The sequence below is a fragment of the Ignavibacteria bacterium genome (assembly GCA_025612375.1).
In the GTDB taxonomy this organism is placed as follows: Bacteria; Bacteroidota; Ignavibacteria; order Ignavibacteriales; family SURF-24; genus JAAXKN01.
On the sequence record JAAXKN010000035.1, the window covers coordinates 1 to 45,923 of the forward strand.

General features: G+C 45.2%; 36 protein-coding genes. 18 read left to right on the plus strand and 18 right to left on the minus strand.

What is annotated here, in order from left to right:
- Both HF312_16845 and HF312_16850 read right to left on the minus strand, forming a co-directional pair.
- Positions 1 to 1,578: hypothetical protein (locus HF312_16845; protein MCU7521885.1), on the minus strand; the 1,578-nt coding region annotated here is incomplete at its 3' end.
- 17 nt (positions 1,579 to 1,595) lie between these two features.
- Positions 1,596 to 2,978, minus strand: a complete 1,383-nt coding sequence (locus HF312_16850) for a T9SS type A sorting domain-containing protein (protein ID MCU7521886.1) — start codon at positions 2,976 to 2,978, stop codon at positions 1,596 to 1,598.
- A gap of 385 nt (positions 2,979 to 3,363) precedes the next feature.
- Here HF312_16850 and HF312_16855 point away from each other — a divergent pair, with 385 nt between their 5' ends.
- Positions 3,364 to 3,804 (plus strand): archease, encoded by a 441-nt coding sequence (locus HF312_16855; GenBank protein MCU7521887.1) that lies wholly within the window; start codon positions 3,364 to 3,366, stop codon positions 3,802 to 3,804.
- 14 nt (positions 3,805 to 3,818) lie between these two features.
- Positions 3,819 to 5,273 (plus strand): RtcB family protein, encoded by a 1,455-nt coding sequence (locus tag HF312_16860; protein ID MCU7521888.1) that lies wholly within the window; start codon positions 3,819 to 3,821, stop codon positions 5,271 to 5,273.
- 49 nt (positions 5,274 to 5,322) lie between these two features.
- Here the strand turns inward: HF312_16860 and cysK are convergent, their stop codons facing one another.
- Positions 5,323 to 6,264, minus strand: a complete 942-nt coding sequence (gene cysK, locus HF312_16865) for a cysteine synthase A (protein ID MCU7521889.1) — start codon at positions 6,262 to 6,264, stop codon at positions 5,323 to 5,325.
- A gap of 24 nt (positions 6,265 to 6,288) precedes the next feature.
- Positions 6,289 to 7,131 carry a serine acetyltransferase gene (locus HF312_16870; GenBank protein MCU7521890.1) on the minus strand — a complete coding sequence of 281 codons (843 nt, stop codon included), beginning with the start codon at positions 7,129 to 7,131 and terminating at the stop codon, positions 6,289 to 6,291.
- A gap of 352 nt (positions 7,132 to 7,483) precedes the next feature.
- On the opposite strand from HF312_16870, the gene HF312_16875 reads away from it, so the two are divergent.
- From HF312_16875 to HF312_16890, 4 genes are all read left to right on the plus strand, one after another.
- Positions 7,484 to 9,442, plus strand: coding sequence for a DUF3857 and transglutaminase domain-containing protein (locus HF312_16875; GenBank protein ID MCU7521891.1), 1,959 nt, complete (start codon positions 7,484 to 7,486; stop codon positions 9,440 to 9,442).
- Between the two features lie 72 nt (positions 9,443 to 9,514).
- Positions 9,515 to 11,623 (plus strand): DUF3857 domain-containing protein, encoded by a 2,109-nt coding sequence (locus HF312_16880; protein ID MCU7521892.1) that lies wholly within the window; start codon positions 9,515 to 9,517, stop codon positions 11,621 to 11,623.
- A gap of 1 nt (position 11,624) precedes the next feature.
- The gene (locus HF312_16885; protein ID MCU7521893.1) at positions 11,625 to 13,544 is read left to right on the plus strand and encodes a DUF3857 domain-containing protein; all 1,920 of its coding nucleotides are present in this window, start codon (positions 11,625 to 11,627) and stop codon (positions 13,542 to 13,544) included.
- A gap of 198 nt (positions 13,545 to 13,742) precedes the next feature.
- Entirely contained in the window at positions 13,743 to 14,426 is a 684-nt protein-coding gene (locus tag HF312_16890) for a hypothetical protein (GenBank protein ID MCU7521894.1), read from the plus strand.
- A gap of 109 nt (positions 14,427 to 14,535) precedes the next feature.
- Here the strand turns inward: HF312_16890 and HF312_16895 are convergent, their stop codons facing one another.
- Complete coding sequence (locus HF312_16895; GenBank protein ID MCU7521895.1) at positions 14,536 to 15,711, minus strand: aminopeptidase; 1,176 nt, start codon at positions 15,709 to 15,711, stop codon at positions 14,536 to 14,538.
- A gap of 366 nt (positions 15,712 to 16,077) precedes the next feature.
- Between HF312_16895 and rpmH the strand changes: the two genes are divergently transcribed.
- The 5 genes from rpmH (at position 16,078) to HF312_16920 (ending at position 21,575) form a co-directional block, all read left to right on the plus strand.
- Positions 16,078 to 16,224 (plus strand): 50S ribosomal protein L34, encoded by a 147-nt coding sequence (gene rpmH / locus HF312_16900; protein MCU7521896.1) that lies wholly within the window; start codon positions 16,078 to 16,080, stop codon positions 16,222 to 16,224.
- Between the two features lie 5 nt (positions 16,225 to 16,229).
- A complete protein-coding gene (rnpA, locus tag HF312_16905) occupies positions 16,230 to 16,631 on the plus strand; it encodes a ribonuclease P protein component (protein MCU7521897.1) in 402 nt (133 codons plus the stop codon).
- Positions 16,628 to 16,837, plus strand: a complete 210-nt coding sequence (gene yidD / locus HF312_16910; protein MCU7521898.1) for a membrane protein insertion efficiency factor YidD — start codon at positions 16,628 to 16,630, stop codon at positions 16,835 to 16,837. Before rnpA ends, yidD begins: the two co-directional genes overlap by 4 nt.
- Before the next feature lie 19 nt (positions 16,838 to 16,856).
- A complete protein-coding gene (yidC, locus tag HF312_16915; protein ID MCU7521899.1) occupies positions 16,857 to 18,728 on the plus strand; it encodes a membrane protein insertase YidC in 1,872 nt (623 codons plus the stop codon).
- A gap of 114 nt (positions 18,729 to 18,842) precedes the next feature.
- On the plus strand, positions 18,843 to 21,575 hold the full coding sequence (locus HF312_16920) for a BamA/TamA family outer membrane protein (GenBank protein MCU7521900.1): 2,733 nt from the start codon (positions 18,843 to 18,845) through the stop codon (positions 21,573 to 21,575).
- A gap of 19 nt (positions 21,576 to 21,594) precedes the next feature.
- On the opposite strand, the gene HF312_16925 is transcribed toward HF312_16920, so the two are convergent.
- Entirely contained in the window at positions 21,595 to 22,131 is a 537-nt protein-coding gene (locus HF312_16925) for a hypothetical protein (GenBank protein ID MCU7521901.1), read from the minus strand.
- 319 nt (positions 22,132 to 22,450) lie between these two features.
- Between HF312_16925 and HF312_16930 the strand changes: the two genes are divergently transcribed.
- Together HF312_16930 and HF312_16935 are read left to right on the plus strand one after the other, a co-directional pair.
- Positions 22,451 to 24,895 (plus strand): family 20 glycosylhydrolase, encoded by a 2,445-nt coding sequence (locus HF312_16930; protein ID MCU7521902.1) that lies wholly within the window; start codon positions 22,451 to 22,453, stop codon positions 24,893 to 24,895.
- A gap of 68 nt (positions 24,896 to 24,963) precedes the next feature.
- Positions 24,964 to 25,737, plus strand: coding sequence for an SDR family oxidoreductase (locus HF312_16935; GenBank protein MCU7521903.1), 774 nt, complete (start codon positions 24,964 to 24,966; stop codon positions 25,735 to 25,737).
- A gap of 85 nt (positions 25,738 to 25,822) precedes the next feature.
- Here the strand turns inward: HF312_16935 and HF312_16940 are convergent, their stop codons facing one another.
- Positions 25,823 to 26,437: a threonylcarbamoyl-AMP synthase gene (locus HF312_16940; protein ID MCU7521904.1), complete on the minus strand. Its 615-nt coding sequence runs from the start codon at positions 26,435 to 26,437 to the stop codon at positions 25,823 to 25,825.
- Between the two features lie 265 nt (positions 26,438 to 26,702).
- On the opposite strand from HF312_16940, the gene HF312_16945 reads away from it, so the two are divergent.
- The 3 genes from HF312_16945 to HF312_16955 all read left to right on the plus strand — a co-directional run bounded on the left by HF312_16945 (position 26,703) and on the right by HF312_16955 (position 29,611).
- Positions 26,703 to 27,314, plus strand: a complete 612-nt coding sequence (locus HF312_16945; protein ID MCU7521905.1) for a DUF47 family protein — start codon at positions 26,703 to 26,705, stop codon at positions 27,312 to 27,314.
- 19 nt (positions 27,315 to 27,333) lie between these two features.
- Entirely contained in the window at positions 27,334 to 28,365 is a 1,032-nt protein-coding gene (locus tag HF312_16950) for an inorganic phosphate transporter (GenBank protein MCU7521906.1), read from the plus strand.
- Between the two features lie 73 nt (positions 28,366 to 28,438).
- Positions 28,439 to 29,611, plus strand: a complete 1,173-nt coding sequence (locus HF312_16955; protein ID MCU7521907.1) for an MFS transporter — start codon at positions 28,439 to 28,441, stop codon at positions 29,609 to 29,611.
- Between the two features lie 86 nt (positions 29,612 to 29,697).
- Here HF312_16955 and HF312_16960 read toward each other — a convergent pair whose 3' ends face one another.
- From HF312_16960 to HF312_17010, 11 genes are all read right to left on the minus strand, one after another.
- Positions 29,698 to 29,910 carry a hypothetical protein gene (locus HF312_16960; GenBank protein ID MCU7521908.1) on the minus strand — a complete coding sequence of 71 codons (213 nt, stop codon included), beginning with the start codon at positions 29,908 to 29,910 and terminating at the stop codon, positions 29,698 to 29,700.
- A gap of 218 nt (positions 29,911 to 30,128) precedes the next feature.
- A complete protein-coding gene (locus tag HF312_16965) occupies positions 30,129 to 31,631 on the minus strand; it encodes an amidase (protein ID MCU7521909.1) in 1,503 nt (500 codons plus the stop codon).
- 247 nt (positions 31,632 to 31,878) lie between these two features.
- A complete protein-coding gene (locus HF312_16970; GenBank protein ID MCU7521910.1) occupies positions 31,879 to 32,925 on the minus strand; it encodes a carboxypeptidase-like regulatory domain-containing protein in 1,047 nt (348 codons plus the stop codon).
- A gap of 29 nt (positions 32,926 to 32,954) precedes the next feature.
- On the minus strand, positions 32,955 to 33,884 hold the full coding sequence (locus HF312_16975; protein ID MCU7521911.1) for a slipin family protein: 930 nt from the start codon (positions 33,882 to 33,884) through the stop codon (positions 32,955 to 32,957).
- Positions 33,885 to 34,140: 256 nt separating this feature from the next.
- On the minus strand, positions 34,141 to 34,974 hold the full coding sequence (locus tag HF312_16980; protein MCU7521912.1) for a heterodisulfide reductase subunit F: 834 nt from the start codon (positions 34,972 to 34,974) through the stop codon (positions 34,141 to 34,143).
- Between the two features lie 17 nt (positions 34,975 to 34,991).
- Positions 34,992 to 36,026 carry a 4Fe-4S binding protein gene (locus tag HF312_16985; protein MCU7521913.1) on the minus strand — a complete coding sequence of 345 codons (1,035 nt, stop codon included), beginning with the start codon at positions 36,024 to 36,026 and terminating at the stop codon, positions 34,992 to 34,994.
- The gene (locus HF312_16990; protein MCU7521914.1) at positions 36,023 to 36,898 is read right to left on the minus strand and encodes a Fe-S oxidoreductase; all 876 of its coding nucleotides are present in this window, start codon (positions 36,896 to 36,898) and stop codon (positions 36,023 to 36,025) included. The genes HF312_16985 and HF312_16990 overlap by 4 nt, the downstream gene beginning before the upstream one ends.
- Positions 36,888 to 37,388: a hydrogenase iron-sulfur subunit gene (locus tag HF312_16995; GenBank protein ID MCU7521915.1), complete on the minus strand. Its 501-nt coding sequence runs from the start codon at positions 37,386 to 37,388 to the stop codon at positions 36,888 to 36,890. Before HF312_16995 ends, HF312_16990 begins: the two co-directional genes overlap by 11 nt.
- A 38-nt stretch (positions 37,389 to 37,426) precedes the next feature.
- Positions 37,427 to 39,427 carry a CoB--CoM heterodisulfide reductase iron-sulfur subunit A family protein gene (locus tag HF312_17000; protein ID MCU7521916.1) on the minus strand — a complete coding sequence of 667 codons (2,001 nt, stop codon included), beginning with the start codon at positions 39,425 to 39,427 and terminating at the stop codon, positions 37,427 to 37,429.
- A gap of 64 nt (positions 39,428 to 39,491) precedes the next feature.
- Complete coding sequence (locus HF312_17005; GenBank protein MCU7521917.1) at positions 39,492 to 40,352, minus strand: heterodisulfide reductase subunit B; 861 nt, start codon at positions 40,350 to 40,352, stop codon at positions 39,492 to 39,494.
- 12 nt (positions 40,353 to 40,364) lie between these two features.
- A complete protein-coding gene (locus HF312_17010) occupies positions 40,365 to 40,940 on the minus strand; it encodes a heterodisulfide reductase subunit C (GenBank protein MCU7521918.1) in 576 nt (191 codons plus the stop codon).
- A gap of 578 nt (positions 40,941 to 41,518) precedes the next feature.
- Here HF312_17010 and HF312_17015 point away from each other — a divergent pair.
- Positions 41,519 to 43,915, plus strand: coding sequence for a glycogen/starch/alpha-glucan phosphorylase (locus tag HF312_17015; GenBank protein MCU7521919.1), 2,397 nt, complete (start codon positions 41,519 to 41,521; stop codon positions 43,913 to 43,915).
- 164 nt (positions 43,916 to 44,079) lie between these two features.
- Positions 44,080 to 45,923, plus strand: a 1,844-nt coding sequence (locus HF312_17020; protein MCU7521920.1) for a tetratricopeptide repeat protein, incomplete at its 3' end; no start/stop codon positions are given.

The window sequence follows — 45,923 nt, forward strand, 5'->3', positions numbered from 1 at the left end:
TAGTAGATGCATCCCCTTGTATATATCTCTGTCCGCCTGGAAAATTGCATTAATATGATCCTTAACACTTGAAGAATTTGACACATAAGCAAAGGAAGCAAGCAAAAGAGTTGTAGTTACATCCCTGCCTATTGAACTAACATTTTCAATATCCATCATTGTTGAAGCCCAGAGTATTCCTCTTATATGATCATCATCAATATTCAGGGACCAATTAGAAGGATATTTATATTCAGCATGCAATGAGCGTCCTTCCCAGCAATTATCTACACGATTTGCCCACCAGGGAAAAATCACATCAGGTTGAAAAGTAGAAAAAGTTCTTCTAAAACTAAGCGCTAAGTAATCTCCAGTTCCCTCGCTTATAGCTGATTCATCCGACAGCTCATTCGGCATACCTGTCCCAACCATTAAAGCATCATGAATCGCATGGCTATATTCGTGTATTATTACGCTCATATCTTCAGCTAAATCCATACATCCGCCGCCAAAAATCAGCAAAAAACCACTTGGGTTATAAGATGCGTTATCACCCATAAAGCCATGGGCATCAAATCTAATATAACTATTACCATTCCATTGAGGATTAAAGCCTAATCCACCGATGTACTGCCTGTATGTATCAATAAAATAATAAGCATTGGTTTCCTCAAAACCAGGCTGACTGCGATCGTAAAAGAACTCGGAAGTAGTGTTTTGGACAGGTTCATATATTGACATTAATTGTTCGGATCTGGCATAAAGGCCTTGGAGTGTATAAATACCATTAACAGGATCATTTAAATTCGCTAAAGTTACTGTTATATACGCCCCATCAATTTCTGGATAGTCGGTATTATCTCTATTCGAGAGTGATGTATTTCCGGATGCGCTTATCGGATCAGGCCTAAATACACGACCTTTTCCTGAACCGTAATATATCCCTATATCCATTATTTTAAGAATTCTCCCGTTTGTTGCATCTATAAAAATCTGCCAGTCACCCTGGGGTTTCTTTGCTATGAAATTGATTTTCCAAGCCAAATAAGATTGGTCAAGTGAATCCTGATAAATATAAAGTTCACCTTTAGGTTGACCAACAAGGGCCTTCTCATCTGTATTTAATGTCTGAACAACACTTTTTAAAGCCTCCTCCTTGGTAATGACGGCGTTTGTGGTATTTAATCCCTTTACCCGTTTATTCCCATTAACAACCATTGTTACTCTGTTTTCTTTATTTACATTCACAACTGTTTCGGATCCGAATATAGGTATCCCCAAATAGGTCTGTAAAAACCCGACGTGTTTTGCCCCCGGGGTTTCAATTGTATCCAATAAATGGAAGTCATTAATATCGGTGATACCTAGAACTATTTTATTCTCGTTCAAAAACTGTTTAGCAATTGCATCCGGCTTACCGCTATACACCTTTGAGTCAATGTTGAATATTGCCTGAACAGTGTTTGTCCTCTTATTGATTTTCATATTATTACAATATTCAAAATCGTCATTCTTGTTCTGGGCAAATATTAGGAGTGATTGAAAAACAATAATTACGGTCATAAGGGTACAATATTTCAGAAATTGACATTTAACCATTTTTTCTCCTTGTAATGTCATTTTAATAAGATGAGTTTTTTAGATTCCCTTTTGTTTTCTGTAGTTAACCTATAGAAATAAATGCCTGATGGAAGATCACGCTGATTATTGTCCCGTCCATCCCAATGAAACTTGTAGGGTCCTTTTTCATGATAACCCGTTATGGCTTTTTTTACCTCCTTTCCCATACTGTTAAATATAATTAGTTTTACATGGGATGGCTTATTTATGGAGTATTCAATCGTTGTGCTTGAATTGAATGGGTTTGGATAGTTCTGCTGCAAACTAAAATCATCCGGATTCGTCGTTTCTTCTTTACTGACTTCTGAGATACCGCTTAAATCTGCCCTGTAGAGAAAATGATGCTGGTTATCATCGCCATCTCCGAATACATAGGCAACCCTGTCATCTTTAAGAAGAATCATTTTCTCCAGGTCGGCACTGATGTTTTCCAGCTGTTTAGTCCAGGTTTTCCCTCCATCCGTTGTCCTGAGAATCGCCCCCTTGTTTTTCGAGCCGGGGACACCACAGGTAATCCATCCATTCTTATCGTCAAGAAACTTTACTTTCCTGAAGGCACCCATTCCATAATAACTTTGCTGTATCCATTTCTTTCCGCCATTGGTGGTGGAATAAAAGTTTCCAGTCCCAAACACAAAATTAGTCCCTACTGCAAATCCCCTGAGGGAATCCAGGAAATCCACCCCATACATAAGGTATGCTATCGTGTCCTGGTATTGCCAGGATTTTCCCCCGTCAGTAGTATTAAGGATAGATCCGGCATCAGTAACAGAGCTCGAAGCGCTCCTTACCATCCAGCCAAGCCGTTCATTTACAAAATCCACCTGGGTGACTGAAAACAGTTTGCCGTCGTCGGTTCCTTTTGTCCATGTATGCCCCCCATCTGAAGTAAACCACCTGTATTCAGAAAAAATAATCCCATTATCTTTATCGAAAAAGTACATACATGATGGTGCGTTGCCCTTAACCCAGGTCGTATCCCAGCTTGCCCCCCCGTCAGAAGTAGTGTGAACAAAAAATAAACTGTCAGAAGAGAAACTTTCCACACATTTCAAATCGCCCGGGCCGGTGGAATAAAGGGTGCACCAGGAAAATCTCTTCGTGGTTTGGGACTTAATGACATTCCAGTTCTTGCCGCCGTTGGTGGTCCTGTAAAGATATTTATAATAATCACCATAGGGTGATTCCTTCTGAAAGTAGATCCATAACCAGCCGTTATCCTTATCTGAGAAGGTAATGTGGGCCCCGGAGTAAAGGCACTCCTGCTCCGGTAGATTTATTTTCTCCCATGTTTGAGGGTAGAATGGCTGATTAAAGGCAATAACAACTAAAAAATTAACAGGAATTACGAAACTAAATAACAACCTGAAGAGCTTCATTTTAAGTTATTCCTCCATTTACATAAAGAATTTACTTGACCAAAGTATGGGATAAAATTTTCAATGAGTATGGCGCTTTTCGGGATGATTATTACTATCATAGTATCTAAAGAACGTTCTGCCTTTTTTCCGAATTATTTCTTTAAACCACGCTGATAGCCAAATAGTAGATTTGTATCTTAAATTTGCTATAACGGCTTGATTTGCTGCAGGACTTAAATTTATTGGTCCTGATTATTTAGTGGAGATAACTTAGGTATAAATAAGGTTTTTATCAAGAGCAACCCGTACTTCGGTAATTTTCCCGGATTCTGTCTTTTGTGGCTCGGTAACGGTCCGGATTTATGAATTGATAAATTCTTTGATTTAAGGCATCTATATTACTATGGATAATAATACAAAATACCGTTTCCTCGAGCATACAGCCGACATTGCCGTTGAGGTCAGGGGAGAGACTCTGGAGGAGCTGTTTAATAACTCCGCACAGGCATGGCTTGAGGCGGTGCTGGGAGGGGACTTTGTTCCCTACATTAATGACGTAAAAGATGTTACTTTAAGGGAGCTTTCTTCTGAGGAACTCCTGGTAGGCTTCCTGAGCGAACTCAATTACCTCTTGTTTGTTCACAGGTGGATTCCCGCGCGCGTAAGCGGACTTACAATTGAAAAAGACGGCGATGAGCTTCTTTTAATCGCTCGCCTGGAAGGGGAGGAGTTCTCAATCGAACGGCACTCCCTTAAAGAGGAGATTAAGGCTGTTACCTTCCACAACATGAATATTGTAAAGCAAAACAATGAATTTGTAACAAGAATTGTCTTTGACATTTAAACGGGGCGGCACTTATGCTTGTAAACGGCATTGAACTAAATAAAATTACGGATGAGCTCTGGGAAATCCCGCGCCATAAGGAAATGAGGGTCCCCGGCAGAATCTATATTTCAAAAGAGATGATTGAGTCGGGCCTTAAGAACGATGAGGCGATTAACCAGGTGGTAAACGTTGCCCACCTGCCGGGGATTCAGAAGTACAGCCTTGCCATGCCGGATATTCACTGGGGCTATGGGTTCCCGATCGGTGGCGTTGCGGCAACCGACTTGAACGACGGCGTCGTCTCTCCCGGAGGTGTCGGCTACGACATCAACTGCGGAGTAAGGCTTCTTGCCACTTCACTTGAATATAAGCCCCTGGAGAAAATAATCCCCAAACTTATTGAAAATATGTTCCGCAACGTCCCTACCGGCGTAGGCTCGAGCGGGGCGATAAAGAAGGTTTCCCCTCAGGAGATGAAACGCATACTCCGTATGGGCTCGCACTGGGCAATTCAAAACGGATTCGGGAGTGATGAGGATACGGAGTTCACGGAGGAGTCGGGCATGCTTAAAGGTGCCGATCCCGAAAGTGTCTTTGAAAGGGCAATTGAAAGGGGCCTGGACCAGGTGGGCACCCTGGGCTCCGGAAACCACTTCATGGAAGTGGACGTTGTGGAAAATATTTATAACGAAGATACTGCCCGCCAGTTCGGACTCTTTAAGGGACAGCTTGTTGTCTTAATCCACACGGGAAGCCGCGGACTGGGCTACCAGGTCTGCGACGACTACCTGAAGGTTCTCCTTAAGGCTGAAAGCAAATACGGCTTTAAGCTTCCCGACCGCCAGCTTGCCTGCGCACCCGTAAAGTCGGATGAGGGACAAAGATATCTTGGCGCCATGCAGGCCGCCGCCAACTTCGCGTGGAATAACCGCCAGGTAATAATGCACCTGGCAAAGAAAAGCCTCATGGAGACCTTTAATATGTCTGAAAGGGACCTGGGCTTCCATCTTATTTACGACGTCTGCCATAATATCGCAAAGATTGAAGAACACGATATCGACGGGAAAAAGAAAAAAGTCTGCGTCCACCGCAAAGGGGCTACACGCGCCTTTGCCCCGGGAAGCATGAATATTCCCTTAAGATACAAGGATACCGGGCAGCCTGTTATAATTCCGGGCGACATGGGGCGGTATTCATATGTAATGGCTGGGACAGAGAAAGCTATGGAAGAAACTTTCGGAAGCTCCTGCCACGGAGCCGGACGAACGCAGAGCCGCCATCAGGCACTTAAAAGTGCAAAGGGGCGCGACCTCATCTCAGAACTCAACAAAAAGGGAATTTCCATTCAGGCGCACGGGCATAAGACAATTGCTGAAGAAATGCCCGAGGCTTATAAGGACGTGGCAGACGTGGTAAACGTAATGCACAATGCAGGCATTACTCTCAAAGTGGCAAAGCTTAGACCCGTGGGAGTGATTAAAGGCTAATAAAAAGGCCCGGGTAGTTTCTCCGGGTCTTTTTTCAGAATTTATCTTTTCAGGCCTTTTCAGCCCTGGCCTCAGCCTGGTCGAACAAGCCTTCAACAGAAAGGTATCTTTCTCCCGTATCATAGCAGAAAGTTAAGACGCGCTTACCGTCGGGTATTTCGGGCAGCTTTTTAGCTACCGCCGCAAGCGCGGCGCCCGAAGAAATGCCTATAAAGAGCCCTTCTTCCCTTGCCGCCTTCAAAGCGTACTCATAAGCCTCATCTTTTGTCACTTCAATTGTTCCGTCCAAAAGGTCGGTCTTAAGAATGCTCGGAATAAAGCCCGCGCCAAGCCCCTGCAGCGGGTGAGGGCCCGGTTTTCCGCCGCCAATTACAGCCGAGAGCTGCGGCTCAACGGCGAAGACCTTAGTTGAGGGGAATCTTTCCTTTAAGACCTCGGCCACGCCAGTAATGTGGCCGCCGGTGCCGACGCCTGTAATTAAATAGTCAAAGCCGTCGGGGAAATCCTTTACTATTTCCTGTGCCGTAGCATCCCGGTGGATTTTTGTATTTGCCTCATTATCGAACTGCATCGGCATCCAGGCGTTTTTATTTTCTTTTACGAGCTCATTTGCTCTTTCAATTGCCCCCTTCATTCCTTTTTCCCTGGGTGTCAGCTCCAGCTTTGCGCCGTAGGCGGCCATGATCTTCCTGCGTTCCATAGACATCGATTCCGGCATAACCAGAATGATCTCATACTTCTTCACCGCGGCAACCATCGCCAGGCCTATTCCGGTGTTGCCCGAGGTAGGCTCAACAATTACGCTTCCTTTATGGAGTATGCCTCTTCTTTCGGCATCTTCTATCATCGACAGGCCTATTCTATCCTTGATACTTCCGCCGGGATTTGCCTTTTCCAGCTTCATCCATACTTCAACCCTGCTGCTGAAAAGATTATTTATTCTGACTTCCGGCGTGTTGCCGATTGTTTCCAGCACATTATTTGCCCTCATTTTTCAAGCCCTCTTCCTTTCTTGTTAAATTGAGTAATTAATTGGTTCCTCTTCCGACTGCTTTATGCTTCTTACTTTAATTTCACTTTTATGATATACTATAGAATAAGGCGGCACACTCTGTGTAAGCCACACATTTCCTCCAATTACGCTGTGGTGCCCTATTACGGTCTCTCCTCCTAATATCGTTGCCCCGGAATAGATAACCGAGTCGCTTTCAATTGTAGGATGCCTTTTTGATTTTGCCATTTTCTTGCTGACACTCAAAGCGCCCAGCGTCACGCCCTGATAGAGTTTCACATTATCGCCAATCATGCTAGTTTCGCCTATAACAATACCGGTGCCATGGTCAATAAAAAACGAGCGACCAATTTCGGCTCCGGGATGGATGTCAATTCCCGTCATCTGGTGGGCATATTCAGTTAAAATGCGCGGGAAAAACGGCACGTGCATGGCGTAAAACTCATGGGCTATCCTGAAGATTGCAATTGCAAAGAATCCCGGGTAGGTCATAATCACCTCGTCGATGCTTTCTGCTGCCGGGTCGCCCTTAAGGATCGCCTCGGCATCAAGCATGAGTTTTTCATGAATTTCCGAGCTCTTGACGCAGAAATTCTCCGCTATATCATCCACCTCCATCAGTATGGAGGACTGCAGGGGCCTTAAAATATGCAGCAGCTTTTTCTTTATCAGCAGAAGTTCAACCTCAATATCCTTGGGCGAATAGAATATCTTTTTCCCGAAATGGGGAAATAGTATCTGCAGGAATTCTTCTGCAAAATTCTGCACTTCATTTTTCTCGGGCAGTATTACATTAGGTGGCTGCCTGAGCCTGAAGAGTTTTGCTGAAAACGATTCTGCATGCATGCATTTAGTATTGGGATCCATCTCAACCTTCTTTTAAGCTTTAATATAATAACGCAAGGGCACACAACACCCAAAATCCAAAGCGGAACTAATAGTTATAGTCAAAAAAAATACTTTAAAAATCAACAGAACGGCAAAATAATATAATTTATCCACTTTATGGTGTGACCTGAGGCAGAAAATTTATTTATTTTTTATGCGCCGGACTAGTTTGACAAAGGCTCGTAAAATCCTGATTTTTGGTTTCAAAAATAATCATGGTTCCAGAATGAAACTATTTTCCTTCTTTACTGTACTTTCCTTCTTACTTTGTGTTTCTTTAAGCAATTCTTTTGCCCAGATGGAGCCTCCGATGAAGTGGGGTGAAATTCCGATGGCTGATCTTCAGATGAAATCTTTCCCGAAGGATACCAACGCTACGGCACTCATACTTGGTGACTACGGGGAATCTTTTTTTGACGATAATCTTAATATAGTATATAAAAGACACCTGAGGGTGAAGATACTTACTTCCAGAGGATATGAATGGGCTACTCACTCGGTTACATTGTTTACAGAAAAACGCACAGAATCGATAAGCGATATAGAAGGGGTGACTTACCGTCTTGATGAAAACGGGGATATAATAAGGAATAAGTTGAATGAGAGCGATATATTTAAGGAAGCATATAACGATAAGTGGACGCGCTTCCGCTTTACTCTTCCTGCCTTGCAGCCGGGATGTATTATTGAGATGCGCTATACTGTTAAGACTACCAATCCTGTATTGATGAGGGAATGGGTATTTCAGCATAATGAGCCGGTGCGCTGGAGTGAATACCGCGTCCGTTTTCCAAAGAGAATTGCTTACTCAGGTATTCTGCAGGGCTATGAGAATTTTGCAGTAAAAGAACAGGAAGAAGTTACACAGGTATTCTCAGGCGCTGCGGAATCTTTTTTGGGTTCACCTATGCCAAAATGCTATCAGTGGCGCTGGGTTCTTAAGGATGCACCAGCCATCAGGAAGGAACCATTCATTACTACTACAGACGATTATGTGAATAAAGTAAAGCTGCAGCTTTCCGGTTATGCCCGGCCTGAAGGTAATATAGAAAAAGTGCTCGAGGATTGGCCGGCGCTTGTAAAGGAACTGCTGGATCGTAAGGATTATTATGGCAGGATTGAAGAGACGAGCGAAGTCGGAGATCTGGCAGAAAAGATTACCATGGGAATTAACGACCCGGAAGAAAAGTTAAAAGCCATATATAATTGGCTCCGCTCTTCGATTGTTTGGTCCGGTGAGGAGCGCGTTTTTCCTGAGCAGAATCCGGACGACCTTCTGGAATCTAAAAAGGGCAACAATGCCGACATTACTGTCCTGCTCCTGTCCCTACTGAAAAGTGCAGGAATAATGGGGGAACCGGTCATTTTAAGCACACGCGAAAATGGCAGGGTTTTGGACCTTTACCCGGTCATATCGCAATTTAACTATGTGATCGCCAGGATAAATGTGGGCTCAAAATCTTTTCTTCTGGATGCAACTGACCCATACAGGCCAATGAGTCTGCTGCCCGAAAAGGTGCTTGATACAAAGGGATTGGTTCTTAACGATGAAAACATCCAATGGATAGACATTCAATCCGGTACGACCAGTTTAAATACTTCGCTTGTAATGCTTACAGTCTCAGAAGACGGCTCAGTAGCCGGGAATTTTCAAAAGGTGATAACCGACTACAGTCTTTTGAATCTCCGTCAGGAACTAGGCGGGAAAAAAGAGGTTGAAGTTGCCCGCGAAAATTTTGAAACAGAGAGGCTGGGCATCTCTATTGATTCCGTCGCTTTCAGCTTTAAGGAAGAGCCGGTATTATCCGTGACAATTTCTTCAACTTTCTCATCAAATTCCTATGCTCAAAAAAACGGCTCAATAATCTATATAAACCCACAGGTAGCTGACCGCATCTGGCAAAATCCTTTTAAGTCTGAGATAAGAAGATACCCCGTTGATTACGGCTATAAAAGGAAAACTTCAACAACAGTAATTATAAAATTCCCCGAAGGCTATGAGCTTAAGGAAAAATTAAAAGACATTTCGATTTATGGAGGGAATAAGGACTTTTCATTTAAGCGCCTTTCAGAGATTCAGGGGAATACACTTTTTCTAAAGAGCAGCATTGGAATAAGTTCAACACAGATCGGTCCCGAATTTTACGAACAGCTAAGAACCTTCTATGAAAAAATAGTCTCGGCCGAGTCAGAGCAGATAGTTTTATCGCGCATTCCGGCTCAAACTGTAGATGCTGCTGCACCGGTCTCCGGCGGAAAAACACCATAAAGAGGGATCTTCCGTTTGACAAAGGCGGATAAAATCCTGATTTTTGACTTCACAAATATTCAGGAGTCCTGCATGAAACTGTTTTCCTTCTTTACTGTACTTTCCTTCTTTCTTTGTGTTTCTTTCAGTAATTCTTTTGCCCAGATGGAGCCGCCTGTTAAATGGGGTGAGATCCCCATGGCGGACCTTCAGATGAAATCTTTCCCAAAGGACACCAATGCTACAGCACTCATACTCTGTGACTACGGTGAATCTGCTTTCAATGACGAATTTAATATTATTTTCAAAAGACATCTGAGGGTTAAGATTCTTACGGCAAAAGGGTACGACTGGGGTACCCATTCAGTAACCCTATATACTGAGCGCGCAACTGAACGGATACACGATATTGAAGGAATAACATACCGCCTGGATGAAAAAGGCGCCATTGTAAAGAATGAATTAAGCAGCAGCGATATTTTTGAAGAAGAGGTCAGTGACGGCTGGACACGCTACCGCTTCACGCTTCCGGCATTGCAGCCGGGCTGCGTAATTGAACTCAGGTACAATATTATAACAACAAGCATCGCCCGTATGCGCGACTGGATATTTCAGCACAGTGAGCCGGTACGCTGGAGCGAATACCGTATGCGCTACCCCAAGGCAATTGCTTATGCCGGCGTTACGCGTGGATTTGAATCTTTTGCCGTGGATGATAAAGAGGATGTTACACAGGTCTTCTCAGGAACCGCGTTAACTTATTTCAAACAGCCGGTAGTCAACTGCACTCAGTGGCGGATTGCCGTCAAGGATGCCCCGGCTATAAGGGAGGAGCCGTTTATTACTACAACTGAAGATTACCTCAGCAAGCTGGATATACAGCTTGCAGGCTACGCCCTGCCCGATTTCGGCCAAAAAAGGGTACTTAACGACTGGCCCACGGTTGTTACAGAACTCCTGGACGACAAATACTTCTATAAAATTATAGACGACACGAGGCAGGTAAGAAAACTTTCAGAACAATTAACAGCCGGACTTCAGGCGCCTGAAGATAAAATGAAGGCAATTTATGACTGGGTCCGTTCCTCAATCGTCTGGTCGGGTGAGCACCGCGTCTTTGCCGGGCAGGAGGTTGACGATCTTCTGGAATCCAAGAAGGGGAACAGTGCCGATATAACATTTTTACTTATATCCCTTCTGAAGACTGCCGGCATAGATGCAGATCCTGTAATTTTCAGCACACGCGGGAACGGCGCAATTCAGGATATTTATCCCATAATTTCACAGTTTAATTACGTCACTGCCAGGGCAACCATAGGCACAAAGAATTATCTTCTGGATGCAACTGATCCTAACAGGCCTATGGACCTTCTGCCGGTAAAGATACTCGGGACAAGGGGGCTCCTCATAAGGGAGAAGAACTGGGGATGGGTTGGCGTTTCATCCGACAGGGTTGATGAGGGGAGTTCATCTGTCTCAATTTTACTTTCAGAAGACGGTTCAGTTTCAGGAAAGCTTGAAAAGTCTCTTTCGGCATATTCCAGCCTCAAACTGCGCCAGGAGCTGAGTGAAAAAAAGGAAACTGAAATTGCAAAAAGCCAGTTCGACAGTGAAAGGTCGGGAATTACGCTGGACTCGGTTTTAATAGGCAATAAAGACAGCCTCGGCATGCCGCTGAACATAAAGGCATCCTTTACTTCCGGTTCCTATGCCCAGAGAAACGGGGATATGATCTATCTGAATCCGCAGGTTATAGACCGCCTTTGGGAAAACCCCTTTAAGGCTCCGGTCAGGAAGTTTCCCGTGGATTACGCATACAAGAGAAAATATACAACAACAGTAACCATAAATATTCCTGAAGGCTTTGAAGTAAAAGAACAGCTGAAAGACATGACAGCATACGGCGGGGCAAGGGCTCTTTCCTTTACGCGTCAGACAAAACTTGAAGGGAAGAAAATGACTGTCACATGCACAACTGAAATTAAGGAAGCACAGATTAAGCCGCTGTATTATGAACAGCTAAGAGATTTATATGCCACCATGGCCTCTGCCGGATCTGAACAGATAGTTTTATCGCGCATACAGGAAAAAGTTCAGCCCGTTACAGCTCCCCTGGGCAATGGCGGCGGCACCACAGAAAAAACAGAACTGCCAGGAAAAACAGAGAAAACAAAATCAAAAGTAAAGAAGGGGAAAGCCTGAGATGAGAATACCGGCCCGTTTTTTTGCCTGTTTTGCGCTGCTTGCGATATCAGGTTTCTTAACCCTTACGCGTGCAGATGATAATGAATATAATGTGAGAAAAATACCTTCTTCCCTCAAAAAAGACGCTGGTGCCGTTATAAGAGAAGACTACATGAGGTTTGAAGTCAAAAATGAGAGACGGGCCTTGCTGAAGGTAAAGCGCGCAGTAACCATATTCAACAAGGACAAACAGGATTACGGGCAGCTCGTCTTGGGGTACGATAAATTCGTCCGGATTGAAAACCTGGAGGGAAGAATCCTGGATGCCAATGGCGAAGAGGTGCGTGAGCTTGAAGACCGTGACATAAAAGATGTAAGCGACTTCAACAATTTTTCACTTTTTGAGGATAACCGCAAAAAAACAGCTGAACTCTACTACGACCGCTTTCCATACACGGTTGAATTTACGTATGAAGTTTCCTACAAGGGCTATCTCGGCTTTCCGGCCTGGTTTTCGCAGGAATCGCTGGAGCCGGTGGAAAAAAGCCGCTTTGAGGTGCTTTTGCCGGATGGACAGAATCTTAGGTACTGGACCAATGCCGATACTCTAAAGCCGGTTGTAACTGATGAGGGCGGGCAAAAACTCTATTCCTGGGAGGCCCGGAACCTCCCTTTGCTCTCAAAGGACGTCATCGGCGACGACATTGAGGATATTGCCGGAATCGTACGCATTGCCCCCGCAAACTTTGAACTTGACGGGTACGCGGGAAACATGGAAACCTGGAAAGATTTCGGACTTTGGATCAATAATCTTTATAAGGAGAGAAATTCTCTTCCTGAAGATGCAGTCAGTGATGTAAAGACAATTGCCTCATCATGCAGCAGCAAGCTGGAACTCGTAAGAAAATTATACCGCTACATGCAGAAGCGCACGAGGTATGTAAGCGTGCAGCTTGGCATCGGGGGCCATCAGCCCTTTGAGGCAAAGTATGTGCACGAAAAGGGCTACGGCGACTGCAAGGCGCTCAGCAACTATATGGCAGCGCTCTTAAAGGAAGCCGGAATAAAAGCTTATCCCGTTCTGATAAGAAGCGGACATTTCCGTTATCCCATTATAAGCGAATTCCCATCCAACCAGTTCAACCATGTAATTGTCTGCGTTCCGCTTGAAAAGGACACCATCTGGCTTGAATGCACCAGCCAGACGACTCCTCCGGGTTTTCTTGGCAGTGACTGCGAAAACCGCAAGGCCTTAATGATAACTGAAAGCGGAGGCGTTTTAATTCAGACACCGGCAGGTACTTCAAAGGGAAATATGCAGCAGAGAAATCTCAACGTAAATCTTTCTTCCTTTGGGAGCCTTAGAGTCAGCGCAGCAATAAAGTGGACAGGCAATCAGCAGGAAGTCCCCCGCTTCATAATAAAAGAAAGCACACCTGAAGAAAGGGAAAAGTGGGTCCTAAATTCACTTGAGACACCAATGGCCAGGCTTGAGCAGATAAAGGCAGACGGAGTTGAAGAAAACAGCCCGGAAGTCAGAATGGACCTGAAGCTTTTGCTCTCCGGCTATGCTTCAGCACAGGGAAGCAGAATATTTTTTCAGCCGAACATAATGGAAAGGCGCACTACTGTCCCGAAAGAGGTGGCCCAAAGACTCTCGCCTGTCAGGTTTCACTATCCTTATCTGGACGTTGATACTGTTTATTTTACAATACCCGCAGGCTTTCAGGTGGAAGCACTTCCCGGGGAAACTAACCTTAAGACAAATTTTGGGAATTTTTCCTCCCAGACACGCAAGATGGACCCTTCGACGCTTATTTACACGCGGCGTCTTGAAATAAACAGCTATGCCATTGATGCAAAATACTATGGCGAGTACAGAAAATTCATCTCCGAGATTGTAAAGTCAGACAGGGCGCAGGTAGTGCTGGTAAAATAAAATTTCTGCCGGAGAGAATTCCATCTCTCCGGCACACACAGAAACCCCGGTAAACTCTTCCTTTAACTTTTCATCACTCCCTCCAGTAAAAATGGAGTTGAATTATAAAGCAATATTATTCAACTTAATTTATGTACTGCTTCTCAGGGAGAATAAAATTCCTCGGGCAGAACTTACTTACTCAGGAAGGAGACTAAAATGAAAAGCTTACTATTCGTTTTCATTGTACTTTCAATGACCTGTTTTGCACAGCTGGATACTCTGGACAGGGTGGATCTGAAGAATAACCAGTCCTATACGGGAAAGGTAATAAAGGTTACCTCGAATACCGTCCAGTTCAGGGAATCTGTTTCAAACCTTCTGCACGAGTTCAATAAAAGCGAAATTAAAGACATGAAGCTTTCAAACGGGGTGACTGTAACGTTTGACAATACTGCCCCCCTGGGGCAGCAGCAGAATGTAACCGGCAGTTCAAGAACAGAGACACAGACGCAGCTGCCGCAGAATACACAAACTCAAACACAGCCGCCGCAAAATACGCAGACGCAGAATCCACCGGCACAGAATACACAAACACAGAATACCCAAACCCAGAATCCGCCATCGCAAAACCAGGCAGTAGGCAGCCAAAGGACACAAACGGGAACTACAACCGGGCAGACGGAGAACAAATCACAGACGGAGAATAAGGGGCAGACAGAGAATAAGGGGCAGACAGAGAATAAGGGGCAGACAGAGAATAAGGGACGGCAGTCGCAGACTACACAGAACGCCCCGGCGCCGGCTGACGACAGCGGTTCAAAAATGGATACTTCCATGATAATTGTGCTGGCTGCAGGAGGCCTTGTGGCACTGCTGTTAATTGGAGCGCTGATTTTCTAAGGCAGACTTAATAAAAGAAAGGCAGATAAAAGAATGTCAGAAGCTAAGAATCACCGGCTTTTCCAGCATTCTTAACTTCTGACCATAAAAGAAGTTTTAAGCTCCCGGGTTACAGCCCCAGCTTTTTGGCAATTTCTTTGGGTATTGCGTCTTTATGTATCATAATGGCAACCGTTTTAAGGCGTACGTACGGGGCTGACATATAGATATAGCCTCCGTTGGTCTGTTCAGTGCCCCAGGAATTTTTTGTTATGTAATACTTTGTATCCTTCTGGTCGTGCGCCAGTCCTACCAGGTGCATCAGGTGGTCGTCGGTTGTAGTAAAGTTGTTGAACGATTCCTGCCTGTCTTCCTGTGTAACTGTCTTTTCAACTTCAGGCGAAGTTATTACTTCATCTTTCTCAGCTGCCGACTTGTCGTTCCAGTCCTTAAAGGGAAGTACGGCATAGCCTTTTTTCTGTGAAAACTCGTGCTCGCTTACATCCCCGTCCCAGGCCACAGAATATCCGTTTTCAAGTGCATTATCCATTACCGCCTCGAGTTCCTCCATGGGGAGGTTATAGTATTCAGCCCGGCTCCAGTTGTCAGGAATTTCAAGTGTAAATTTGCTATAGTAGGGGTGGTGTGTATATGAAGTCAGTTCCACATAGTCATCCAGATTCAGTTTCAGGTCACCGGCAAATGACTTTGGAGTATAGCTTTTGCCCTTATAGGTAAATTCAGAGGGGAGCTTTCCCATATAAACATCCAGAACAGACTCGTAAACTTCTTTCCAGCGGCGGCTTAATTTACCGCTTTTATTCTCGGCCATAGTTTTCAGCATGCTTTCTGTAACGGCCTTCATTTCCTGCTGGTTAAGCTTTTCCTCGCCGTTATTTCTTCCGGTATAGACTTCTTCGGGCACAATGCCATAGGTGCGAATCTGGTTTAAGACGTCGTGTGCCTGTCCTCCCTCGCCGTAGTTGGCCATTCCCTGGTATCTTAAGTAATTTTCAGCCTTTAAGGGGTAAGTATTCCGTATAATAAACATTTCAGAAAGGTCGTATTCCCCTTTATTCTGCCTTAAAAGTTCGGTTTCCAGGAACGACACCGTAGCAAAGCACCAGCAGGTGCCGGTTTTTGCCTGGTTTTTTACGGGTGTAGTTTTAATTTCAAAGTCTTTTGTAAATGAGTAAACCGCTTTCGGCTCATCTTTTCCTTTAGTATCCCCCTGTGCAAATGTTTCAGGGGAAAAAATCAGGGACAGGATGAAAAGGGCGGCAGGAATTTTAAGAAGCAATTTCACGGGACTCCTCCTTTTTTAGTGTTATTAATGCCGGGTGCAAATTACGAATTCCCGCGGCATTTACACAAATTTAATTTCTGTCTCACATTTTACTCCCGGGAATCTTTCTTTACGGGCATTTTTATGTCCGGAAATTCCCTGCGTGTCAAAATTATGGGCTGTTTCCTTTATCCCGGCGGGCTTATTTTTGGGCCTGTAAATTCATTTGAAAATTGCAGTTAAGAGGCTTAAATTATAAAGATTGTGAATTAAATTTGTCTAAGGTGTTAAATTAGGCTGTTTTTCAGGCTCCGGGGCTCCTTTAAATCTTGTATTTTTTTGCGCGATTCCTTAACTTAGAATTCTTTATTTTCAAGGAGTATAATTATGAAAAGAACATTTCAGCCAAGCAAAAGAAAAAGAGTTAATAAACACGGATTCCGTGAACGCATGAGTACGAAAAACGGCCGCAAGGTTTTATCACGCAGGCGTGCAAAGGGAAGAAAAAGATTAACCGTTAGCGACGAGAGATAAAAGTCTTGGCAAAGTTTGGTCTTTCTAAAGATGAAAGGATCAAAAAAGAAAAAGACTTTAGACAGGTATATTCGGTTGGTAAGGTTATTTATTCAGACGATCAGAAGCTGAAGGTTAGTTATTTTCCCGAAAAGAATTCTGAGCAGCCTGGTATTAAGATAGCTGCCGCTGTTTCAAAGAAAGCGGGCAATGCGGTTTGGAGAAACAGGGTTAAGCGTTTGTTAAGAGAATCCTACCGCTTTAACAAAGAAATTTTGACGGCAAATTGCATTGAAAAATCAATTTGCCTTAAAATTATTTTTTCTCCAAACAACTTGAATCAGAAAAGACAGAAGAAACTTAAGCTGGGTGATATTATGCCTGCTGTTATTGATTTGTTGAACAAAATAAACAGCCGACTGCAATGAGGCACTTATTTGTATTTTTAATCAGAATTTACCAAAAGCTGATATCACCGCTTTTTCCACCTTCATGCAGATTTTATCCCTCCTGTAGTGAGTATAGCCGCCAAGCTTTTTTGAAGTATGGAGTTCTTAAAGGAGGCATAAAATCTGTATGGCGGATCTTAAGATGTAACCCCTTCAACAAAGGGGGGTATGACCCATTAGATTAATTTCTGGAATATAAAACAGATGGATAAACAAACAACAATTGCCTTCGTACTAATCGGAGCAATACTTATAGTATGGCTTTACCTGAGTTCCCCCACACCTCAAAACCCGCCTGTCAAAAAGCCGGGCGATACAACTCTGGTTAATAAGACCACGCCGCAGAATGAAAACCAAAATCAGCAGAAGCCCCTTCAGGAGAATAAACCTTCCCAGGCGCAGAGTGACACTTCGGCTCTTGGAAAAGCACTCCAGGGCGCCAAGGCCCCGGAACAGATCGTTACAATTGAAAACGACCTTGTAAAACTGGAACTTACCAGTAACGGCGGCAGGATAAGAAGATACTTCCTTAAAAAATACAACACCTGGTATGCTGATCTTCCGCAGTATTCAAACGATTTTTATGAAAGACAGGTTCAGCTTGTTAATGACGACGGCGATTTTAATATAGTCTTCGTCTCAAAAGACGGCAAGCTCGTCAATACTTCTGATGCCGCTTTTCAGTCAAGCGCCGAGAGGAGCTACTACCGTATATCAAACAACGACTCCATACTGGTAAGCTACACTCTTCCTGTCGGGAAAGGCCACATAAAGAAAACTTATGTTTTCCGCGCCAATGATTATGCCGCCCGCTGCGACATAGAGATGAAGAACATGGAGAACTTCATCAGCAATTACAGGTATGACGTTGTCTGGGATAACGGCATTAACTTTGTCGAAAAGAATTCAGCCGATGAGGCCCGTTATTCAAATGCAAGCGCCTATGCCGGAGATGAGCAGGTAATTGTAAACGCCAAAATGGGCGAGAACGTACAGAAAGAATTTAACGGCAGGGTAGACTGGATTGACGTAAGAAACAAGTATTTCACCGTCACCATAGCTCCTGTTAAGCCGAGCCCTGATGGCGGAGCGCTGATAAAAGGAACTGAAAAGGCCGTCGGGAACAATTCCGGCGTAAGGCAGTACTTCAGCACAAGCCTTAAGGTGCCTTTTAATAATTCCAGTTACCAGAAGAACTCATTCCTCCTCTATATCGGGCCCGTTGACTATTCGCTCCTTAAGTCTTACGGAAAGAATTTTGAAAGGATAGTTGATTTTGGAAGCCTCTTCGGCCTCAAGTTTATTATCAGGCCGATTTCGGAATACCTGCTTCTGCCTTTGTTTGAGCTGCTGCACAGGTTCATACCGAACTACGGCTGGGTTATAATAGTGTTCTCTCTGATCATTAAAGTTCTTCTGCACCCGTTGACAAGAAGCAGCATGAAATCTATGAAAAAGATGCAGCTTCTGCAGCCCAAGATTGCAGAGATCAAAGAGAAATTCAAGGATGACCCGCAGAAGGTAAACAAGGAAACCATGAGGCTTTATTCGACCTACGGCATCAATCCTGCCGGAGGATGCCTGCCGATGCTTCTGCAGATGCCTATACTTGTAGCGCTCTGGGGATTGTTCAACGTGGCAATTGAGCTCAGGCAGCAGCCGTTTGCCCTCTGGATACACAACCTTTCGGTGCCTGATGTTATTATGGATCTTGGCTTCAAGATTCCGCTTTTCGGCTTCAGCCAGATAAGCGGCCTGGCTCTTCTGCTTGGAATTACAATGTTCATACAGCAGAAAATGAGCGTCAAGGATCCGACACAAAAGGCTCTTGTCTACATGATGCCAATTCTCTTTACGGTGATGTTCATGGGGTTCCCTGCAGGACTGAACCTTTACTATTTCATGTTCAACCTGTTCTCAATTGCACAGCAGTGGTATGTCAACCACAGCCACAGCAATGTTGAACTGGTTCCTGTAAAGACAAACAAAAAGCAGGGCGGAATGATGGCGCGCCTCATGGAAGCAGCCGAGAAAAGCGCTCAGCAGCAGCAGACAGCCAAAAAGAAGAAAAGATAGTTTTAATATTGCCGGTTTTCAGCTATATTTAGTTTCAGCCAAATTGAGCTTTAATTATACTTATAACTGAAAACCGGTTTTTTGTTATATACAGGCCAAAATGAACAAGCTTACATGAATAAGCTACTAAAAAACAGATTCCGCCGCGGCATTCTCACAATTCTACTGCCATTTATGATTGCTGGCACATCGCAGGCACAGCAAAAAGACGTTATTGCCCTTGAGTACAAAGAATCCCGTCTTCCGTTCGGCCTTAATGAAAAAGTTGTTGCCCAGCAGCCTTCGGTTGCCCTCGTCTTAAGCGGAGGCGGAGCGCGCGGCCTTGCACAGATAGGCGTTCTGCGCGCACTTTCCGAGCACGAAATACCGGTCAGCCTTATTGTCGGAACAAGCATGGGAAGCATCATAGGCGGACTGTATTCGGCAGGCTACAGCATTCAGGATCTCGACTCCATAGTCCGTGTAATTCCCTGGAGCGACCTTATGACCTCCACCGAAGAGACAAACAGAAAAGATTTATTTGTCGACCAGAAAGTTACAGAGGACAAGGCCCTGGTAGCCTTCCGCTTAGAAGGGCTTCACCTGGTGCTCCCGACCTCAATTACAACAGGGCAGCGTCTTTCAAATTTGCTGAACCTGCTGGCTTTGAATGCACCGATACACGTAAATTCAGATTTTGACGAGCTTAAGTATAGCTTCAGAGCCGTCTGCACCGATCTTGTTACAGGAAATCTTGTAATGCTTAACCATGGCTCCTTAAGCCAGGCCATGCGCGCAAGTTCCAGCGTTTCTCTTCTGGTTTCACCCGTAAAAATTGATTCTCTTCTTCTGGTCGATGGCGGACTTGTAGCCAACATACCGGTCCAGCTTGCAAAGGACTCGGGAAGCGACCTTACAATTGCATTTAACACCACAAGCCCACTTAATACGGCAAAGGAGCTGGATTACCCGTGGAATGTTGCAGACCAGCTGGTAAGCATCCCGATGCGCCTGCTTACAGAGCAGCAGCTTAAGGCGGCAGACATTGTAGTAAGCCCTAAAATCGGGAACAAAAAGAACACAGATTTTACAGGAATTGATTCTATTATATATAAGGGGTATGCTTCCACGCTGCCTTTAATCGGCACAATAGAAGAAAAGATAAAAGAGCTCTACAGAACAAAGCTTAAGGAAAAGGAATTTTACGTAAAAAATGTCGTTTATGACGAAAATGCGCCCCAGATACAGAGGGCCTTCCTTTACAAGTATTCCAGAAAGGACTCCGTCGGCAGCCATGAGATTTTAAGTGACCTGGCTTCAATCTACAGCTCGGGCGACTACGACAGCCTTTCGGTTGGCATCAGGCGCGATGAGGCCGGTTCGCACCTGAACTTCATCTTTAAGAAGAACCCGACCATTAATAAAGTAAGTGTCGGGGGGCTTACGCTCTTCAGCCGTTCTATTGTTGACAGCCTCTTTGATGAGGTTACAGGCAGGCCATATAATGCAAACAGGGTACTGGAAAAGCTTCTGAGCGTAATGAAGCTTTACAGAAGCTCCGGCTATTCGCTTGCCGAAGTAGAGCACGTTGCATTCGACCCTGAGACAGGGGAGCTCAAAGTAAGAATATCTGAAGGGAAAATTGCCAGGATAGTAATTGAGGGAAACAGGAAGACAAGAGATGATATTATAAGAAGGGAATTTCCTCTTTCAGAAGGGGATTACTTCCTCTCCGGCAAAATTGAGCAGGGGCTTGCAAACCTGAGGGGGACGAACCTTTTTAGCGACGTTACCATAACAGCCGCAAAAAATACTGAAGAAAACGTACTTTACCTGAAAGTTGATGAAAAGCCCTCAAGCCTCATGCGTTTCGGGCTCAGGATAGACAATGAGAACCAGACACAGCTGAGCCTGGACCTGCGCGATGAAAACATAGCAGGCTCGGGTACAGAGCTGGGCCTTATACTCTCGGGCGGCATAAGGAACAGGTCCTATATTCTGGAACACAAGGCAAACAGGATTTTCAACAGTTATCTTACATATAAGGTACGCGCATTCTATGAGTTTAACGACGTTTATACCTACAAGATGGATGAGGTCCGTTCGGAAAGATATTTCTCGCGCTCAGTTGACGGGGAATACCGGCAGATCAGCCAGGGATTTTCCCTGGGGCTTGGAATGCAGGTAAAAAAGTATGGCAATCTTATAATACAGGGGAAATACGAAGGTATTGAAGTAAAAAACAAAAGGGATTATAAGGGCGGCACCTATAAAACCCAGGTTTCCTCGGTTGAGGCATCTTCAACTATTGATTCGCAGGACAAATATCCTTTCCCGAATTACGGTTTTCTTATAAAAGCATCCTATGAAACGGCTCAGAAATTATTCTTTAGCGACCTGGGATATTCCAAGTTTTATATCGATTATACGAGTTATTTCACCACATATAACAAGGTGCACACTATAACTCCTCACTTTGCTTTTGGCTTTGCAGACGAGACACTCCCTTTAAGCCAGCAGTTTTCGCTTGGCGGGCAGAACTCATTTTTCGGCCTGAGAGATAACGAGTTCCGCGGAAGGCAGCTCTTCCTTGCGTCCATCCAGTACAGGGCAAAGCTTCCCGTCAAACTTTTCTTTGATGCTTACCTCAAGGTCAGGTATGATATGGGCAGCGTCTGGCAGTCCAGGGCACAGATGAGATTTGTGGATTTCATGCACGGAATGGGCACTTCTGTGTCTTTCGATACCCCTCTTGGTCCGGCGGACTTCTCCGTTGGAAGAAGTTTTCTTTTTGAAAGGAACCTGCCCAATAATCCGCTCAGGTTAGGGCCGGTATACTTTTATTTTACGATAGGGTATTACTACTAGAGTTAAGTTCCCTTTTGAGCTACATTCCGCCGCGCGCATATTTAGCTGCCATTGCAAGATACTTCTGTTTCATTACCTTATCCTGCAGGATGTCGTAAAGGTCCGCAATTGCCCTGCAGACCCTGCTTTTATGGCGGACTTCTTCGATGCCGTTTTTTAAGAGTTCAAGCAGGACTTTTTTAGGAGGGACATCGAGTTCAGGGTTATACATCTTAGCCATAGAAATATATGGCTGGTAGTCGGTGCGGTTTGATTCTATTGCTTTTCTGTAATATTCAAAGGCTGTTTCGAGGTGTTCGCCGGCATGCATGCTTTCGAGTATATTAGCCGCCCACATATATATGTCGTAACGGATATCATTATACTCGCGGCAGAGTTTTTCAGTATACATTTTTATTTCGTCGGGGCTCAGTATTATATTGCTGAGCAGGATCTTAAAGAGCTCTGCATCCTTCAGTTTATGTTTAATTGCCTTTTGAAACGAATCAAACAGTTCGCCAGATGAAGTGGCCTCCCTGAAAATCCTTTCCAGATCCAGCTTTAACTTTGACTCCATAAATTACCCGGATACTAAATACGCAAATAATTAGTTCGAGACCCCAGGGGCAAAACTCAGTTCTTTTTAAGCCAGCGGGTCTTTTCTTAAGCTTTTAATATAAAAATTCCGGCAGATTAAGGAAAACAAAAATTTAGACCTCTTTATTCTTAAAATATAAGACAAAATTTCTCCTGATGTATAATAATAAATTTAACATAAAGGGACGACTTGTTTTTTTTTATTATGTAAAATTGTAAGTTTTCCTGGGTTAAATTTCAATTTGAAATTCCGGAAGCATCATCAAAAAAAACTAAATCCCCCAATTAAAGGAATATTAATGAAACGGTTTTTATTTTTACTTATTGCATGCATGACCTATGCGTTTAACCTTCAGGCTCAGAGTGAAGACATACAGGTTGTGCCATATCCAAGAATAGTAAACAGGCAGGCAGGAGCATTCAGGCTTTCCCCCGCGATCAAAATAGTGCTCTCAGGCCCCAACAGCTCAAAGAACAGGTTTGCAGCAGAATTATTAAAGCAGACCCTCTCCACAATTAAAGTAGAAGCCACAGTCTCAGAAGGGCAGCCCGAAAAGGGGAGCATCGTGCTCCTGGAGTATGCTCCCGGGAGCAGGCTCGTTTCAAAAAGCCCTGTTGAACTTAACGAGGAAGGCTACTCGCTTTCTGTTTCTAAAGACGGCATTTCCATACAAAGCACCTCGGGAAAAGGAATTCTTTACGGCGTAATGACCTTGAACCAGATCCTGGACAGATCCAGGGACAATACGCTCTCAGCTCTTGAAATCCTGGACTGGCCCGATATGAAGATGCGCGGCATCTCAGACGACATAAGCCGCGGACAGGTTCCGAATCTGGATGAATTCAAGAGGATCATAAGATTTTTGGCCCGCTATAAAATGAACATTTATATGCCGTACATTGAAGACGTGCTCCGCTTCGACCAGTACCCGGCAATAGGGCAGAACAGGGGAGCACTGACAAAAGACGAGGTAAAAGAGCTGGTGGCATACGCCAAAAACTATTATATAGATATAATTCCGGCATTTCAGACGCTCGGGCACTATGAAAACCTCCTTTCACAGGAAGAATTCGTGAAATACGCCGAGTTTCCGGGAGCAGCCTCGCTTAACGTTTCAAGCGACTCGACCTACACATTCTTAAATAATCTCCTTAAAGAGGCTACGGCTTTATTCCCGTCTGAATACTTCAACATGGGAGCAGATGAGACATACGACGTGGGACTTGGGAAAAGCCGTCACCTGGTTGAAGAATCTTCCATGGCACAGGTTCACCTTAAGCATTACCTGAAAGTTTACGATATGTTAAAAGGCTACGGCAAAAAGGTAATGATGTATGGAGACATTATTTTAAGCCACCCCGAAATTCTTGAAGGGCTGCCAAAAGATATTACGGTTGTAGACTGGCACTACAGGCCCGACGCGGCATATCCTTCGACGGAAGTTTTTGCAAAGGCCGGGCACCCGTACCTTGTTTCCCCCACGGTATGGAATTACTCCTCAAATTTCCCTGTAAATGAAAACGCCATACCGAATATCAGGTACATCACAGAGTCCGGCCTTAAGAATGGGGCTATCGGTATGATCAACTCCAACTGGGGCGACTACGGGGGTGAGACCTACAAGGAATTAAACGATTACGGCTACGCCTGGTCGGCACAGTGCGCATGGAACCTTAAGGCAAGCAATGAGGCTAAGTTCTCACACGACTTCCTTACAGATTTTTACGGCACGGATGACGCCCGCCTGGCAAGTCTTTACGAAACTATAAACTCGCCCCTTAACCAGGTTGTATGGCACGAAGTCTTCCGCCACCCGCTTCTTCCATTCCGCGACCCCTCATGGTGGGAGCCTAAGGTGTCACCCGTTGTAAAGATCAGCTGGATGAAATCCACTCTTCCCACGGCAAAAAGCATTATTAACGACGTTAAAGCTTCAGCTAAAAGCAATAAGGACCAGCTCGATCTTATCAGTTTCCTTATCAGGCTTGACGAATGGTACCAGACAAAGCTTAACACACAGTTCATACTGCAGGACAAGCTCCAGGGAAAGGACGTCGATATAAAGAGCCTGAACAGTATGATTGACGGGAATATAGCGGAACTTAACAAGCTGAAAGGTGAATTTGCAGATAACTGGCTTAAGTATTACAAAAAAGACAACCTCAACATGATTGAGGACAAGTTCACACGTCTTATCAGCTACTTTACCGAGACAAAGCAGCAGCTTGCAAATGGTACACTTAAGGCGCCGCAGATCCCAAGCGAGTGGATCTACTGCAAGGTAAACGACACAACATTTGCAAAGAATGCCTCGTTTACTAAGACTTTTACACTTAATGAAAAACCCTCATCGGCTCTTCTGCAGCTGCTGGGTGACACGTACGCCAGGCTTTTTATTAACGGGCAGTATGTTGACGAGGTTTACGCTAAACGCTCACTTTCACTTCTGGTTGACTACAGGAGGATTAAATTCCTGGACGTCACAAAATACCTGAAGGAAGGGGAGAACACCATTAAAGTTGAAGTTCAGAACTTTCTTCCCAAAGGCTTTGCAGGATTTAACTTAATGGCCGAAGTTAAAGCAGGCGGGAGCACAATTGAGATTTTAAGCGATCAGTCCTGGAAGGCAGAGTCACCTGAAAAAGGCGCTCAGGGCATGGGGACGGCTGTAAAAAGGGACTACCCGTTCATTGTTACAGCCCCCGATTTTGAGACAAAAAGACCAAGCTGGATTGAAAGATAAATCCGGGTTTCAGTCCTGAGAAAATAAAAGTAAAAGCATTTTTCTATAACTAATAATACAGGAGCAAAATGGAAGCGTTAAAAAACAAAGTAGTATTTATCACCGGTGCTACTTCGGGCATCGGGAAAGCATGTGCCGAGGAATTTGCAAAAGCCGGCAGCAACCTCATACTTTGCGCCAGAAGGATCGACATTCTAAACATCATCTCTGAAAACATCAGAAAAGAGTTCGGCGTTAAGGTTTACGATTTCAAGCTGGACGTAAGGAACAGGAAAGCTGTTGAGTCAGCAATAGATTCACTTCCCGAAGAATGGAAGAATATCGACATCCTGGTCAATAACGCAGGGCTGGCAGTTGGCATGAACAAGTTCTACGAGGACAATCCGGATAACTGGGATGTAATGATTGATACAAACGTAAAAGGGCTTCTTTACGTCTCAAGAGCCGTTGTGCCTCTTATGGTAAAAAGGGACAGCGGGCACATAATTAACCTGGGTTCAATTGCAGGGCAGCAGGCATATCCAAAGGGAAGCGTATACTGTGCTACAAAGCATGCCGTTGATGCAATTACAAAATCACTCAGAATGGATCTTGTTGAAACAAAGATCAAGGTTAGCTCAATTGATCCGGGAATGGTTGAGACAAATTTCAGTGTGATCAGGTTTGAAGGAGACGCTGAAAAGGCAAAGAATGTCTACAGGGGACTTGATCCGCTGGTAGGCAAGGACATTGCAGAAACAATTGTCTTTATGGCCTCGCGTCCGGCGCACGTAGTAATTGCCGACGTGGTAATTTACCCCGTCCATCAGGCATCGGCTACGGTTTCATACAAGAAGGTATAGAACAGCAGATTAAGCAACAAAAAAACCCGGCTCCTTAATAAAAGGAAGCCGGGTTTTCTTTTTTAATCTTCTATATACTTTGTCACTAGGCCCGGAATATACTTACGTCTCCTGCTCCTTCTCTGATAATCTCCGGGACGTCGTCACTTAAGTCAACAATTGATGAGACTCCGCCCTGAAGGTTTCCGCTTGCAAGCATTAAGTCCACCTGTGTGTTGAATATGCTCCTGATCTCAGCCGGGTCATATATAATTTCATTTTTCCTGTTTGTAACGCTTGTTGAGACAATCGGGTTACCTAGCTCTTTTACAAGAGTAAGGGCAACGTTGTGCTGCGGAACCCTGATGCCTACGGTCTGCCTTTTTGACCATAACTTCTTGGGTACTTCCCTTGCCGCCGGCAGAATGAAAGTGTAGGGCCCGGGCAGAAGGTGCTTCATTGTCCTGTATGCATAGTCTGAGACTTTAGCATACTTTGAAATATCTTTCAGATCCGCACATACAAAACTTAAGAGTTTTGTGCCTGAATCCTGTTTAATTGCAAATACCCTGTCGAGGGCCTCTTTGTTGAAAATATCGCAGCCGATACCATAAACTGTATCTGTAGGATAGATTATAACGCCGCCATTCTTTAAGACCTCAACTGCCTTGTTAATATAGCGCAACTGAGGAGTTAAAGGATGGAGTTCATAATATTCCATATAAGCTCCTTTACTTTTAATTATTAATATTGCCGCTGTAAATTAACGGTGAGCACCCGTGAACCGTTTTGTGTCTGGACTGGAAACTCATGACTATATAACTTCTCTAATTCTTATACATTAAGATATAAGTACTTCTGAATTTGTCAACTATATTATTTTCCTACCTTTTGCCGCCAAAAGACGCCCCTTTGTCAATCACCTTTTATTATAGATAAAAAATTCCTAAGTTTGCAGAAGCAAAACTAACAACAATCAACACCACATGTTTAAAGCACTATTACCCAAAGAAGAAAAGTATTTTGAAGATTTCAGCGCCATGATAATCGCAATCAGCGAAATGGCTACACTGGCCAAGAATTTCTTCGGAAATGCCAATTATGACGAAGAAACATCCTTAAAACTTAAAGCGCTTGAAAAAAGGTGCGATGAGATCTCACACAAGGTGTTCAATAAGCTCGACAAGAGCTTCCTGACCCCTTTTGACCGCGAGGACATATACGCACTCATCAAAACCCTTGAAAAAGTATCCGACGCCATCAACGCCGCCGTTACACGCGCAAAAGTTTATAACCTCACCGAGCCTTTGAAAGTAGCTGAAAAGCTCCTGCAGATCGCTTCAATGCAGATCAAGGAACTTTATACCTCAATTGTGGACAGAAAAGTAAAATCCAACGATAACCTGAAAATTGTAAAAGACCTGGAACAGGAAGCTGATCTGATCTACAGGGAAGCTATCACTAAGCTCTTTAAGGAAGAAAGCAACGCAATTGAACTCATAAAGAGAAAAGAGGTACTGGACGTTCTTGAAGATATAACAGACAAATGCCAGGCGGTAGCTTCTGTAATTTTTACAATTTCACTTAAAAACGGCTGATTAACACAAAAAATCATATATGAATTTATCATTAACACTTCCCTTTATCGGGATAACGCTCCCTCTTATTGCAGTTTTAATTATTACGCTAGCCTTTCTTTTTGATTTCTATAACGGTATGCACGACGCCGCAAATTCCATTGCAACTGTTGTAGCCACAAAGGTCCTTACGCCTTTTCAGGCCGTAGCCTGGGCGGCTTTCTTTAACTTTGCCGCCATTTTTGTCTTTGGCCTCGGCGTGGCAGCAACAATAGGAAAAGGCCTGGTGGTAGTCTCTGTACTTGACAATACCGTTATTCTCTCGGCGCTGGTAGGAGCAATCATAATGGCTGCCGCAGCAACACACCTTGGCATCCCCTTAAGCATATCGCACTGCCTTATCGGCGGCCTGGGCGGCGTGGCAGTATTAAAAGCCGGCTTCGGCGCCCTTATTGCCAGCGGATTTCTAAAGATTATAGCTTTCATTTTCATTTCTCCGGTGCTCGGATACCTCATTGCAGGAATTTTTTCAGTTATAACAATATGGATTGTAAAAGATTCGGCGCCCAGGAAAGTGGACAAGCATTTCAGAAAGCTTCAGATAGCCTCGGCTGCAGCATACAGCTTAAGCCACGGGGGTAACGACGCTCAGAAGACCATGGGGCTTATTACAATGGTTCTCATTGCAAACAAGGCCTTAAGCCCCGCGGCACACACACCTTACTGGGTCGTTTTTTCATGTAACACGGTTATTGCCCTTGGTACACTCTTCGGAGGCTGGAAGGTAATTAAGACGCTCGGAATGAAAATGACAAAGCTGACCCCCTTTGGCGGCTTCAGCGCCGAGAGCTCGGCCAGCATTACAATTTTTATTGCCTCGGCTTTCGGTGTACCTGTCAGCACAACGCACACCATTTCAGGCGCAATTGCAGGCGTGGGAGCCGCTAAAAGCACAAAGGCCGTGCGCTGGAAAGTTGCCCGAAATATTATATGGGCATGGATACTTACAATTCCTCTTTCTGCGGCATTCGGCATGGCGGCTTATAAGCTTCTGCTTTTGATTAATCTCTGAGTGTGTTAATTTTATTAATCCCCGGAAATATCACCGGGGATATTTTTTTTTAGTATTCAGTACAGAACAAAAGATGTCCATAAAAAGATTACCCCGTCAGGTTATTATTCTCAGCATGGTAAGCCTCTTTACAGACGTTGCCAGTGAGATGCTCTATCCCGTAACTCCAATTTTTCTGACTTCGCTAGGGGCTACAATGGCCGCAATAGGCCTTATTGAAGGGATTGCCGAGATAACGGCTGGACTTCTGAAGGGTTATTTCGGGGTTTTATCCGACAAACTTGGCAAGCGTTCAATTTTTGTTATAATTGGCTACGGTCTTTCGGGCCTTGTTAAGCCTCTTCCGGGCATATTCCAGAACTTCGGAATGGTTTTATTCTCAAGAGTTACCGACAGGGTAGGTAAGGGTGTCCGTACGGCTCCCAGGGATGCGCTTCTTGCAGGATATTCCAACGGCAACACGGGTGCAGTCTTCGGATTCCACCGCGCAATGGATACGCTGGGCGCGGCGTTGGGACCTTTGGGCGCGCTCCTTTTACTGGCACTCTACCCGGGAAATTACTCCATTATCTTTCTTATCGCCTTTATCCCGTCTTTAATTGCCGTTGCCTTTACGCTTACTGTTAAGGATAAGCCGGTTGAAGCAATTATTAAAAAGAAAGGGCATTACCTGGAGTTCTGGCGCCGGGCTCCCCGGGAATATAAGACTCTGATTGTCCTTTTTACACTGTTTTCGCTCGTCAACAGCAGCGACGTGTTTTTAATACTCAAATCGCGCTCAATTGCAAAGTCGGACTCACTTGCAATATTCGGCTACGTGTTTTATAACCTTGTTTATGCATCTTTTTCCTATCCCGCAGGTCTTTTGTCGGACAGGATAGGGAAGAAGAACGTGCTTACATCAGGGCTTGTTGTCTTTTCAATTGTTTATTCAGGTTTTGCCTTCTCAGGAAGTTTTATTCTGATGTGGGCTCTTTTTGCTCTTTACGGCATTTATGCCGCCTCCACAGAAGGGATAACCAAGGCCTGGATTGCGGACTTGATCAGGGATGAAAACAGGGGATCGGCAATAGGGCTTCTTACAATGCTTTCCAGCTTTGCTGTTATGGCGGGCTCTGTATTGACGGGAATTCTCTGGGACCGTTTCGGCTCTTCGGTTCCTTTCATTATTTCTTCGGTTGTAAGCCTCCTGATTGCAGTTATACTGTTTTTCTTCAAGAGTTCTGCTGAAAACAGCAAATCCTGAACTCCGCACCTAAAAGAAAATTATTGCGGAGTTCAGGATTTTATATTCCAGTATCCTTTTCACGACCTGATTTAAGACGTACCCGGCTAATTATACTGTGCCCTTAAGTGACTCAGCTTTCCAAGAGCATCATCCGAAAGTACGTGTGTTATCTTTCCATAACTATCTACTACACTTACAATGCCATTACCGATTTCAAATCTGCATATCATGAACTCATAAACGGTCAACTCTACATCACTGACCCTGAAATTGCCGCTTTCTTCGTCAAAACTGTAGCCTTCAAGATTAAAGACCATATCTGACCTCCTTTCATGAGTTAATGTGTGAAATCTGTGTAGATACCTCCTTGTTTTATATTACTGTCTTAAATTTAAGGTAGAAATATTACTTTTTTTAGTCTACCCCACAATTTATGACCGTAACGCCGGTTCTTCTAAGTTTAACACCCCGGGCGTAAGTACGGTTCCCGCCACCTGGAGAAATATTTTAAGTCCTGATTAAAGATACAAAAAAATTAAAAATTCAGAACAGGGTGTTTCAGCTGGAAGCCTGTTTTATCCTGGTATGCTTTTGCAACAGCTGCTATTCTGCCTTCTTCAAAAAGCTTTCCAACAAATGTAATGCTTGTCGGGTGCCCGTCTTTTGTAAAGCCGTTCGGTACAACCACCAAAGGATGCCCCGTAAGGTTGGTTACAAGTGAGTTATCTCCTTCGTCCGAAGGCGCCATGTAAAGGTCCACATCTTTAACCATTTTGTCCATTCTCTGGATAAGCTCATAGCGGATGCGGTTGGCGTTGATATATTCCACTGCCGGAATGAACCTCGACTGGCGGAAAACATTAGGCCAGGCGTTTTTTATCTGGCGCACCATGAGGTCGTCGCGGTTGCTTCTTGTAAGGTCGTCAAAAGCCGCCGCGGCCTCGGCGTCCAGTATGAATGAAATTGCGTTAACCGGAAGGTCCGGCAGTTCAAGGGGAACGAGTGTGGCGCCCATTTTTCTTAAAGTCTCAAGCGTTATGGAGTCGTTTTCCTTGAAGGCATAGTTATGTGAAAAGTCATTCTTCAGGTACCCGATCTTAAGGCCCTTGAGGCTCACGTTATAATTATAATTAAAAGGAACGTTATAGAGGCTCTGGTCGATCCCGTCAGGACCGTATATATAATTAAGAACAATCGCACAGTCTTCAGCGTTGCGGCATATGGGTCCGATTTTATCCATAGACCAGCTGAGCGCCATAGCGCCCGTACGGCTTACGCGGCCGTATGTGGGACGGAGTCCGGAGACGCCGCAGATAGTGGAAGGAGATACAATTGAGCCCCAGGTTTCAGTCCCGATTGCAAAAGGGAGGAGCCCTGCGGAGACAGAAGAAGCCGAGCCCGCCGAAGAGCCCGAGGAGCCCTGCTTCAGGTCCCAGGGGTTGCGCGTCATGCCTCCAAACCATACATCTCCCCATGCAAGGGCGCCCATTGAAAGCTTGGCCACCAGAACGGCACCGGCCTGTTCAAGCTTTTTAATTACAGTTGCGTCCATGTCAATTACCTGGTCCCTGTAAGGCGCTGCGCCCCAGGTGGTCTTATACCCCTTTTTAGCCAGGAGGTCCTTTGCGCCGTAGGGAATTCCGTGAAGAAGCCCGCGGTACCTGCCCTGTGCAATTTCCTTATCGGCGCGCCTTGCCTGTTCCAAAGCCAGATCCTCGGTCAGTGTAATAACGCACTGAAGTTTGGGGCCGTATTTCTTCAGACGTTCAATGTACATTTTTGTTAAAGCCTCAGAAGTAACTTTTCTGGTCTTTATTAAGTTAGCCAGTTCACCGATTGAGTAGTATACCAGGTCCTCAATATTCTGCGGCATTTTGACATTGCTATAGCTGCCGGCCTTAAAAGGGAGCTGTTTTGTTTCGAACTTCATGCCTACCGGAATGGGATTAAATAGTATGGCAGGAGGGATACTGTTATTAAGCTCCACCTTTCTCATCTCTTCGTAATTTTTAAGCTGGCTGTTGAGGCCCGTAAGCATTGAATCGCGTTCGGCACCCGTAAAATTCAGTCCAATCAGTTTTTCAGCACTTTCAACCACCGGCCCGGTTATAACGCCTTCAAATTTCACGGCTGCGGCACCAAGCAAAAATGAGAAAAGAGAAACAGAAAGAATATATATGTACTTTTTGTAACCTGGCTTCACGAATCCTCCTTATAATTAAATTTCTTGTTGAAATGATTCCGATTACTGAAACAACTTACTTTTATTTTCGCATCTTTTGTTTTTATTCTCCGGGCAGATAATTATAGGGAAGGGCAGTAGCCATTCGCTGTTCAGCCCAGTCGCCAGTTACCTTCAGGTTGTTGGCATCCACCCTGTTGCCTGCCATATCGAGCAGAATAAAATACGGGGCGCCCGGCGTTAAATAGGTAACTGCCGAGGTTCTTCCCGTATACTCCACTTTAAGCGCGGTATCGAGGTTCAGCCTCAAGAACTCCCCGCCAAACTCCTCCATATTAAAGTCCTCTTCAGAAACAGCGCTCCCGCCTCCGCTGGTAAGCATGAGCATAGATCCTTTTCTGACGCCGAAGCCCTCATCATAAAGCCTTTTCTTTATAAGGGAGCTGAAAAAGTGCTTCGGGGAGCCCAGGTAGCAGTAGCGCCTGTTTTCCTTCCACTCATCTTTTTCTTCATCATCTTCAGCCTTAAGCTCCTGGAACCTTACACGCGTAAGATAGTCCACGTCGCCGCTGATATGGCAGGAGAATGCTTCCAGTATAATGAATAGTTTATATCCCAGGGCTTTGTTTTCCAGTATAATTATGCTGTCAGAAAGGGCTTTTACCTCCTCAGTCTTCTCATCTTTACTAAAGTTTATCACTTCGGGATTAAGTATCTTTACCTCGCGTGAGAATTTTCCGCTTCCTATGAACTCCCGTTCAAAGATCTCAAGGTACTCATTCCAGTCATCCGTAACTTTTCCGGCAACGTTTATCTGCCCTAAGACCACCGGCTTCTGTTTTAACTGTGCGTCCAGAGCCAGGCTAATTCCTTTAATCACTTTTACCGGAATTCTTTTCATCTCATAACCCACCATGCTGACGATAAGATGGTATGAGCCCGGATCAGCGTTCACAATTTCATAACTGCCCTTAAGGTCCGTAACCGTTCCAAATGTTGTATTTTCAAGGAATACCGTGGCATTTGTTAAAGGCTCCTTTGTTTCCAGATCAGTTACTTTTCCTTTTATTGCGCCATGTGCCAATTCCTGAGAGAAAAATGACACGGGCACAATAAAAATAAGGAAGATAGTAAAAAGCATCTTTTGCATCTATATTTCCGGCTGATTTTTTTAGTCTGCTACTTTTTTACTATATGGTCCACAAATCCTCTTAACGCATCGCCCAGTTCAGCAGGGAAGAGGATGACTGTGTTTGACGGCGTGGGCCCCAGGCCGTCCACCGTCTGGAGTGTTCTAAGCTGAATTGCGCCCGGGCTTTCGAGCATAATGCGTGCGGCTTCGGCCAGGTTGGCCGCTGCCAGCTTGTCGCCTTCGGCTTTTGTAATGTTTGCTCTTTTTTCCCTTTCAGCCGAGGCCTGGCGCGACATCATGCGCTTTAAGTCCTCCGGCATTTCAACGTCAAGAAGCCTTACTGAATCGAGGTGGATGCCCCATTCCTTAATTCTTTCTTCCACTACTTTACCTATCTGCTCCTGAATCTGCTCTCTTTCTGTTAGGAGCTCATCTAAGGTAAGCCCGCCAACAACGTCGCGGAGGGAGGCCTGTGCAAACTGGGAGATGGCAAACTGGAAGTCCTGTATTCTGATAACGGCTTTCTCCGCATCCTCCACACGGAAGAAGAGTGCGCCGTCGATCTGTGCCGGAACGTTGTCGCGCGTAATAACCTTCTGGCTTGGAATATTTATGGCAAGCACGCGTACGTCAATAAACCTCACGTATTCAAGAAAGGGAAGAATATACATCATGCCGGGGCCTTTTAAGCCCTGGAACTTACCCAGCCTGAGGACCACGCCGCGCTCCCATTCGGCGGCAACCCTGACGCCCGAGACAACTATTATTATTAGTATTACGCCCAAAATCATTACAGGGACTGATATTTCGGGAGGCAGTCTGAGAATAAGAAATAATATTATGGCCAGAATTACAGATGGAATTAAAAACAGTATAAACCTGAGAGATGAGCCCAAAGAGACGTGGCCCGTTACAGGTTCGGCGTACTTTTTCGTCTGGCGTGATGAAGCCATGTTGAGAATATCGGTTGTATCCATTTTGTGTGACCCCTCTTTATAATTTGAATATATTTTACCAGAAAAATTAAATGAGGAACTGCAAAAGAAAAACCTGTTTGCGTATATGATCAGGTAATTCTCTTACTTAACAACTTATAGCTTTTTAATATAAGTGTAAAGAGGTATTTAAAGTCAGATGAATGTGTAACTTCAGGCCAGGCTGCCTGAAGCTCTTGAAGGTTGAGCCCGGCGCCTGGTCACTAAAGTTTTTCAGAGGGTTTCAAAATCTTTCAGCTTAGAAGTCCACTGGCAGAGCTTCCAGCTCGCGTGCCGTAAAGACGGGACCGTCTATGCAGACGTAAGTTTTCCCGACGTTGCAGCGCCCGCATTTTCCAAGGCCGCACTTCATGCGGTTTTCGAGCGTGGTTACAACCTGTTCGGGCTTAAAGCCGAGTTCAGACAGGTTAGCCAGCACAAATTTTATCATTATTGGGGGTCCGCAGGTAATTGCAACCGTGTTTTCAGGCTCCGGGGCAAGCTCTTTTAATACCGTGGGGACAAATCCTATTTTCCCGTCCCAGTCACTTGTTTCTCCTCCGGGGTCCACGGTTTTTACAAAGTCGACGTCACTTCTTTCTTCCCATTCCTTAAGCTCATCTTTATAGCAGAGGTCGGAAACGCTTCTTGCGCCGTAAAGGATTGTGATCCTGCCGAACTCCTGCCTTAAGTCCAGGCAGTTCCATATAAGTGAGCGCAAAGGTGCAAGGCCTATTCCGCCGCCTACAAAAATGAGGTTTTTTCCTCTCATGTCTTCAATCGGAAAACTGTTCCCGTAAGGGCCGCGGAAGCCAATTACGTCCCCCACGTCCTTATTTTTAAGGGCGTTTGTAACTTTACCCACCACCTTAAAGCTGCATTCAATGTAGCCTTTTCTTGTCGGCGAGGAAGCAATGCAGAAAGTTGATTCGCCGTCACCGAAAGAGGAGTATTCGCCGAACTGTCCGGCCTTAAAGGAAAATTTTTCAGCCTCTTCAGGATCGGTAAAAGAAAGCCTGAAGGTTTTTGTGTCGGGAGTCTCCTGCCTTACTTCATCTATTTTTGCCAGGTAAGGTTTATAAATGTTGTTCATTCAATATGTCTCCTCTTTCAAGCGGTTTCTTCTTTTGTAAGTTCAGAAACAACCTGGTAGATATCCAGATTCACCGGGCAGCTTCTTACGCATCTGCCGCACCCGGTGCAAAGCGTTTTATTAAAACGGTCGCTGTAGTACTTAAACTTGTGCATTACTCTCTGGCGGTATCTTTTTGACTGCACCTCGCGCGGGTTATGGCCCGAGGCGTGAAGCGTAAAGAGCGGGAACTGGCACGCGTCCCAGTTCTTGCGCCTGAGGCCCTGGGAGTACTTTGTCTCATCCACTATGTCAAAGCAGTGGCAGGTAGGGCAGAGGTATGCGCAGCTGCCGCATCCGAGGCAGCGCGAAGAGTACTCGTCCCAAAGCGGGCTTTCAAAATTCTTGTCCAGCCACTCCTTTATTTTTACCGTGTCCAGCGGGCTTCTCATTTTATTTTCCAGGTCCCTGTAAAGAGGAATGTCTTCCACTACTTCAATTACTTCTTCAAAAAGCTCTTTTACAGAGTCAATTACCTTTTGCCCTTTTTCAGAATTTACATATGCTATATAGGTTCCGGCGCTATTTTTTTTGAACAGGATATCGCTTCCCTGGATGCTGTCCGGTTTTAAGCCCACGGAGGTACAGAAGCATGCCTCATCGATTGACTCGCAGGCGAATGTTATTAAAGCTGCATTCCGGCGCCTGGTTAAATAAAACTCGTCTTTATATTCATAGTTAAAAATGTCGTCAGTGATTGTAAATGCCGCAGCGTCGCAGGGGCGGAGGCCCACGATCAGCTTTTCATCTTCTTCGGGATGTGCGTCATGGATCTTCACGTCTTTATTCCTGAAAGAAAACTCCACCACAGCCTCGGTAACGGGGAACATAAATTCCTTTGCCGAACGCACGGTATTGATATATTTCTCCGGAAGTACGGCTTCTTCAGCCTTATCTATTTTACCGAAGAGGAGTGTCCTGCCCGCAAACCTGGGAGCAATAACGTTTTTCCCTTTTTGCAGAAGAGCACCAAGAAACTCCGTGTAGCCGGTTTTAAGCTTATAAATTTTCATCTTATAAATTCCTCGTTGTCTTCCATCTTAAATTCAGTAAGAGGCGGCTTTGCTTCCGGGTCCACGCCTGAGCGGTAGCCGTAAAGGTCAAAAATCTCTTTACTCATTTTCATATTAAGCAGGCTTAAAGGTATATTCTGATGGCAGACCCTGTCGCACTCGCCGCAGCCGATGCATCGCCCGGCAAGGTGGAACGCTCTTATAAGGTGCCATGCCATGTTGCCTACAGGGTGGGCACTCGATTCAATCCAGCGCGGCTGCGTCTTATCCACAATGCACTGCTCGCAATAGCACAGCGGGCACGCCTGGCGGCAGGCGTAGCAGCGGATGCATTTGTCAAATTCCTTCGTCCAGAACTGCCAGCGCTCCTGGGTACTCATGTTTTCAATTTCTTTTACCCTTGCAAAAGGATCTGTAACTTCGGGCTCTTTTTCTTCTATGGCTTCGCCAATTACAGCGTCACTATACTGCGGGTTATGCATCCTGCAGGCGCGGCATTTTCCTGAAAGGCCGTTTCCGTTCCGGACACCCTGGCAGCTCATGCCAATAATAAAAATGTCTTCACGTTTTATCTGGTGCTCCTGAATGAGCGCCGTAACGGTCCTGATGTCACACGGCTTTAAGAACACTGCAACCGGTTTGTCAGACTTAAGGAGCCTGTAGGACTTTGTCAGATACACGGCCAGGTTGTTTACGCAGTATTCATTAAAGATAAACTTTTCGGCATCCAAAGGATTGCGGGCAATCAGGGTCTGAACCCTGCCTTTTAATGTCCCTTCGGCATAGCCTATTACAGCGGAGACCTTTCCCTGTTCTAAAAGCTCACGTGCAAGCTTCTTTGCTTCAGATGATTGTTTTATATCATTTGACATTTTCCACCTGTTCCTTTTCAGATATCACTTCCGGTTCAGACATTTCGTTTTGAAAGGGGAATGAGCCTGCTATGAGCTTTTGATATTCAGTAAAGGGCCCGAGGCTTCGGATCTCATCTGTAACCTCATTTACAACGTCGCGCCACTTGGCGCCTTCGGCTGCAGAGACCCAGCTGAACTGAACCCTGTTGGGGTCGATGCCCACAAATTCCAGGAGCTTGCGGAAGACTGCAAAGCGCCTGCGTGCGTGAAAGTTGCCTGCATTGTAATGGCAGTCGTTCGGGTGGCAGCCGCTAATAAGGACTCCGTCGGCACCGTTTTCAAAAGCCTTAATTACGAGCGAAAAGTCTATCCTTCCTGTACACGGCAGTCTTAAGACCCTGACGTTGGGTTCATATTTAAGGCGGCTCGTGCCGGCCAGGTCGGCTCCCGTGTAAGTGCACCATGTGCAAACAAAAGCCGCTATTTTAGGTTCAAAATTTTCGTTCATTTTTCCTTCCGTTCCAAACGGTCAAATTCAGTTTTATGTTAAACAAACAGAGCGTTTATCTGTGAATACACCTGCTCGTCGGTAAAGCCCATGAGGTCGATTGACTTTGAGCGGCAGATAGATACACACGTGCCGCATCCCTGGCATTTGCCCTCATTTACGTGTGAGACAATTTTAATTACTTCACCTTTGCGGTTTTTAATTTCTTTTCTTTCAATTGCGTTATACGGGCAGGCGGTAATACAAAACTCGCAGCCTGCGCATGTATTTTCATTTACCCTTGCCACATAGGGCTCGCGTTCCAGTTCAAGTGAGCTGAAAAGCCCCAGCACTTTTGAAGCTGCGGCTGAAGCCTGTGCCACGGCTTCCGGAATATCTTTAGGTGCCTGGCAGGCCCCGGCAAGAAATATTCCCGCGCTGTTGGTTTCAACGGGGCGGAGTTTCGGGTGTGCCTCAGAGAGGAAATGGTACTGGTCGTATCCCACGCCGAGCTTCTGTGCCAGGGGCACAATGTCCGGCTGTGCAGCAATGGCAGTAGCAAGGACGACCATATCGGCCTTAATTTCCACCTGTGCGCCGCTTAAGGTGTCGGCGCCTTTAACGATCAGCTTGCCGTCTTCCTGTGAAATTTTAGATACACGGCCTCTTAAATAAACCGCTCCGTCTTCCTCAATTGCGCGGCGTACAAATTCGTCGTAGTTCTTGCCCCCGGCCCGGATATCCATATAGAAGACAAAAGCCTTTCCGTTATGGACTTTGTGCTTATAGAGCATAGTGTGCTTGGCCGTATACATGCAGCAGATCTTTGAGCAGTAGCTGACCCCCTTGGCCGCGTCCCTTGAACCCACGCACTGTATAAAGACTATTGTCTCAGGGGTCTTCCCGTCCGAAGGGCGTTTGAGCTCGCCGTAGGTCGGGCCCGAGGCGCTTACAAGGCGTTCGAACTGGAGTCCCGAAACCACGTCCGGGTACTTGCCGTATCCGTATTCGCCGTAGCCTTTTAAGATATTATCTGTCTTTTTGTCAATTGTGTAAAGGTCGTAACCCGTAGCAACTACAATTGCGCCAATTTCCTCATTTATAAATGAATCGGTCTGGTCGAACCTGACGGCTTTGGGTCCGCAGAGTTTTTCGCAGAGGCCGCACTTTCCGTTTATGAATTTCGTGCAGTGTTCGCGGTCTATAACAGGTTTGTTCGGAACAGCCTGCGGGAAAGGGACGTATATGGCCTTACGCAAGCCGAGCCCCTCGTTAAATTCGCTGGGAATTTTTTTCTGCGGGCACTTTTCCTGGCAGATGCCGCATCCGGTGCACACGCTTTCATCGATGTAGCGCGCTTTTTTACGGATGGTTACGTTGAAGTTGCCTATGTAGCCCGAAACCTTCTCGATTTCGGAATAAGTATAAAGCTTTATATTTTTATGCGTATTTGCGCTTACCATTTTGGGAGTAAGGATGCACTGCGAGCAGTCGAGTGTCGGGAAGGTCTCTGAAAGCTGCGCCATGTGGCCCCCGATGGAAGGGGATTTTTCAACCAGGATTACTTCCTTACCGCCATCTGCAATATCGAGTGCTGCCTGAATGCCTGCAATTCCGCCGCCGATAACTAGCGCTTTTTTTGTCACAGGAATTCTTATCGGTTCAAGGGGCAGGTTGCGTTTTACCTTTTCGACCATTACGCGTATAAGGTCAAGCGCCTTTTCAGTTGCTATAGGCTTATCCTCGTGCACCCAGGAGCAGTGTTCCCTGATGTTTGCAATTTCGCAGAGGAAAGGGTTCATTCCGGCTTCAGTTACGGCACGCCTGAAGGTTTTTTCGTGCATAAGGGGGCTGCAGCTGGCAACAACGACGCCCGAGAGCTTGTGTTCCCTGATGGCATCTTTAATCATATTCTGCCCCGGATCGGAACACATGTACTTATAATCCACCGAATAGACTACATCCCTCAGGAGCGCGGCCTTCTTCGAAACAGCCGGGCAGTCAACAGTCCGGCCTATATTTTCGCCGCAGTGGCAAACAAAAACACCTATGCGGGCCATATTGGAAAACTCCTTTTTAGATACTCTCTCTTTTAGAAATCTCTTTTTAGAAAACTCTTCCTGCTTAAATTTTAGCCAGTTCCTGAGTGCTTACAAAATGGGAATTAAGCCCGAGCTCGGCTGAAGGAATGCCAAGGGCAAGCCCCAGAAGCTGCGTAATGTAAACAACCGGCATCTTAAAATCTGTTTTGTACTTCTTATTTATCTGCTCCTGCCTCATATCCAGGTTGGCCTGGCACAGTGGGCATGCAACAGCAATCATTTGTGCGCCCTGGCTTTGGGCCGAAGAAAATATCCTTCTGCCCAGCTCAAGTACAATATCTGTCTCGGGAATTGCATGGCTTCCGCCGCAGCACTCAGTCTTGCACGACCATTCTACGGCATGCGCGCCCAGAAGATTTACCAGTTCATCCATCGACTGCGGATCCTCGGGGTCGTCGAAATTTACAACTTTGGATGGACGAACAAGAAGACAGCCGTAATAACATGCGACGTTAAAACCAGATAATGGTTTCTGGATGGCTGTCTTCAGGTTGTCCTGACCATAGATATCCCGGAAGAATTCCAGGATATTAAAAACTTTAATGTCATGCTCTACTTTTCCGCCCGTGAGCTCATTCATCCTTTTTTCAAGTAAAGGGGAGTGGGAAGCCGCGTAAGAGGCGTTTTTAAGCCTGTTGTAGCAGGCGGCGCAGGGTGCCAGAACGTTATCAAGCCCCTGTTTTGAAGCATTTACGAGGTTGCTGTAGGCAAGCGCCACACCAAGCTCTTCTTTTGTGGTGTGTGCCGGCGTTGCGCCGCAGCAGTTCCAGTCCTCTACTTCATTAAGCTCTATATTAAGCTTTCTGCAAACTGCCTTAAGCGACATGCTGTATTCCTTTGCAGTCGAGTGCAGCGAACATCCCGGATAATAACCATAAGCCATTTGTTTTTTCTCCTAATGCTCTTTTTTTTCTTCTTTGGGTTCGAAGTAAGAGGAATTGTTGAATATATTTTTAATTTTTTCTTTGTTCTTTATACTCTGCGGAAAAAGCCCCAGCTTTCCTTTCTGCAGCATCACAGGTCCCAGCATGGCGTCTTTTAAGGGGGTCCTGTTTCTCAGGTTAAAGCTGATAGTCATTCCGAACTCAAAGAGGCGGCCGTTGGATTTAACTGAATCCAGAAACGCGCCCGAGAAATTCACCACTTCCTTCACAGCAGGCTTAACGCCCTCGCGCGAGGCCAGAATGCGCACTGTTTCCATAACTTTTGCAACGTCAATTTCCATTGGGCAGCGTTCGGAGCACGTGCTGCACGAAGCGCAAAGGTAAGGGGTTTTGGAATTTAAGACCGTTTCTTTCTGGTTTAACTGTATTAGCCTTATCAGCCTGGTAGGGGACTCTTGTGTAAATTGCGACACAGGGCATCCGGCAGAACACTTTCCGCACTGGTAGCAGTCGTAAAGGTTAAGGCCGCTTAAAGCCTCAATTTCATCTGCGAATTGACTGACGTTGTTGTCTAACTTCAACTGCATAATTGTACTCCGGATTTGTGATTTATTCAGATGCTGCAGTCCTATTTTTGTGCAGGAAACACACTAATCAGAAATTATAATCACACAGCCTTATACACCAGTCTAAAGTCAACTTAACGAAACATAATAACAGAATCTGCAACATATGGAAATGTATCAAATACTTTGCCTGAAAAATTAGAGCCAAATATCTTATTTCCGGTATAAAATCGAAGGGGGGAGTATACCGACAGCTTTAGTCTTTTCAATTTTGACTAAATTTCCTTACTAATTTTGAGAATTACCCGGAATTTCGGCGGATTTTTCAACCTGGTTTCCTCAGGGCAGTACAATATCGCAAGCTGAAACAGGATTAAGGATCTTTCAGGTTACATAAAGGCAGGGCACAGGAAGAAGTGTCCTGCCTTTATTTTTATGATTTTTATTTATTATTAGCTTATCTTAAAATAATACCCGGCCCCTATAATACTGTTTTGAAACAATGAGGAGACAGTGTGAATCATAAGGATCAATCGGTCTTCTTTACCGACAGCGAAAGAACAGGCAGCTACTCACTTAAAAACCAGTTTGACGAGCACATGGAATTTATGCTCGTTAAAGACCGGATTACGGCAACACCGGAGGATATATACTACGCCCTGTCCATGTCGGTGCGCGACCGCCTGGTGCGCAACTGGCTTAGAACCCAGCAGCTCTATAAGGAAAAAGACGTAAAAAAGGTTTATTACCTTTCCCTGGAATTTCTTATGGGAAGGCTCCTTGGAAACTCCCTAATAAATATGGGCTTTTATGACGAATGCTTCCATATCCTCCACGAAAATGGCTACTTGCTTGAGGACATCAGGGAGGCGGAAAATGAAATGGGACTTGGTAACGGGGGCTTAGGGCGCCTGGCAGCATGCTACCTGGACTCTATGGCAACGCTGGAGCTTCCAGCCTTCGGATACGGCATACGCTATGAATTCGGAATATTTAAGCAGGAGATCCAAAACGGCTATCAGGTTGAGCAGCCCGATAACTGGCTTAGCTACGGAAACCCCTGGGAAATCTTAAGGCGTGAGATCACCTTCCGCGTCAAGTTCTCGGGCAGGGTTGTTACTTCAAAAGACGAAAACGGCAGGCTCTGTTTCGACTGGACGGATACAGACGACGTCTTTGCCGTGGCATACGACATACCGGTGCCGGGCTATAAGACACAGACCGTTAATAACCTCAGGCTCTGGCAGGCAAAGGCTACAACGGAATTTAACCTGAAGGAATTTAACAGCGGGAACTACCTTGCCGCCGTTGAAAGCAAGAACTTTTCTGAAAACATATCCAAAGTCCTATACCCCAACGACACGTTTGAAAGGGGGAAGTATTTAAGGCTCCGCCAGGAATACTTTTTTGTCGCGGCAACTCTTCAGGACATAATCCGCAAATACAGGATTAACCACAAAACATTTAATAAGTTTGCCGAAAAAACTGCAATACAGTTAAACGATACACACCCCGTAATTGCTATTCCTGAACTTATGCGCATTCTTATGGATGAGGAGCACCTGGACTGGGATGAGGCATGGGACATAACAGCCCGAACGTTTTCCTATACCAACCATACCGTTGTGCCGGAGGCACTGGAGGAGTGGCCGGTTTCAATTTTTGAACAGCTCCTGCCCCGCCACCTTCAGATCATCTATGAAATTAACTACCGGTTCCTGGAATTTGCAAGGGACAGCTATACTAAAGATGAACGGGTTATTGCCAGGCTTTCAATTATTGGGGAGACGCCTGAGAAGGTGGTCCGTATGGCAAACCTCGCAATCGTGGGATGCCACACGGTAAACGGTGTTGCCGCAATGCACACGGAGATCTTAAAAAGCCGCATTTTTCCCGAATTTCATGAGATTTTTCCGGGTAAGTTTATAAACATTACAAACGGCGTTACTCCAAGAAGATGGCTTAAAATTGCAAACCCTTATCTTTCACTCTTAATTGACGAGAAGGTTGGAAACGGATGGGCAAAAGACCTGAAACGCCTTAAGGAACTGGAAAGGTTTTTAGATGATGAGGAGTTTCTTGAAAACTGGAGGCGTGCAAAATGGCTGAGGAAAAATTACCTTTCCGGCCTGATTGAAAAAGAATACGGCACAAGGCCCGATGAAAACTCCCTTTTTGACGTACAGGTTAAAAGATTCCATGAATATAAAAGACAGCTTCTTAACGTTCTTCACGTAATTACGCTCTACAACAGGCTGAAGGATAACCCGGGAGGGGACTTTGTGCCCAGGACCGTAATATTTTCGGGCAAGGCTGCTCCTGCATACAGCATGGCCAAGCTTATAATAAAGCTCATAAACTCAGTAGCCGGCGCAATAAATAATGACCCCGCCACAGGGAACAGGTTAAAAGTCTTTTTCCTTAAGAACTATTCGGTAACACTTGCTCAGAGGATTATCCCGGCAGCCGATTTGTCTGAACAGATCTCAACTGCAGGCTTTGAGGCCTCTGGTACCGGAAATATGAAACTTGCCCTCAATGGTGCCCTTACAATCGGTACTCTCGACGGTGCAAACGTGGAGATTTTAGAAGAGGTGGGAGAGGATAATATCTTCATATTCGGACTAAACTCAGAGGAAGTTGCAGAAAGAAAACGCCAGGGCTATAATCCAAGGGCTTATTATGAAAAAAATCCGGAGCTAAGAAGGGTAATTGACATGATAAGCGGAAATTATTTTAACCCCCGGGAGCCCGGTATCTTCAGCCCGGTAGTTGAAAGCCTTTTGAACGTGGATTATTATATGCTTTTTGCCGACTATGAGTCTTACCTTCTGGCACAGGAGGCTGCCTCAAAGCTTTACTTAAACCGGAGGGAATGGACCAGGAAGTCTGTCCTTAATGCCTCAAGAATGGGCCTTTTCTCCAGCGACCGGGCAATTAAGGAATACGCCCGCAAGGTGTGGCATGTAAGCAGGGTAAAGGAGAGGGCAAGTTAATTTTCCCTAATTTATTTTGCCTTGAATAGCTAGCGGGTTTTGTGGATATTTACACTTCAAATGCAGCGGTTTGGCTCATTTTGAGGAAGGAAAAGAGCCTTAGGGGAGGTTTAGCGGCGTTTTATTTTTTACTTTGTCTATTGAACTTTGTACATTAAACCTATATGAAATTTAGAATTCTCACATGTTTATTCTTCTTTTTTACCGTGTACGCTACAGTACCGGCCCAGTTCAACGACCTCTATAACCGTCTGCGCCTGGGGCAAAGCTATGAGCAGGCAGGTGACCTGCAGAAGGCAAAGACTATCTATGAGGACCTCCTGAGGCAGCAGCCCGATAACTACCAGTTTTTTGACGCCCTGATAAGAGTTTATACACAGCTTAAAAACTACAACGAGGCGGTTGGAATTATTGAAAAAAGGCTGCAGATGAATCCGCAGGATGTAAATCTCTACGGCATGCTTGGAAGCACGTATTACTTAAAAGGGGACGAGAAAAAGGGCAATGAGGTCTGGGATAGTGCGCTTAAAGTCCTGCCCGATAAACCGATGGCCTACAGGGTACTTGCAAATTACGCCGTTGAAAGAAGAGCTTTTGAAAAGGCAGCCGAGATACTAAATAAAGGCAAGGCAGTATCCCCCGAGGCCTATACGTTCTCCTTTGACCTGGCCAATCTTTATTCCATTATGATGAAATACAAGGATGCGGCAGAGGAATACTGCTTCATTCTTTCCAAGGAAGCCGACCAGATGAGCCTCGTTCAGGCACGCCTGGCTTCTTATATAAATAAGCCCGATGCACTGAGCCAAACGATTGAGACCGTGGAAAAATGGGCGGGCGATCAGAAGGATAATATAAATTTCAGCCTCCTATTGGGCTGGCTTTATATGGAAAGCAACGATTACGAGAAAGCCTACGATATTTATCTTCATATCGACAAGGAGCACAGCAATTCAGGAGCCGAAATATTCAGTTTTGCACAAAAGGCACTGCAGGAAGGGCACTTTGATGAGGCCGCGAAAGCCTACAGGAAAATATTTGAAACCTACCCAAACAGCCCTTTTGCCCCGAATGCAAAAATAGGGTATGCAAAGACGCTTGAAGCCTCGCTGGATAAAAAATTTAACCTCAGTGACGTGAACTGGAAACCCTTCAGCGGTGTTAATACCCAAAACAGCTCCGAATATTCGGAGGCAATTCATGCATATAAGGACTTGCTGAAGGATTACCAGGGGATGGAAGTTACAAATGAAGCCAATTTCAGAATCGGCGTAATTGAAATGGACAAGCTTAACGACATCCAGGCAGCCGAAGGTTCATTTAAGAAGGTAGTGGATTATTCGGTTATGTCGAACTTTGCCCCGGAGTCTTTTTCGCGCCTGGCAGAAATTGAAATTATGAAGGGGAATCTTCAGCTTGCAGAGGACTATTACGCAAAGGTTTCTGATAACCCGAGGGTATCGGGCACGGACAAGAATTTTGCCGGGTATATGAGGGGCAGAATTGAATTCTGGAACGGAAACTTCCAGCTGGCCTCGCAGATTTTAAGTGCGGTTGAAAACAATCTTGAGGACAACCATACAAACGACGCAATTGAGCTTTCACTGCTTATAAATACGTCAAAACAGGATTCAATGAGCCTGTTGAACTTTGCAAAGGCGGACATGCTGACATTTAAGAAACAGTTTAAGGAAGCTGCGCAGTTTTACCAGGATTTGTCGAAAAATGAAAACCTCCTTACACTGCACGACCTGTCGGCTTTCCGTTTTGCCGAGATGGTTTTAGCGCAGGACAATCTGCCCATTGCGGTTGAACTGCTTAACGGCATAGCGCTTCAGGCCGAGAAGAATATTTATGCCGATCATGCCGTCTACCTTCTGGGGCAGATTTACCAGTACGGCATTAAAGATAATGCAAAAGCCATAGAGTCCTATGAGAATTTGCTTGCAAAATTCCCAAACTCCTTATATCTTGATGACGCCAGAGAAAATATTAGTAAACTGAAAAA

Coding starts and splice junctions, on each gene's coding strand:
- HF312_16985 (MCU7521913.1), bottom strand. CDS start 36,026: ATGAAAATTTATAAGCTTAAAACCGGCTACACGGAGTTTCTTGGTGCT.
- rpmH (MCU7521896.1), top strand. CDS start 16,078: ATGAAAAGAACATTTCAGCCAAGCAAAAGAAAAAGAGTTAATAAACAC.
- HF312_16950 (MCU7521906.1), top strand. CDS start 27,334: ATGAATTTATCATTAACACTTCCCTTTATCGGGATAACGCTCCCTCTT.
- HF312_17015 (MCU7521919.1), top strand. CDS start 41,519: ATGGAATTTATGCTCGTTAAAGACCGGATTACGGCAACACCGGAGGAT.
- HF312_17000 (MCU7521916.1), bottom strand. CDS start 39,427: ATGGCCCGCATAGGTGTTTTTGTTTGCCACTGCGGCGAAAATATAGGC.
- HF312_16995 (MCU7521915.1), bottom strand. CDS start 37,388: ATGAACGAAAATTTTGAACCTAAAATAGCGGCTTTTGTTTGCACATGG.
- HF312_16885 (MCU7521893.1), top strand. CDS start 11,625: ATGAGAATACCGGCCCGTTTTTTTGCCTGTTTTGCGCTGCTTGCGATA.
- HF312_16960 (MCU7521908.1), bottom strand. CDS start 29,910: ATGGTCTTTAATCTTGAAGGCTACAGTTTTGACGAAGAAAGCGGCAAT.
- yidC (MCU7521899.1), top strand. CDS start 16,857: ATGGATAAACAAACAACAATTGCCTTCGTACTAATCGGAGCAATACTT.
- HF312_16945 (MCU7521905.1), top strand. CDS start 26,703: ATGTTTAAAGCACTATTACCCAAAGAAGAAAAGTATTTTGAAGATTTC.
- HF312_16850 (MCU7521886.1), bottom strand. CDS start 2,978: ATGAAGCTCTTCAGGTTGTTATTTAGTTTCGTAATTCCTGTTAATTTT.
- yidD (MCU7521898.1), top strand. CDS start 16,628: ATGAGGCACTTATTTGTATTTTTAATCAGAATTTACCAAAAGCTGATA.
- HF312_16870 (MCU7521890.1), bottom strand. CDS start 7,131: ATGCATGCAGAATCGTTTTCAGCAAAACTCTTCAGGCTCAGGCAGCCA.
- HF312_16970 (MCU7521910.1), bottom strand. CDS start 32,925: ATGCAAAAGATGCTTTTTACTATCTTCCTTATTTTTATTGTGCCCGTG.
- HF312_16860 (MCU7521888.1), top strand. CDS start 3,819: ATGCTTGTAAACGGCATTGAACTAAATAAAATTACGGATGAGCTCTGG.
- HF312_16940 (MCU7521904.1), bottom strand. CDS start 26,437: ATGGAATATTATGAACTCCATCCTTTAACTCCTCAGTTGCGCTATATT.
- HF312_16925 (MCU7521901.1), bottom strand. CDS start 22,131: ATGGAGTCAAAGTTAAAGCTGGATCTGGAAAGGATTTTCAGGGAGGCC.
- HF312_16965 (MCU7521909.1), bottom strand. CDS start 31,631: ATGCTTACGGGCCTCAACAGCCAGCTTAAAAATTACGAAGAGATGAGA.
- HF312_16875 (MCU7521891.1), top strand. CDS start 7,484: ATGAAGTGGGGTGAAATTCCGATGGCTGATCTTCAGATGAAATCTTTC.
- HF312_17010 (MCU7521918.1), bottom strand. CDS start 40,940: ATGCAGTTGAAGTTAGACAACAACGTCAGTCAATTCGCAGATGAAATT.
- HF312_16890 (MCU7521894.1), top strand. CDS start 13,743: ATGAAAAGCTTACTATTCGTTTTCATTGTACTTTCAATGACCTGTTTT.
- HF312_16980 (MCU7521912.1), bottom strand. CDS start 34,974: ATGAACAACATTTATAAACCTTACCTGGCAAAAATAGATGAAGTAAGG.
- HF312_16935 (MCU7521903.1), top strand. CDS start 24,964: ATGGAAGCGTTAAAAAACAAAGTAGTATTTATCACCGGTGCTACTTCG.
- HF312_16955 (MCU7521907.1), top strand. CDS start 28,439: ATGTCCATAAAAAGATTACCCCGTCAGGTTATTATTCTCAGCATGGTA.
- cysK (MCU7521889.1), bottom strand. CDS start 6,264: ATGAGGGCAAATAATGTGCTGGAAACAATCGGCAACACGCCGGAAGTC.
- HF312_16930 (MCU7521902.1), top strand. CDS start 22,451: ATGAAACGGTTTTTATTTTTACTTATTGCATGCATGACCTATGCGTTT.
- HF312_16880 (MCU7521892.1), top strand. CDS start 9,515: ATGAAACTGTTTTCCTTCTTTACTGTACTTTCCTTCTTTCTTTGTGTT.
- HF312_16975 (MCU7521911.1), bottom strand. CDS start 33,884: ATGGATACAACCGATATTCTCAACATGGCTTCATCACGCCAGACGAAA.
- HF312_16855 (MCU7521887.1), top strand. CDS start 3,364: ATGGATAATAATACAAAATACCGTTTCCTCGAGCATACAGCCGACATT.
- HF312_16990 (MCU7521914.1), bottom strand. CDS start 36,898: ATGTCAAATGATATAAAACAATCATCTGAAGCAAAGAAGCTTGCACGT.
- HF312_16920 (MCU7521900.1), top strand. CDS start 18,843: ATGAATAAGCTACTAAAAAACAGATTCCGCCGCGGCATTCTCACAATT.
- HF312_17005 (MCU7521917.1), bottom strand. CDS start 40,352: ATGGCTTATGGTTATTATCCGGGATGTTCGCTGCACTCGACTGCAAAG.